The 49,244-nt window shown below is 71.7% G+C and carries 46 protein-coding genes and 1 rRNA gene (1 of these 47 only partly in view); 34 read left to right on the top strand and 13 right to left on the bottom strand.

The window, feature by feature from the left end; genetic code table 11:
* Positions 1 to 89 (top strand): 5S ribosomal RNA (gene rrf, locus ACFYPM_RS29335); the annotation flags it as partial.
* 347 nt (positions 90 to 436) lie between these two features.
* On the opposite strand, the gene ACFYPM_RS29330 is transcribed toward rrf, so the two are convergent.
* On the bottom strand, positions 437 to 1,123 hold the full coding sequence (locus ACFYPM_RS29330) for a hypothetical protein (RefSeq protein WP_387203658.1): 687 nt from the start codon (positions 1,121 to 1,123) through the stop codon (positions 437 to 439).
* A gap of 69 nt (positions 1,124 to 1,192) precedes the next feature.
* Between ACFYPM_RS29330 and ACFYPM_RS29325 the strand changes: the two genes are divergently transcribed.
* Genes ACFYPM_RS29325 through ACFYPM_RS29315 form a run of 3 tightly spaced genes read left to right on the top strand, consistent with a single transcriptional unit; the run spans position 1,193 to position 5,603 of the window.
* Positions 1,193 to 3,811: a valine--tRNA ligase gene (locus ACFYPM_RS29325; protein WP_387203655.1), complete on the top strand. Its 2,619-nt coding sequence runs from the start codon at positions 1,193 to 1,195 to the stop codon at positions 3,809 to 3,811.
* Positions 3,808 to 5,142 carry a bifunctional folylpolyglutamate synthase/dihydrofolate synthase gene (locus ACFYPM_RS29320; RefSeq protein ID WP_387203652.1) on the top strand — a complete coding sequence of 445 codons (1,335 nt, stop codon included), beginning with the start codon at positions 3,808 to 3,810 and terminating at the stop codon, positions 5,140 to 5,142. Before ACFYPM_RS29325 ends, ACFYPM_RS29320 begins: the two co-directional genes overlap by 4 nt.
* A complete protein-coding gene (locus ACFYPM_RS29315) occupies positions 5,139 to 5,603 on the top strand; it encodes a DUF4233 domain-containing protein (protein ID WP_387203649.1) in 465 nt (154 codons plus the stop codon). Before ACFYPM_RS29320 ends, ACFYPM_RS29315 begins: the two co-directional genes overlap by 4 nt.
* Before the next feature lie 38 nt (positions 5,604 to 5,641).
* Here ACFYPM_RS29315 and ACFYPM_RS29310 read toward each other — a convergent pair whose 3' ends face one another.
* Positions 5,642 to 7,081, bottom strand: a complete 1,440-nt coding sequence (locus ACFYPM_RS29310) for a VOC family protein (protein WP_387203646.1) — start codon at positions 7,079 to 7,081, stop codon at positions 5,642 to 5,644.
* Positions 7,082 to 7,222: 141 nt separating this feature from the next.
* Between ACFYPM_RS29310 and ndk the strand changes: the two genes are divergently transcribed.
* Positions 7,223 to 7,648: a nucleoside-diphosphate kinase gene (gene ndk / locus ACFYPM_RS29305; RefSeq protein WP_387203643.1), complete on the top strand. Its 426-nt coding sequence runs from the start codon at positions 7,223 to 7,225 to the stop codon at positions 7,646 to 7,648.
* Positions 7,649 to 7,834: 186 nt separating this feature from the next.
* Here the strand turns inward: ndk and sigJ are convergent, their stop codons facing one another.
* Both sigJ and ACFYPM_RS29295 read right to left on the bottom strand, forming a co-directional pair.
* Positions 7,835 to 8,710 (bottom strand): RNA polymerase sigma factor SigJ, encoded by an 876-nt coding sequence (gene sigJ, locus ACFYPM_RS29300; protein WP_387203641.1) that lies wholly within the window; start codon positions 8,708 to 8,710, stop codon positions 7,835 to 7,837.
* Complete coding sequence (locus tag ACFYPM_RS29295) at positions 8,707 to 9,147, bottom strand: carboxymuconolactone decarboxylase family protein (RefSeq protein ID WP_357244157.1); 441 nt, start codon at positions 9,145 to 9,147, stop codon at positions 8,707 to 8,709. Before ACFYPM_RS29295 ends, sigJ begins: the two co-directional genes overlap by 4 nt.
* Positions 9,148 to 9,755: 608 nt before the next feature.
* Here ACFYPM_RS29295 and ileS point away from each other — a divergent pair.
* Positions 9,756 to 12,902, top strand: a complete 3,147-nt coding sequence (gene ileS / locus ACFYPM_RS29290; RefSeq protein WP_387203638.1) for an isoleucine--tRNA ligase — start codon at positions 9,756 to 9,758, stop codon at positions 12,900 to 12,902.
* Between the two features lie 104 nt (positions 12,903 to 13,006).
* Complete coding sequence (locus ACFYPM_RS29285) at positions 13,007 to 13,696, top strand: lysophospholipid acyltransferase family protein (RefSeq protein ID WP_387203634.1); 690 nt, start codon at positions 13,007 to 13,009, stop codon at positions 13,694 to 13,696.
* Between the two features lie 124 nt (positions 13,697 to 13,820).
* On the opposite strand, the gene ACFYPM_RS29280 is transcribed toward ACFYPM_RS29285, so the two are convergent.
* Positions 13,821 to 14,807, bottom strand: coding sequence for a hypothetical protein (locus tag ACFYPM_RS29280; protein WP_387203631.1), 987 nt, complete (start codon positions 14,805 to 14,807; stop codon positions 13,821 to 13,823).
* A gap of 396 nt (positions 14,808 to 15,203) precedes the next feature.
* On the opposite strand from ACFYPM_RS29280, the gene ACFYPM_RS29275 reads away from it, so the two are divergent.
* The 9 genes from ACFYPM_RS29275 to ACFYPM_RS29235 all read left to right on the top strand — a co-directional run bounded on the left by ACFYPM_RS29275 (position 15,204) and on the right by ACFYPM_RS29235 (position 26,677).
* Positions 15,204 to 17,252, top strand: coding sequence for a TIGR03960 family B12-binding radical SAM protein (locus ACFYPM_RS29275; RefSeq protein WP_387203628.1), 2,049 nt, complete (start codon positions 15,204 to 15,206; stop codon positions 17,250 to 17,252).
* Positions 17,253 to 17,431: 179 nt separating this feature from the next.
* On the top strand, positions 17,432 to 19,081 hold the full coding sequence (mycP, locus tag ACFYPM_RS29270) for a type VII secretion-associated serine protease mycosin (protein ID WP_387203625.1): 1,650 nt from the start codon (positions 17,432 to 17,434) through the stop codon (positions 19,079 to 19,081).
* 159 nt (positions 19,082 to 19,240) lie between these two features.
* Positions 19,241 to 20,053 carry a TIGR03936 family radical SAM-associated protein gene (locus ACFYPM_RS29265; protein WP_357244175.1) on the top strand — a complete coding sequence of 271 codons (813 nt, stop codon included), beginning with the start codon at positions 19,241 to 19,243 and terminating at the stop codon, positions 20,051 to 20,053.
* A gap of 131 nt (positions 20,054 to 20,184) precedes the next feature.
* Entirely contained in the window at positions 20,185 to 23,241 is a 3,057-nt protein-coding gene (locus ACFYPM_RS29260; protein ID WP_387203623.1) for an Rne/Rng family ribonuclease, read from the top strand.
* A gap of 116 nt (positions 23,242 to 23,357) precedes the next feature.
* Positions 23,358 to 23,849 carry a hypothetical protein gene (locus tag ACFYPM_RS29255; protein ID WP_387203620.1) on the top strand — a complete coding sequence of 164 codons (492 nt, stop codon included), beginning with the start codon at positions 23,358 to 23,360 and terminating at the stop codon, positions 23,847 to 23,849.
* A 166-nt stretch (positions 23,850 to 24,015) separates the two neighbouring features.
* Positions 24,016 to 24,330 (top strand): 50S ribosomal protein L21, encoded by a 315-nt coding sequence (gene rplU / locus ACFYPM_RS29250; protein ID WP_007464063.1) that lies wholly within the window; start codon positions 24,016 to 24,018, stop codon positions 24,328 to 24,330.
* Between the two features lie 11 nt (positions 24,331 to 24,341).
* On the top strand, positions 24,342 to 24,596 hold the full coding sequence (gene rpmA, locus ACFYPM_RS29245) for a 50S ribosomal protein L27 (protein ID WP_074313740.1): 255 nt from the start codon (positions 24,342 to 24,344) through the stop codon (positions 24,594 to 24,596).
* Positions 24,597 to 24,693: 97 nt separating this feature from the next.
* Entirely contained in the window at positions 24,694 to 26,157 is a 1,464-nt protein-coding gene (gene obgE / locus ACFYPM_RS29240; RefSeq protein ID WP_387203616.1) for a GTPase ObgE, read from the top strand.
* Between the two features lie 70 nt (positions 26,158 to 26,227).
* The gene (locus ACFYPM_RS29235) at positions 26,228 to 26,677 is read left to right on the top strand and encodes a GNAT family N-acetyltransferase (protein WP_387203613.1); all 450 of its coding nucleotides are present in this window, start codon (positions 26,228 to 26,230) and stop codon (positions 26,675 to 26,677) included.
* 52 nt (positions 26,678 to 26,729) lie between these two features.
* Here the strand turns inward: ACFYPM_RS29235 and ACFYPM_RS29230 are convergent, their stop codons facing one another.
* Complete coding sequence (locus tag ACFYPM_RS29230; protein WP_387203610.1) at positions 26,730 to 27,221, bottom strand: DUF4383 domain-containing protein; 492 nt, start codon at positions 27,219 to 27,221, stop codon at positions 26,730 to 26,732.
* A 230-nt stretch (positions 27,222 to 27,451) separates the two neighbouring features.
* Here ACFYPM_RS29230 and ACFYPM_RS29225 point away from each other — a divergent pair, with 230 nt between their 5' ends.
* Genes ACFYPM_RS29225 through ACFYPM_RS29215 form a run of 3 tightly spaced genes read left to right on the top strand, consistent with a single transcriptional unit; the run spans position 27,452 to position 29,515 of the window.
* Positions 27,452 to 28,369, top strand: coding sequence for a hypothetical protein (locus ACFYPM_RS29225; protein WP_387203607.1), 918 nt, complete (start codon positions 27,452 to 27,454; stop codon positions 28,367 to 28,369).
* A gap of 31 nt (positions 28,370 to 28,400) precedes the next feature.
* Entirely contained in the window at positions 28,401 to 28,868 is a 468-nt protein-coding gene (locus tag ACFYPM_RS29220) for a phage holin family protein (RefSeq protein ID WP_387203604.1), read from the top strand.
* A complete protein-coding gene (locus tag ACFYPM_RS29215) occupies positions 28,865 to 29,515 on the top strand; it encodes a DUF3618 domain-containing protein (RefSeq protein ID WP_387203601.1) in 651 nt (216 codons plus the stop codon). The genes ACFYPM_RS29220 and ACFYPM_RS29215 overlap by 4 nt, the downstream gene beginning before the upstream one ends.
* A gap of 166 nt (positions 29,516 to 29,681) precedes the next feature.
* Here ACFYPM_RS29215 and ACFYPM_RS29210 read toward each other — a convergent pair whose 3' ends face one another.
* On the bottom strand, positions 29,682 to 30,761 hold the full coding sequence (locus ACFYPM_RS29210; RefSeq protein WP_387203598.1) for a glycosyltransferase: 1,080 nt from the start codon (positions 30,759 to 30,761) through the stop codon (positions 29,682 to 29,684).
* Positions 30,762 to 30,967: 206 nt separating this feature from the next.
* Complete coding sequence (locus ACFYPM_RS29205; RefSeq protein ID WP_387203595.1) at positions 30,968 to 32,215, bottom strand: cytochrome P450; 1,248 nt, start codon at positions 32,213 to 32,215, stop codon at positions 30,968 to 30,970.
* Between the two features lie 160 nt (positions 32,216 to 32,375).
* Between ACFYPM_RS29205 and ACFYPM_RS29200 the strand changes: the two genes are divergently transcribed.
* On the top strand, positions 32,376 to 32,777 hold the full coding sequence (locus tag ACFYPM_RS29200) for a hypothetical protein (RefSeq protein WP_387203592.1): 402 nt from the start codon (positions 32,376 to 32,378) through the stop codon (positions 32,775 to 32,777).
* 57 nt (positions 32,778 to 32,834) lie between these two features.
* Here the strand turns inward: ACFYPM_RS29200 and ACFYPM_RS29195 are convergent, their stop codons facing one another.
* Positions 32,835 to 33,053: a DUF397 domain-containing protein gene (locus ACFYPM_RS29195; RefSeq protein WP_030491749.1), complete on the bottom strand. Its 219-nt coding sequence runs from the start codon at positions 33,051 to 33,053 to the stop codon at positions 32,835 to 32,837.
* A gap of 69 nt (positions 33,054 to 33,122) precedes the next feature.
* On the opposite strand from ACFYPM_RS29195, the gene pepN reads away from it, so the two are divergent.
* A complete protein-coding gene (pepN, locus tag ACFYPM_RS29190; RefSeq protein ID WP_387203589.1) occupies positions 33,123 to 35,639 on the top strand; it encodes an aminopeptidase N in 2,517 nt (838 codons plus the stop codon).
* Between the two features lie 150 nt (positions 35,640 to 35,789).
* On the opposite strand, the gene ACFYPM_RS29185 is transcribed toward pepN, so the two are convergent.
* The gene (locus tag ACFYPM_RS29185) at positions 35,790 to 37,004 is read right to left on the bottom strand and encodes an FAD-dependent oxidoreductase (protein WP_387203586.1); all 1,215 of its coding nucleotides are present in this window, start codon (positions 37,002 to 37,004) and stop codon (positions 35,790 to 35,792) included.
* A gap of 159 nt (positions 37,005 to 37,163) precedes the next feature.
* On the bottom strand, positions 37,164 to 37,826 hold the full coding sequence (locus ACFYPM_RS29180; protein WP_387203583.1) for a PadR family transcriptional regulator: 663 nt from the start codon (positions 37,824 to 37,826) through the stop codon (positions 37,164 to 37,166).
* A gap of 348 nt (positions 37,827 to 38,174) precedes the next feature.
* On the opposite strand from ACFYPM_RS29180, the gene ACFYPM_RS29175 reads away from it, so the two are divergent.
* The 8 genes from ACFYPM_RS29175 (at position 38,175) to ACFYPM_RS29140 (ending at position 43,016) form a co-directional block, all read left to right on the top strand.
* Positions 38,175 to 38,399: a hypothetical protein gene (locus tag ACFYPM_RS29175; RefSeq protein WP_387203580.1), complete on the top strand. Its 225-nt coding sequence runs from the start codon at positions 38,175 to 38,177 to the stop codon at positions 38,397 to 38,399.
* A gap of 30 nt (positions 38,400 to 38,429) precedes the next feature.
* Complete coding sequence (gene nadD, locus ACFYPM_RS29170; RefSeq protein WP_387203577.1) at positions 38,430 to 39,026, top strand: nicotinate-nucleotide adenylyltransferase; 597 nt, start codon at positions 38,430 to 38,432, stop codon at positions 39,024 to 39,026.
* Between the two features lie 110 nt (positions 39,027 to 39,136).
* A complete protein-coding gene (rsfS, locus tag ACFYPM_RS29165; protein ID WP_387203575.1) occupies positions 39,137 to 39,544 on the top strand; it encodes a ribosome silencing factor in 408 nt (135 codons plus the stop codon).
* Positions 39,541 to 40,200: a histidine phosphatase family protein gene (locus tag ACFYPM_RS29160; RefSeq protein ID WP_387203572.1), complete on the top strand. Its 660-nt coding sequence runs from the start codon at positions 39,541 to 39,543 to the stop codon at positions 40,198 to 40,200. The genes rsfS and ACFYPM_RS29160 overlap by 4 nt, the downstream gene beginning before the upstream one ends.
* Before the next feature lie 48 nt (positions 40,201 to 40,248).
* The gene (locus tag ACFYPM_RS29155; protein WP_357378491.1) at positions 40,249 to 41,103 is read left to right on the top strand and encodes a DegV family protein; all 855 of its coding nucleotides are present in this window, start codon (positions 40,249 to 40,251) and stop codon (positions 41,101 to 41,103) included.
* 21 nt (positions 41,104 to 41,124) lie between these two features.
* A complete protein-coding gene (locus tag ACFYPM_RS29150; protein ID WP_387203569.1) occupies positions 41,125 to 41,880 on the top strand; it encodes an SDR family NAD(P)-dependent oxidoreductase in 756 nt (251 codons plus the stop codon).
* 133 nt (positions 41,881 to 42,013) lie between these two features.
* Positions 42,014 to 42,292, top strand: a complete 279-nt coding sequence (locus tag ACFYPM_RS29145; RefSeq protein ID WP_387203566.1) for a hypothetical protein — start codon at positions 42,014 to 42,016, stop codon at positions 42,290 to 42,292.
* Between the two features lie 349 nt (positions 42,293 to 42,641).
* Entirely contained in the window at positions 42,642 to 43,016 is a 375-nt protein-coding gene (locus ACFYPM_RS29140; RefSeq protein WP_387203563.1) for a VOC family protein, read from the top strand.
* A 122-nt stretch (positions 43,017 to 43,138) separates the two neighbouring features.
* Here ACFYPM_RS29140 and ACFYPM_RS29135 read toward each other — a convergent pair whose 3' ends face one another.
* Positions 43,139 to 43,342, bottom strand: a complete 204-nt coding sequence (locus ACFYPM_RS29135) for a hypothetical protein (protein ID WP_387203561.1) — start codon at positions 43,340 to 43,342, stop codon at positions 43,139 to 43,141.
* A 139-nt stretch (positions 43,343 to 43,481) separates the two neighbouring features.
* A complete protein-coding gene (locus tag ACFYPM_RS29130; RefSeq protein ID WP_387203558.1) occupies positions 43,482 to 43,805 on the bottom strand; it encodes a hypothetical protein in 324 nt (107 codons plus the stop codon).
* Between the two features lie 63 nt (positions 43,806 to 43,868).
* Between ACFYPM_RS29130 and ACFYPM_RS29125 the strand changes: the two genes are divergently transcribed.
* The 5 genes from ACFYPM_RS29125 to ACFYPM_RS29105 form a co-directional block, all read left to right on the top strand.
* Entirely contained in the window at positions 43,869 to 44,288 is a 420-nt protein-coding gene (locus tag ACFYPM_RS29125; RefSeq protein WP_387203555.1) for a DUF6086 family protein, read from the top strand.
* A 235-nt stretch (positions 44,289 to 44,523) separates the two neighbouring features.
* A complete protein-coding gene (locus ACFYPM_RS29120) occupies positions 44,524 to 45,339 on the top strand; it encodes a helix-hairpin-helix domain-containing protein (RefSeq protein ID WP_387203552.1) in 816 nt (271 codons plus the stop codon).
* Positions 45,340 to 45,383: 44 nt separating this feature from the next.
* A complete protein-coding gene (locus ACFYPM_RS29115) occupies positions 45,384 to 47,759 on the top strand; it encodes a ComEC/Rec2 family competence protein (RefSeq protein WP_387203672.1) in 2,376 nt (791 codons plus the stop codon).
* A gap of 237 nt (positions 47,760 to 47,996) precedes the next feature.
* Positions 47,997 to 48,977 (top strand): DNA polymerase III subunit delta, encoded by a 981-nt coding sequence (gene holA, locus ACFYPM_RS29110; RefSeq protein WP_387203669.1) that lies wholly within the window; start codon positions 47,997 to 47,999, stop codon positions 48,975 to 48,977.
* A protein-coding gene (locus ACFYPM_RS29105; RefSeq protein WP_387203549.1) for a hypothetical protein crosses the window boundary here: on the top strand, positions 48,974 to 49,244 show its 5' portion. 152 nt of this gene lie beyond the right edge of the window; only the first 271 of its 423 coding nucleotides appear in the window; its start codon is at positions 48,974 to 48,976; its stop codon lies off the right edge, out of view. The genes holA and ACFYPM_RS29105 overlap by 4 nt, the downstream gene beginning before the upstream one ends.

The raw sequence follows: 49,244 nt of genomic DNA, 5'->3' as shown, positions 1-49,244 counted from the left end.
CCGGTTACATTCCGAACCCGGAAGCTAAGCCCTCCAGCGCCGATGGTACTGCACTCGTGAGGGTGTGGGAGAGTAGGACGCCGCCGGACAATCTTTCAGAAAGGGCCACCCCATCACGGGGTGGCCCTTTCTGCATTCACCGAATGGGTGGTTCATCGACCCGGGCTCCCTCATGGAGGTCTCGACGACCCGGCAGGCCAGGGGAGTGGGGTCCAGGGGCACCTGCAGGCAAGGTCACGCTCGAACCAGGATGTAGTGGTCTCCCTACGCGCTGACCCCACTACAACCAGGATGTTGCGCGATCTTGCGGCCTACGGACGGTCTTGCGGCTTGCGGACGGTCTTGCGGCCTGCGGACGGCCTGCGGACGGCCTGCGGCCGGGCGGCGGGCGGCGGGTGGTTCGGGGTTCTGGGCGGGGGCGCCGGCCGGGGTGGGGTCAGTTGCGGGACTGCATGCCGGCGCGGAGGTTGCGCAGCAGGCCGCCGGCGTCGCTGACCGACCGGCCCGGGAACATCGCCATGACCACGCTGCCGTGGTCGGCCCACCCGCACACCGCGAAGTCGCCACCCTCGCCGCTGGTGCTGCCGCACTTCAGCACGCCGCCCAGGTCGCCGGCGGGCATCTCGCGGAGGCCGGTCACCGCACCTGTCTCGTCGGACATGAGGCGGAACAGGCTCTCCAGATCACGCTCGGGCTGCCAGAGCAGGGTGGTGCCGCCGAAGATGAGCACGGAGCGCTTCTCGTCGGCCGGGTCGCGGTAGACCGTGCCGAAGCTGCGGTCCAACTCGATGTCGGCCGCCAGGCCGCTGCGTAGGTAGTCGGCCGTGCTCTTGGCTCGTTCGCTGTCGTCCCGACTCAGGCCGGCGATCTGCGGAGGCGAGGTGAGCTCGGTGTCCTTCTGCTGCGCCACCCGCCAGCCGGCGGCACCCAGCACCCCGGCGCCCGCAAGGCCGACCACCAGCGCGACCGTCCAAGCGATCTTGCGCCCTCTCGACCAGCCGCTCGACCGTTCGTCGGGGTCGCCCCCGGAGTCGCGGGTGCTCAGCTGGATCGGCTCTTCGGTCAGCTCGACCGGCTCGCGACCGCCGTCGAGCGACCGCTCGGTGAGATGTGCGTCGGACATAGCCGACACCGTACGCGAACCACAGGTGGCGCACGTCAGGTCCGCGGAAGCCCTCCGTAGACTTGTCAGGTGACCGAGAGACTGGATGCCCGACGCCCCGACGCCCCGACCCTTGCCGGCCAGTACCAGCCCGGCGAGGTAGAGCAGCGACGGTACGAGCAGTGGGTAGCCGCCGGGCACTTCCGGGCCTCCGCCGACAGCGACAAGCCCCCGTTCGCCATCGTCATCCCACCGCCGAACGTGACCGGCTCACTGCACATGGGCCACGCGTTCGAGCACACGCTGATGGATGCGTTGACGCGGCGCAAGCGGATGCAGGGCTTCGAGGCGCTGTGGCTGCCGGGCATGGACCACGCCGGCATCGCCACCCAGAACCTGGTGGAGCGGCAGCTCGCCGCCGAGGGCCTGTCCCGGCACGACCTTGGCCGGGAGAAGTTCGTCGAGCGGGTCTGGCAGTGGAAGGCCGAGTCCGGCGGGGCGATCCTGGGGCAGATGCGGCGCCTCGGCGACTCCGTCGACTGGGACCGTGAGCGTTTCACCATGGACGAGGGGCTGACCCGCGCTGTCCAGACGATCTTCAAGAAGCTCTTCGACGAGGGTCTCATCTACCGGGCCAACCGGATCATCAACTGGTGCCCGCGCTGTCTGACCGCGCTCTCCGACATCGAGGTCGAGCACACCGACGACGACGGTGAGCTGATCTCGATCCGCTACAGCGACGAGGTCGTGGTGGCCACCACCCGGGCTGAGACGATGCTGGGCGACACCGCGGTGGCGGTCCACCCGGACGACGAGCGTTACCAGCACCTGATCGGCACCGAGGTCGAGCTGCCGCTGACCGGCCGGCGCATCCCGATCGTCGCCGACGCGCACGTCGACCCGTCCTTCGGCACCGGCATGGTCAAGGTGACCCCGGCGCACGACCCGAATGACTTCGAGATCGGCCAGCGGCACGACCTGCCCGCGATCACCGTGATGGACGAGCGTGGCGTGATCACCGTGCCCGGCCCGTTCGAGGGGCTGGACCGGTTCGAGGCGCGGCCCGCGATCGTGGCGGCGTTGCGCGAGCAGGGTCGGGTCGTCGCGGAGAAGCGGCCGTACGTGCACGCGGTCGGGCACTGCTCGCGGTGCAAGACGACAGTCGAGCCGCGGCTGTCGTTGCAGTGGTTCGTCAACACCGGACCGCTGGCCCAGGCCGCCGGCGACGCGGTGCGCGACGGTCGCGTCCGCATCGAGCCCGCCGAGCTGTCCAAGCGCTACTTCGCCTGGGTCGACAACATGCATGACTGGTGCATCTCCCGCCAGCTGTGGTGGGGGCACCGGATCCCGGTCTGGTACGGCCCGCAGGGCGAGATCGTCTGCGTCGGCCCGGACGAGCAGCCGCCGACCGGCGACGGCTGGCGGCAGGACGAGGACGTGCTGGACACCTGGTTCTCCAGCGCGCTCTGGCCGTTCTCCACGCTCGGCTGGCCGGAGCAGACCCCTGACCTGGCCACGTTCTATCCGACAAGCGTCCTGGTCACCGGCTACGACATCCTGTTCTTCTGGGTCGCCCGGATGATGATGTTCGGCCTGTACGCGATGGACGGCAAGCAGCCGTTCGACGTGGTGGCCCTGCACGGCATGGTCCGCGACGAGCACGGCAAGAAGATGTCGAAGTCGTTCGGCAACGTCGTCGACCCGCTGGACTGGATCGATCGGTTCGGTGCCGACGCCACCCGGTTTACCCTGGCCCGGGGTGCCAACCCCGGGCAGGACGTGCCGGTCAGCGAGGAGTGGTGCCAGGGCTCGCGCAACTTCTGCAACAAGCTGTGGAACGCCACCCGCTTCGCCCTGCTGAACGGTGCGCACACCACGGGTGACCTGCCGCCCGCTGAGCGGCTCTCCACCGTCGACAGGTGGATCCTGTCCCGGCTGGCGCACGTCACGGCCGAGGTCGATGAGCAGTTCGAGGCGTACGAGTTCGCCAAGGTGTGCGACCTGCTCTACCACTTCGCCTGGGACGACGTCTGCGACTGGTACGTCGAGCTGAGCAAGCCGGTCCTCGCCGAGGGTGGCGAGCGGGCCGAGACCAGCCGGCGGGTGCTCGGGCACGTGCTGGACCAGCTGCTGCGGCTGCTGCACCCGGTCATCCCGTTCGTCACCGAGGAGCTGTGGCTCGCGCTGACCGGCGGCGAGACGGTGCAGACCGCCGCCTGGCCGGTGGCCGACCGGTCGCTGGTCGACGACGCTGCCGAGGCTGAGCTGGTCAGTGTGCAGCGGGTGGTCACCGAGATCCGGCGGTTCCGTTCCGACCAGGGGCTGCGCCCGACCCAGCGGGTGGCCGCCCGGTTGGATGGGCTGGCCGGGGCTGGTATCGACGCCCACGAGCCGCTGATCCGTTCGCTGGTCCGGCTGGACCCGGCCGGCGACGACTTCCAGGCCAGCGCCACGCTGGCCATGCCCGGCGCGGTCGGTGTCGCGTTGGACACCCGGGGGTCGATCGACGTGGCCGCCGAGCGGGCCCGGTTGACGAAGGACCGCGCGGCGGCCGAGAAGGAGGTCGCGCAGGCCCGGTCGAAGCTCGACAACCCTGCCTTCATCGGCAAGGCCCCCGAGCCGGTGGTCGCCAAGATCCGCGACCGGCTCGCCACCGCCGAGGCCGACCTGGTCCGGATCGACGCTGCTCTGGAGACGCTTTCCTCGTGACCGACCGTACCGAATTCGCCGCCGTCGAGGCCGAGCTCAACGCCCGTGGTTTCACCCGCATGGTCTTCGAGCTGGGCCGGATCGAGTCGCTGCTGGACCTGCTCGGCAGCCCTCAGCGGGCGTACCCGGCGATCCATCTGACCGGCACCAACGGCAAGACCTCCACCGCCCGGATGATCGACTCGCTGTTGCGGGCGCACGGGCTGCACACCGGGCGGTACACCAGCCCGCACCTGGAGACCGTCCGGGAGCGGATCAGCCTGGACGGTGAGCCGGTGAGCGAGGAACGGTTCGCGGCCGTGTACCGGGAGATCAAACCGCTGGCCGAGCTGGTGGACGCGCGGTCGGACGAGCCGCTGACGTACTTCGACATGACGACCGCGTTGGCGTTCGCCACGTTCGCCGACGCGCCTGTCGACATCGCGGTGGTCGAGGTGGGCCTCGGCGGCGCGGAGGACGCGACGAACGTCATTCAGGCCGGGGTCTGTGTGATCACCCCGATCGGGCTGGACCACACCGAGTGGTTGGGTGACACCCTTCAGGACATCGCGCTGGCCAAGGCCGGCATCATCCACCCGGGCGCCACGGTGATCGCCGCGGCACAGGAGGAGGAGGCCGCCGGTCCCCTCCTCGATCGCAGCGCCGAGGTCGGGGCCACCATCGCCCGGGAGGGCGCCGAGTTCGGCGTACTGGGTCGGGCGGTCGCGGTCGGCGGTCAGGTGCTCAGCCTGCAGGGCCTGGGCGGCGTCTACGACGACGTGTTCATCCCGCTGCACGGCGCCCACCAGGCGCAGAACGCCGCGGTGGCTCTCGCCGCGGTGGAAGCGTTCCTGGGCGCCGGGGCTCGACGCCAGTTGGACATCGAGACGGTCCGGGAGGGCTTCGCCTCGACCAGTTCCCCGGGTCGGTTGGAGCGGGTCCGTAACGCGCCGACGATCCTGCTCGACGGCGCGCACAACCCGCACGGCATGAAGGCCACCGTCACCGCGCTCCAGGAGGAGTTCGCGTTCAGCAAGCTGGTGGCGGTCGTCGGCGTACTCGCCGACAAGGACGCGGAGGCCATGCTGGAGTTGCTGGAGCCGGTGGTCGACCAGGTGGTGGTCACCCGCAACAGCTCGCCACGGGCGATGCCGACCGAGGAACTCACCGCACTGGCCGCCGAGATCTTCGGCGAGGAACGGGTGGACTCGGCCGAGGAGATGCCGGACGCCATCGAACTGGCGGTGGCGCTGGCCGAGGAGGACGTCCCCGGCGAGCTCAGCGGGGTCGGGGTGTTGGTCACCGGCTCGGTGGTGACGGTCGCCGATGCTCGTCGGCTGCTGAAGCGATGACCGAGCCGCAGCGGGACCCCTCCGCCAGCGATGACGCGGCCGACCAGGGCGCGGCCGACCAGGGCGCGGCCGGCTCGCCGGCCGATCAGTCCGTGCCGCAGGAGCGCGTCGCTGGGCAGCCGCGACGCTCCGGGTTGCGCAACCCGGAGCGGGCGGTACGCGGCCTCGGGGCCGGCACGCTCAGCCTGGAGGCGCTGGTGCTACTGCTCGCCATCCAGCCGATCCGTGTGGTCGGCGGTGATCTCAGTGGCGCCGCCATCGGTGCCGTGGTGGCACTTGCGGTGGCCGCCATCGTGGTCGCCGGGATGATGCGCCGCCCCTGGGCATGGCACGCCGGCACGGTGCTCCAGGGCCTGCTGATGCTGGGCGGTCTGCTGCACTGGTCGCTGCTCGCCCTGGGCATCATCTTCGCCCTGGTCTGGGCGTACGCGCTGCACGTCCGCCGGGTCATCCTCGGCTGACGCCGGACCGGTCGGCGGCCCGGCGACGCGGGCCGGGGTCAGGCCTCGGCGCGTTCGCGCCACTGGGTGAGCGCGATGCCGTGGCCGTCCGGGTCGCGGAACGCCGCCGCCCACACCTCCAGCTTCGAGCCCCGGTTGACCACCCGGGGCGCGTACGTGAATCGGACGCCCGATCCGCGTAGCCGTTCGTACGCCGCCTCGATGTCGTTGACCTCGAGGTTGACGTGCACCAGGCGGCGGCTGATGGGCGCCGCGCCGGTCACCTCGCGCAGGACGAGCCGGGTCGTGCCGGAGGCGAGTACGGCGTTGCCGGCGCCCCGGTCGACCTCGGTGAAGCCGAGCACGTCGCGGTAGAAGTCGAGCGACCGGGACAGGTCGGTCACCAGCAGGGTGAGACCGACCCCGCTGATCGGCGCGCCCGGATCGGCGGTCGCGCCCGATTCGAACCCGAAGATCGCCTGGTCCAACTCCTCGTCGGTGACCGTCTCGCGTCCCGCCCCGACGGGGGAGGGGTCGTCGAGCGGGAGGTCGAGGGGGTCCAGTGGGTCGGTCGCGCCCGGCCCGGACCGCTGGGCGGGCGGCGGGTCGACGCGCTGGGCCGGCGGGTCGAAGGCGTCCCCGGGGGGCGGGGTTGCCCGGTCGTCCTCCGGCCGGTCGTACCGCTCGTCGAAGCGCTCCTCAGCGGGCGGGCGTGGTGCCGGGGTGGCCCGCCGGGGCAGCCCACCACTGGCCTGCTGCTCGACGAGGACGCCTTCCAACACCACCGGGCCGCCCGGGCTCTGGTGCATCACCACGGGCTCGCGCTCCTCGGGCACGACGCCCGGGTCGTCGCGCAGCGCATCATCGCGCTGGGGGTCGGTACGCAGGTGATCGGCGCCTACCGGGTCGGGGTCGAGCGGGTCACGGTACGGGTCGCGGAAATCTTCCCGGAAATCGTCGTCCGGCCCTCGGCCGGCCCATGGCGGGGCATCCTGCTGGATCAGTAGCTCGTCCATCGCGTCGGCGTCGGCGAACTCCGGCGGGAGGTCGGCGACCGCGGCGGCGGTCTCGGCGTGGGTCGGCACCTCGTCCCAGAGGACCTTCACGTGCCGCTGGTCGTCCAACGCGACCCGGATCGGCAGGGTCTGGCCCAGCGACGGCCACTTGGAGACCGGCACCCTCGGCTCGATGATCTTCTTGGACCGGGGTGGTAGACCGGGCGCGTCGAGCACCAGTTGCAGTTCGCAGCGGCCGAACGCGTACTGGGTGGGTGGTTCGGAGGCGCTGTGCACGTGCCCGGCACCGACCACCCAGGTGCGCCCGCCACCGCGTACGGTCGCCAGCGCGATCGCCAGCACCAGCAGGGCGACCCCGAGAGCCACGATGGCCCAACTGGGCATGCCCAGCCCGAAGACGACGACGAAGGTGGCCACGGTGCCCAGCACCACGCCGACCAGCTTGCGTACCGGCGCGATGGGTCGGTTCCCGCCATTCGCCACAGTGGACCTCCCGGGGTCAGGGCCAGGCTAGGCCGGATCGGCCACCGGGCGAAAGGCCGGCCGCCGCGCCGGCGCCGGGACCGGGTCGCTACGCTGACCGTACCGATCCCAGGCGTTCAGCGTGCACAGGAGGAACCCAGCGTGTCCAGCAACAGCCCGGATGAGCGCAGCCTCGTTCTGATCAAGCCCGACGCGGTCCGCCGCGGCCTGGTCGGCGAGGTCCTCTCCCGCTTCGAGCGCAAGGGGCTGGCAATCGACGCGATGGTGCACCGGACGATGGACGCGACGCTCGCCGACGAGCACTACGCCGAGCACGTCGACAAGGCGTTCTACCCGCCGCTTAAGGACTTCATGACCAGCGGTCCACTTGTCGCGCTCGTGCTCTCCGGCGACCAGGTCATCGACGTGGTCCGCGGGCTGGTCGGCGCCACCGACGGCCGCAGGGCCGCCGCCGGCACCATCCGAGGCGACCTCTCGCTGTCCAACCGGGAAAACCTGGTGCACGCCTCCGACTCGACGGACAGCGCCAAGCGCGAGATCGCGCTCTGGTTCCCCGAGTTGGGCTGACGCTCCCGAGTCGGTCCGGACCGGCTCTGTGGTCCGGGCCGGCTCTGTGGTCCGGGCCGGCTCTGTGGTCCGGGCCGGCTCTGTGGTCCGGGCCTGCTCTGTGGTCCGGGCCGGCTCTGTGGTCCGGGCCTGCTCTGTGGTCCGGGCCTGCTCTGTGGTCCGGGCCGGCCGGCGGCACCGGAGGGTTCAGTCGACCGGCGGCACTTTCGTCGGGTTGCCGACCATGTAGATCCCGGTGATCCGTCCGTCGGCCGCGGCGATGGTGAGCGTGTACCGACTGCCGTCCGCGCGCGTGATCAAGACGGCGGGTTCCCCGTTCAGTTCGATCGGATGCACGGTCATGGGACGGCCCGGGCCGTAGATCCCGGCGTAGAACCGGGCGATCCGGTCCGCGCCGGTGACCGGATTGCGGGCTGCCCGGACCCGACCACCGCCGTCGTTCCAGGCCGTGGCGTCCGCCGCGACCAGGCCGGTGAGCGTCGCCAGGTCACCGTCGCGGGCGGCGGCGAGGAACGCGTCCAGCAACCGTTCCCGTTCGGCCCGGCTCGCGGTGAAGCGCCGCTGCTCCTGATGGACCCGGGTGGTCGCCCGGTGGTGGAGTTGACGGCAGTCCTCCGGGGTCCGCTCCAGGATCTCGGCGATCTCGGCGTACGGCAGGTCGAAGGCGGTGTGCAGGACGTACACCGCCCGCTCCGGCGGGGTGAGCCGCTCCAGGACGTGCAACAACGCGGTGGAGAGCGAGTCGCGCAGCTCCGCGCGGTCCAACGGTCCGAACGGCGAGGGCGCGGTCGGCACCGGCTCGGGCAGCCACGTGCCGACGTACGTCTCGCGGGCCGCCTGCCGGGCCCGCAACCGGTCCAGGGCCAGCCGGGTGACCACCCGGGACAGGTACCGGCGGGGTTCCTCGACCGCCGACCGGTCCACGCCGAGCCAGCGCAGGTACGCCTCCTGGAGCACGTCCTCCGCGTCGTGTCGGCTGCCGAGCAGCCGGTACGCGAGCCCGAGCAACATCGGCCGGTGCGCCTGGAGCGCACCGGCCGCGTCTGCTGCCTCAGTGGTCACGCGTGGGCCGGGGGCTCCAACCGCATGGTCACTCCGATCCGATTCCACACGTTGATTGTGGCAATCGCGACGACGAGGTCGGCCAGTTCCTTCTCCGACCAGACTTTCGCGGCGGCGTCCCACACCTCGTCCGGCACGCCGTGCTCACCGAGCCGGGTGACCGCGTCGGTGAGATCCAGCGCGGCACGCTCCCGCTCGTCGAAGAACGGCGACTCCCGCCAGGTGGCCACCGCGAACAGCCGCCGGCTCGACTCACCCTTGGCGAGCGCGTCCTGGCTGTGCATATCGACGCAGTACGCGCATCCGTTGATCATCGATGCTCGCAGTTTCACCAGCTCAAGAACGGTCTGGTCGACGTTCGACTGGACGTACTTCTCCAGACCCATGACCGCCTGGTACGCCTTCGGCGCCACCGCGCCGGGATTCATCCGCTGCATGACTACCTCCCCTGATCGGTTGGACACCGACACGACGGATGGGAGAGGGCGCACCGTGACAGCCAAACCTGTGACCCCGGTCATGCCACCCACACAACCCCACCCACCCCACCCCCACCCACCCCAACCCCACCCACCCCAACCCCACCCACCCCAACCTCACCCACCCCAACCCCACCCACCCCACCCACCCCAACCCTCAGCCCGTTGATCATGGGGATGTCGTCACGACACGTCGGGGCGGCCAGCAGTAGCCTCATGATCAACGGGGTCGGGTCGGGGCAGGGTCCGGGCGGGGTCGGGCGGAGCGGGACGGGGGTGGGGTGGATTGGTCGGCGGTGCGGCGGTTGGCGGGTCTTGTATCGTTGGCTTCGTATGGCGATGACCCGGCTATCACCGGTGAGCCTCCGGAAGAACGGCCGGGTCACCGGCCCAGTAGAACCGGACGGATGCGGCCCGTCACAGCCGGTCAATGAGCGGGCGGTCGATCGTGACCGCCAAGCGGGGTGGTACCGCGGATCACCCGGGAGCGCCGTCGAGGCGTACCCCTGGGACGGTTCGTCCTCGCAGACCCACGTTGAGTGAGCTGCATGAGGAGAGCGACCCCGATGGCCTATCCGTTGCACGACCCGACCGCCGCCGGTGTCCCGGCGAGCCCGGACCTGCCCGCGGTCGAGCGCCGGGTGCTGGAGCACTGGACGGCCGACAAGACCTTCGAGGCCAGCATCGAGGCCCGCCCCGCCGGCACGGACGGCAAGAACGAGTACGTCTTCTACGACGGCCCGCCGTTCGCCAACGGTCTGCCGCACTACGGCCACCTGTTCACCGGGTACGTCAAGGACGTGGTGCCGCGCTACCAGACCATGCGCGGACGGCACGTGGAGCGGCGCTTCGGCTGGGACTGCCACGGCCTGCCCGCCGAGGTGGTCGCCGAGAAGCAGCTCGGCATCACCAGCAAGGCGGAGATCATTGACCTGGGCGTGGCCCGGTTCAACGAGGCCTGCCGCACCTCCGTGCTGGAGTTCACCCAGGACTGGGAGCGGTACATCAACCGGCAGGCCCGCTGGGTCGACTTCACGAACGACTACAAGACCCTCGACCTGGACTACATGGAAAGCGTCATGTGGGCCTTCAAGACCCTGCACGACAAGGGTCTGATCTACGAGGGCTTCCGGGTGCTGGCGTACTGCTGGCGCTGCGAGACGCCGCTGTCGAACACCGAGACCCGGATGGACGACGTCTACCGGGACCGGCACGACCCGACGTTGACGGTGTGGTTCGGGCTGACCGCTGACGAGTCCGCGCCGGAGCTGGTGCGCGGGCCGGTCAAGCTGGGCGTCTGGACCACCACGCCGTGGACCCTGCCGTCGAACCTGGCGCTCGCCGTCGGCCCGGACATCGAGTACGCGGTGCTGGAACGCGACGGGGAGCGGTACGTGGTCGGCGCGGCGCGGCTGGCCGCGTACGCCAAGGAACTGGACGGCTTCGAGCAGGTCGGCACGGTGTACGGCCGGGACCTGGCCGGACGCCGCTACACGCCGCTGTTCGACTTCCTCGTCGAGCAGGCCGGCGACAACGCGTACCAGGTGCTCGGCGCGGAGTTCGTCACCACCGAGGACGGCACCGGGATCGTGCACCTCGCACCCGCCTTCGGTGAGGACGACCAGAACGTCTGCAACGCCGCCGGCATCCCCACCATCGTCACCGTGGATGACCACACCCGGTTCACCGCGCTGGTCCCGCCGTACCAGGGTGAGCAGGTCTTCGACGTCAACAAGCCGGTGATCCGGGAGCTGAAGGACCGGGGGGTGGTGCTCCGGCAGGACACCTACACCCACTCGTACCCGCACTGCTGGCGTTGCGACACCCCGCTGGTCTACAAGGCGGTGTCCTCCTGGTTCGTGGCGGTGACGCAGTTCCGGGACCGGATGGTCGAGCTGAACCAGGAGATCAACTGGACGCCCGGGCACATCAAGGACGGCTCGTTCGGCAAGTGGCTGGCGAACGCCCGGGACTGGTCGATCAGCCGGAACCGGTTCTGGGGATCGCCGATCCCGGCGTGGAAGTCCGACGACCCGAACTACCCGCGCCTGGACGTTTACGGCTCGCTGGCCGACATCGAGCGCGACTTCGGCGTACGCCTGACCGACCTGCACCGACCGGCGGTGGACGACCTGGTCCGCCCCAACCCGGACGACCCTACGGGTGCGTCGATGATGCGTCGGGTGCCGGAGGTGCTGGACTGCTGGTTCGAGTCCGGGTCGATGCCGTTCGCCCAGGTGCACTACCCGTTCGAGAACGCGGACTGGTTCGAGCACCACTACCCGGGTGACTTCATCGTCGAGTACATCGGGCAGACCCGCGGCTGGTTCTACACCATGCACGTGCTGGCCACCGCGCTGTTCGACCGGCCGGCGTTCCGCAACTGCCTGAGCCACGGCATCCTGCTCGGCTCGGACGGGCGCAAGATGTCCAAGAGCCTGCGCAACTACCCCGACGTCTACCACGTCTTCGACGCGTACGGCTCGGACGCGATGCGGTGGATGCTGATGTCCTCGCCGGTGCTGCGCGGCGGCGACATGGCGGTCACCGAGGCGGGCATCCGCGACGCCGTCCGGCAGGTGCTGCTGCCGCTGTGGAACGTCTGGTACTTCTTCACGCTCTACGCCAACGCCGACGGGCACCAGGCGCGTCGGCGCACCGACTCGACACACCTACTCGACAGGTACGTGCTGGCGAAGACGAACGAGCTGGTCGCCACGGTCGGCGCACAGATGGACGCGTACGACATCTCCGGCGCCTGCGCCACCGTCCGGTCCTACCTGGACGCGCTGACCAACTGGTACGTGCGTCGCTCCCGGGACCGGTTCTGGTCCGGCGACGTCAACGCCTTCGACACGCTCTGGACGGTGCTGGAGACGCTCTGCCGGGTGGTCGCGCCGCTCGCGCCGTTGACCGCGGAGGAGATCTGGCGTGGCCTGACCGGGGAGCGGTCGGTGCACCTGACCGACTGGCCGGAGGCGACCGAGTTCCCGGCCGACCACGACCTGGTCGCCGCGATGGACGCCACCCGGGCGGTCGCCTCGGCGGCGCTGTCGCTGCGCAAGGCCAAGGGTCTGCGGGTGCGGCTGCCGCTGTCCAAGTTGACCGTGGCCTCGCCGGCGGCGGAGCAGTTGCGTCCGTTCGCCGACCTGGTCACCGACGAGGTCAACGTGAAGGCCGTCGAGTTCAGCGCGGAGCTGTCCGCGTACTGCGAGCAGGTGTTGACGGTGGTGCCCCGGGCGCTCGGTCCGCGGGTCGGCAAGCAGGTGCAGCAGGTGATCAAGGCGGTCAAGGCGGGCGACTGGGAGCTGGTCGACGGCGCCCCGGTGGCCGCCGGCGTCACCCTCGCCGAGGGCGAGTACGAGCTGCGACTGGTCGCCGCCGATGCGGAGAACTCCGCGCCGCTGCCCGGCGGTGAGGGTGTGGTGGTGCTGGACACCGAGGTCACCCCGGAGTTGGCGGCCGAGGGGCTGGCCCGCGACGTGGTGCGGGTGGTGCAGCAGGCTCGCCGGGACGCCGACCTCGATGTGTCGGACCGGATCGTGGTGTCGGTGTCGGCCTCCGAGCAGGTGCGCGCGGCGGTGGCCGGGTACCTCGACTTCGTGTCCGGGGAGGTGCTGGCCGACTCGGTGGACTTCGCCGAGGGCATCGACGGCTTCGCCGGTGAGGTCGGCGAGGGCGACCGGGTGACGGTCTCCGTCCGCCGGGTCTAGCGACGATCGTCAGGTAGCGGGCGTCGCGCCACCTCCGTCCGAGAGGTGTGCGGGCGTCCGCTACCGTGACACCGCCTGTTCGCACCTGATCTGCCGGAGGACCAGTGCCCCTGCTCTACACCATCGGCAAGCTCGCCGTGGGGCCCACGCTGCGGTTGGCGTTCCGCCCGACCGTCGAGGGGCTGGAAAACGTGCCGAAGAGCGGCGGGGCGATCTTCGCCGGCAACCACCTGTCCGTGGCCGACGAGCTGTTCCTCGGCACGGTCGTGCCCCGGCACCTGGCGTTCTGGGCGAAGTCGGAGTATTTCAAGGGCGCCGGTGTGAAGGGCGCGATCTCCAAGTTCGTCCTCACCGGCCTGGGTGCCATTCCGGTGGAGCGGGGCGGCGGTCGAGCCGCGCTGTCCGCGTTCGACGCGGCGATCCCGGTGCTCAAGAACGGTGACCTGGTGGTGGTCTACCCGGAGGGCACCCGCTCGCCGGACGGCCGGCTCTACCGGGGGCGGACCGGCACGGTTCGGCTGGCGACCTCGACCGGCGTGCCGATCATCCCGGTCGGCATGATCGGCACGGACAAGGCGCAGCCGATCGGTGCCCGGGTGCCCCGGCCCGGCGCCGCCGAGATCATCATTCGGTTCGGCAAGCCGATCGACCTGACCGGGCGGCCGACCGACCGCACCTCGTTGCGGCAGATGACCGACGAGATGATGAGCGAGATCCAGAAGCTCACCGGCCAGGAGTACGTCCCCCGCTACGCCCCGCCGCGCGCCCACCCGGACGCGACCCGCACGGCCTGATCCCCACCCTGGCCTACCCCCACCACCCTTGTTGATCAAGAAGTTTGCGTCATTCGTGGGGCTGGATCTGACGCAAACTTCTTGATCAACGGTGGGTGGGTGGGTGGGGGTGGGTGGGGGTGGGTCAGGCCTTGGGTTGGATGGTCTGGGTTCGCAGGGTGTTCAACAGGGCGGCACTGTCGGCGACGGACAGCCGGGTGAACACTCCGGTGGCGATGCTGCCGTGATCGACAGAGGTGCAGACCACCACGTCACCGCCGTCGGACCGGCCGACCGCGCATCGCTCGTGCCGGCCCCGCACACCGGTGTCCACAATCTCGGGTGCGTCCAGCGCGTACCGCTCGGTGAGCCGGCTGATCTCGGCCTCCGCGTCCGACTCCGGACTCCACCGGAAACCCGTTCCGCCGAAGACCGTCACCTGCTTGCCACCCGAGGTGGAGTAGACACCGGCGAAGGTGGCCTCGGCCAGCAGGTGCTCGCCGCGTACCTCGTTCTCCAACCGTCGGGCGGCCTCCGTGCTGCGGCCGTCCTGCCGCAGCTTCAGATCGTCGACCTGGGCGGGCAGCGCGGCCTGCACCGGGTACTGGGCTGAGATCGGAAACCCGTAGTAGGCGGGGCAGCCGCAACAGCAGGCCAGGGTGAGCAGCAGCAACCAGGGCCAGCGGCGACGACGGCGAACCGGCACCGGGACGTACCCCTTGGGAGCCTGCCAGCCCGGCGGCGCCGCGGGTGGCGCGGCCGGGCGCCGGCCCCGGCGCTGCTTGGGCACCGCGGGTGGCGGCGTCGGCGGCGGCGTCGGCCGGGTCGGCATCCTGGCTCCGGTCGCCTGTGGTGGCCTCGGGGCGGCCGCCGGAGACACCGGGTGCGACCCGACCGGGGGAGCGGGCGGACCGGACCACTGGCGGGTCGCCGGCGGCGTCGGGTGCGGCATCGTCGGCGGCAGCGGCGGCAGCGGCGGCAGTTCGGCGGAGGGCAGGTCCCAGCCACCGGTGTCCACGCCGGCCCACGGGTCGACGGGCGTCTGGTGCTCCGGCGGCCCTACGGGCAGGGGCGGCGGGGTCGGCTCGGCCGACTCGCCCCAGACCGGTCGGCGCGGCAGCGGGGGCGGCACCGGAGCCGACCCGCTCCACCTGGGCGGGGGAACCTCCGCGGTGGTGGCGGGCTCGGATCGCGCCGGAGGGTCCGGTTGGTCCGACGGTTCCGGTTGGTCCGACGGTTTCGGTTGGTCCGACGATTTCGGTTGGTCCGACGGTTCCGTTTGGTCCGACGGTTCCGGTTGGTCCGATGGTTCCGGTTGGTCTGACGGTTTCGGCTGGTCCGACGGTACGGGTGGGGAGGCCGGCTGATCGGCGGCCGCCGGAACCCGGTCCGGCTCCGCGCCCGGGGTGCTCCCGTCGGCCGGCCGTGCTCCCGGCTGGGGCTCGGGCATGGCGGCAATCTCCTCTCGCGCCGGTCCGAGGTTAGTACCGCGTCGCCACCGCCGGGTGGGCGCGTACCCTTGGGCATCATGAGTGCCCCGTCCACGACGCCGCGCGCGGCCGCGACCAACTCTCGCGACGACTCCAGCTCGGCGGCTCCGACGCCGAGCCGTGACCTGGAGCCGTCCGTCTGGTCCCAGCTTGAGCCGCTGCTGCCCCAGGTTTCCAAGCCCATCCAGTACGTCGGGGGCGAGTTGGGTGCGGTGACCAAGGACTGGGCCGCGGCGACCGTGCGCTGGGCGTTGATGTATCCCGACGCGTACGAGGTGGGCCTGCCCAACCAGGGCGTGCAGATCCTCTACGAGGTGCTCAACGAGCTGCCCGACACCCTCGCCGAACGGACGTACGCGGTCTGGCCGGACCTGGAGACGCTGATGCGCACGCACGGCGTGCCGCAGTTCACCGTCGACGCGCACCGGTCGGTGCGTAACTTCGACGTGTTCGGCATCTCCTTCTCCACCGAGCTGGGCTACACGAACATGCTCACCGCGATCGACCTGGCCGGCATCCCGATGCTGGCCGCCGACCGCACCGACGCCGACCCGGTGATCGTGGCCGGTGGGCACGCGGCGTTCAACCCGGAGCCCATCGCCGACTTCATCGACGCCGCGGTGCTCGGCGACGGCGAGGAGGCGGTGCTGGAGATCACCGCGATCGTGCGGGAGTGGAAGGCCGAGGGTTCCCCCGGGGGCCGCGACGAGCTGCTGCTGCGGCTGGCGCGCACCGAGAGCGTCTACGTGCCGCGCTTCTACGACGTCGACTACCTCCCGGACGGGCGGATCCAGCGGGTCGTGCCGAACCGCGCGGACGTGCCGTTCCGGGTGCACAAGCGCACGACGATGGACCTGGACGCCTGGCCGTACCCGAAGAAGCCCCTCGTGCCGCTGGCCGAGACGGTGCACGAGCGGTACGCGGTGGAGATCTTCCGGGGTTGCACCCGGGGATGCCGGTTCTGCCAGGCCGGCATGATCACCCGGCCGGTGCGGGAGCGGTCCATCACCACGGTCGGGCAGATGGTCCGCGAGGGCCTGGAGTTCTCCGGCTTCAACGAGGTGGGCCTGCTGTCGCTCTCCTCGGCCGACCACTCCGAGATCGGTGACATGTGCTCGGGCCTCGCCGAGCAGTACGCGGGCACGAACGTCTCGCTGTCGCTGCCGTCGACCCGGGTGGACGCCTTCAACATCGACCTCGCGCAGGAGTTGTCCCGCAACGGGCGGCGGACCGGCCTGACCTTCGCCCCGGAGGGCGGGTCGGAGCGGATCCGCAAGGTCATCAACAAGATGGTGACGAAGGAAGACCTGATCCGCACCGTCGTCACCGCGTACACCAACGGCTGGCGGCAGGTGAAGCTCTACTTCATGTGTGGCCTCCCCACCGAGACCGACGAGGACGTCCTCGAGATCGCGGAGATGGCCCACGAGGTGATCCGGGCCGGTCGGGCCGCCACCGGTTCCAAGGACATCCGCTGCACGGTCTCCATCGGTGGGTTCGTGCCCAAGCCGCACACCCCGTTCCAGTGGGCCTCGATGGAGCGTCCGGAGGTCATCGACCACCGGCTCAAGATCCTCAAGCAGGCCATCAACTCGGACCGCTCGCTGGGCCGCGCCATCGGCTACCGGTACCACGACGGTGAGCCGTCGCTGATCGAGGGACTGCTGTCCCGGGGTGACCGCCGGGTCGGCTCGGTGATCCGCAAGGTCTGGGAGAACGGCGGCCGGTTCGACGGGTGGAGCGAGCACTTCTCCTACCAGCGCTGGGTGGACGCGGCGGCCGAGACGCTGCCCGCGTTCGGAATCGACCTCGACTGGTACACCACCCGGCAGCGCGAGGAGTTGGAGGTCCTGCCCTGGGACCACCTCGACTCGGGCCTGGACAAGGACTGGCTCTGGCAGGACTGGCAGGACTCGGTGAGCGAGTTCGAACAGGACGACTGCCGGTGGACGCCCTGCTTCGACTGCGGCGTCTGCCCATCGATGGACACCGAGATCCAGATCGGCCCGACCGGCAAGAAGCTGCTGCCACTCACGCCGCTGGGCGGCAACGGAATGAAGGTCCCGGCCGCCGACCACCCGGCCTGACCGCCCGCCGCCGGGGCAGCACCCGGCGGCGGTGACCGCTAGCCTCCACAGTCGACACCACACCCGCCGGGCCTCGTGCTCGGCGGGTGACTGGCGCTGACGGGGGATAGCGCGATGTCCGGTTTCTCCATGAACGCTGGCACGTTCCGGGCATCCTGCGGTGAGGACAAAGGATGAGGATGAACGTCGGAGCGATCCGGCCGGCCGCCGCCTGCCTGCTGGCGGGGTTCCTGGTGGTCGGTGCGGCCCAGCCGGCGGCCGCCGCGCCTCGGCGGGCCGAGCAGTGGTATCTGGACGAGCTCCGGATCGACCAGGCGCACAAGATCTCGACTGGGCGGGGCGTGATCGTGGCCGTGCTGGACAGCGGTGTCGAGGCCAGCCACCCGGACCTGCGGGGTCAGGTCCTTGCCGGTGGTCGCAGCTACGGCGTCTCCGGAGACGGTCGGGCCGACGAGGACGGCCACGGCACGCACATGGCCGGCATCATCGCGGCGAAGAGCGGTGGTCGCGACGGCGTGGACGGCATCGCCCCCGGCGCGAAGATCCTGCCGATCAAGATGCGCAAGGGCAGCGGGACCTACCCGGACGCGGCGATCACACTCGCCATCCGGATGGCCGTCGACGGTGGCGCCAAGGTGATCAACTTGTCCGTCGGTGGGCCGGGCGTCGTCGGCCCGGAGCAGGAGAGCGCGATCAGGTACGCGCTGGACCACGACGTCATCGTGGTCGCCTCCGCTGGCAACACGGCCAAGGGCGATGTCGCCGTCGCGCAACCGGCCAACACCCCCGGTGTGATCGCGGTGACCGGGACGACCAAGGGCGGCAGGTTCTGGTCCGGCTCTGTCCAGGGGCCGGAGGCGGTGGTCGCCGCTCCGGGCGATGGCATCTACAACGTCAGCACCGAGGGGGGCTACGGCTGGGGCGACGGGACCTCCGATTCCACGGCGATCGTCTCCGGTCTGGCCGCGCTGATCCGGGCGAAATATCCGAATCTCAACGCTCCGAACGTGATCAACCGGATCATCCGGACCGCACGGGACTCCGGCCCGGCCGGGCGAGATCCGCAGTTCGGCTTCGGGCTGATCGACCCGCTGAAGGCGCTGACCGCGAACGTACCGCCGGTCACCACCAACCCGCTGCTCGGCCCGGAGGCGACCGCCAGCCCGGGCCCGATCATCACCGAGGCCGCAAAGGAGTTCGATCTCTCCCAACACGGCGATCGCGGTGGTCCCACCGACCAGCAGGTCATGGTCGTGGTCATCGGTATCGCCGTGGCGCTGGTGCTGCTGCTGGCGCTTGTGGTGTTCCTCATCTGGAACCGTCGGCGCTACCGGCGGGAGGCGGTCCGGGCCGCCGCCGACATCCCGGACGAGGTGCTGGACCAGATGATCTCCGGCGGCTACCCGCCCCCGCCTCCCGGCTACGGCCCGCCCCCCGGCTACGCCCAGCCGCCGGGCTACGGCCCGCCTCCCGGCTACGGCCCGCCTCCCGGCTACGCCCAGCCGCCGGGCTACGGCCCGCCTCCCGGCTACGCCCAGCCGCCGGGCTACGGCCCGCCTCCCGGGTATGCCGCGTCGCCCGGCTACCCTCCGCCTCCCGGTTACAGCCGGCCTCCCGGGCATGCCCAGCCTCCCGGTTACGCCCAGCCTCCCGGTTACGGCCAACCCCCGGGGTATGCCCCTTCGCCCGGCTACCCTCCGCCTCCCGGTCACGGCCCGCCTGCCGGGTATGCCCCGCCTCCCGGCCACCTTCCGCCTCCCGGCCACCTTCCGCCTCCCGGGTACGGCCCGCCGAGCGGGGCTCCGCCCAGTGGGCCGCAACAGCGGTAACCGGTTCTGATCGCGATGGCCGGCTGGTGGCTTCCGGGGCGCCAGCCGGCCCGCAGGCTTCGCGGACGGGGCGGTCGCGACCCACATGACCGGTTCATGCCGGCCTGTCCGGGCGATCCGGCCGCCCCGGCTGCGTACCGTCGGTGGCGCTGGGCCAGGATGGTCGGACACGCAGGTACACCCGAGGAGCCCACGATCGCCAAGAAGCCTCAACCCGAGGGCGGCCAGGCACCGGTCGTCCAGCGCGTCCGCATCCGGTACGCCAAGCGCGGGCCACTGCGGTTCACCTCGCACCGGGACTTCGCCCGGGCGTTCGAGCGTGCGCTGCGCCGGGCCGCCGTGCCGGTCGCCTTCTCCCAGGGTTTCCACCCGCACCCGAAGATCTCCTATGCCAGCGCCGCGCCCACCGGGGTGGCGAGCGAGGCGGAGTACCTGGAGATCGCCCTTCAGGCCGAGGTCGACCCGGAGGCGCTGCGCGCCGCGTTGGACGCAGCGCTCTCGCCGGGGTTGGACGTCCTGGACGCCGTGATCGCCGAGGGGGGCAACCTCCCGGACCGGATCGAGGCGTCGCACTGGCACATCGAGTTGCCCGAGGTCGAGACCGAGGTGCTCCGCGCCGCGGTGGACGCCTTCCTCGCTGCGGACGAGGTGCTGGTGGAGCGGATGACCAAGCAGGGTCGACGCACTTTCGACGCCCGCGCCGCGGTGATATCCATCGATGTCCTCGCACCAACGCCGACGCCTTCCGGGGCGCCGGCCGTACCGTGTGCGATACTCGAACTGGTCGTACGGCAGGTCACCCCGTCCGTACGGCCCGATGACGTCCTTTCCGGCCTCCGCGTGGTGGCCGACCTGGAGCCGCCGGTCTCACCGAGGGTGACCCGGCTGGCTCAGGGCACGTTGACCGCGCAGGGTGCGATCGTGGATCCGTTGGATGCGGATCGCGACGGGGCAACCATCGTTGGGCACTGACCGACGGTTGGTGTTCTGGCAGGCAGACTTCGGCGGTCGCGCACCACGCGCGCCCGGCGGAAACACTTTTGCGGCGACCCTGCGTGGCAGCGCTCACCCGCGCCCGGGGTAGCCAGAACTGGAGAACGTCCATGCTCGAGAACGAGCCCGAGGGCGGCGAACGGACCGGTTCACAGCCGGCCGGGGCGACCGCCGACCAGAGCACCACGGCCGACGGCGCTGCCGTCGCGACCCCCACCACGGCCGTCGGTTCGGCTTCGGTGGAGCCGGACGGCGCGCAGAGCGCCGAGCCCGCCGCGCCGGTACGACGCGCCCGGGCGACCCGGCGTCGCGCCGCCCCGCTGAGCCAGCCGGAGCAGACCGACGCTCCGGCCGAGGCGTCCACCAGCGAGGCGGCCAGTACCGAGTCGCCGCAGGCGGAGGTCTTCGCCCCGATCTCCGGCGACCAGGACGTCGCGCCCAAGACCCCCCGGCGCCGCCGTAAGGCCACCCCGGTCGAGACGACCGCCGAGGAGCCGCTCGTCGCGTCCTCCGCGGAGGTGGCCCCGGCCGACGTGGTTCCGCCGGTCAAGGTGACCCGTACCCGGCGCAAGAAGGCCACCCCGGCTGCCGTCGAGGAGCCGCCCGCGGTCGAGGAGCCGGTCGTCGAGGAGCCGCCCGTCGAGGAGCCGGTCGCCGCCGAGGAACCGGTGGCCTCCGACCTTCGCGAGGCCGAGGCCGAGCTGAACGACATCCCCACGGCGGCCCCCGCCGAGTCGCCCTGGACCAGCGCCGGCGAGGTGTCACCGGGTGTCGCCGTCTCCGGTGTGACAGCGGAGCCGCTTGAGCCGGCCGAGGTCGAGCCGGAGCAGCCGCGTACCCGTCGTCGGCGGGCCGCGCTCTCCGCGCCCACCGTGCTGTTCATGGCTCCCCAGCCGGACGCCGTGCCGGTGACCCGGCCGGTCGAGCCCGCTCCCGTCGTCGAGGAGCCGGCGGTGGAGGAGGCCGCGGAGCCGTCCCGCCGCCGTCGGCGTGGTCGCCGCGAGGTCGAGCCGGTGGAGCCGGTCGAGGCGATCGAGGCCGAGGAGGAGCCGACCGACGAGGCCGACGAGGCCGCCGAGGCGGATGAGGACGACGAGGACAGCGCCGCCGCGCGCCGCCGCCGCCGGCGTGGTCGCCGGGGCCGGGGCCGGGGCAAGGGCGGGGCCGACGACGCCGAGGACGACGAGTCCGAGGAGGCGGCGCAGGCCGACGAGGAAGAGACCGCCGAGGTCGGGGCCGAGGGCGACGAGGACGAGGACAGCGAGGGCGGGGACGGCCTGACCCGGCGTCGCCGGCGTCGTCGTCGCCGGGGCGCGGGCGACACGGAGGGTGCCGCCGACGACGGCGTACCGACCGTGGTGAAGATCCGCGAGCCGCGCCGGACCGTCGACGAGGTGCAGGGCGTGTCCGGTTCGACCCGGCTGGAGGCCAAGCGCCAGCGCCGCCGGGACGGCCGGGAGCAGCGGCGTACGCGGCCGCCGATTCTCAGCGAGTCGGAGTTCCTGGCACGCCGGGAGGCGGTCGACCGGGTGATGGCGGTCCGCCAGCGCGGTGACCGGACCCAGATCGCCGTGCTGGAGGACGGGGTGCTCGTGGAGCACTACGTCACCCGCAACTCCTCCGGCACGATGGCCGGCAACGTGTACCTGGGCAAGGTGCAGAACGTGCTGCCGAGCATGGAGGCGGCGTTCGTCGACGTCGGCCGGGGTCGCAACGCGGTGCTGTACGCCGGCGAGGTCAACTGGGACACCTCCGGTCTGGAAGGGCGGGCCCGCTCGATCGAGCAGGCGCTGCGCTCCGGCGACTCGGTGCTGGTCCAGGTCACCAAGGACCCGATCGGGCACAAGGGCGCGCGGCTGACCAGCCACATCGCGCTCTCCGGCCGGCACCTGGTGTACGTGCCCAACGGCAACGCGTCCGGGATCAGCCGCAAGCTGCCGGACAACGAGCGCAAGCGGCTGCGCGACGTGCTCAAGAAGCTGGTCCCGGACGGCGCGGGCGTGATCGTCCGCACTGCCGCCGAGGGCGCCAGCGAGGACGAGTTGGCCCGCGACGTCAAGCGGCTCCAGGCCCAGTGGGAGGACATCCAGGCCAAGGCCGCCGAGGGTGGCGCTCCGGCGCTGCTCTACGGGGAGCCGGACCTGGTTATCCGGGTGGTGCGGGACCTGTTCAACGAGGACTTCCGCGAGTTGGTCATTGAGGGCGAGCAGTCGTACGACATCGTCGATTCGTACCTGTCGCACGTCTCTCCGGACCTGGTGGACCGGGTGCGTCGGCACGTCGGCACGAGCGACGTCTTCGCCGAGTACCGGATCGACGAGCAGATCATCAAGGGCCTGGACCGCAAGGTCTTCCTGCCCTCCGGCGGTTCGCTGGTGATCGACCGCACCGAGGCGATGACGGTGGTGGACGTCAACACCGGTAAGTACACCGGTTCCGGGGGCAACCTGGAGGAGACCGTCACCCGCAACAACCTGGAGGCGGCGGAGGAGATCGTCCGCCAGCTCCGGCTGCGGGACATCGGCGGCATCGTGGTGATCGACTTCATCGACATGGTGCTGGAGTCGAACCGTGAGCTGGTGCTGCGCCGACTCACCGAGTGCCTGGGTCGGGACCGCACCAAGCACCAGGTCACCGAGATCACCTCACTCGGTCTGGTGCAGATGACCCGTAAGCGGATCGGCGCGGGCCTGCTGGAGGCGTTCAGCGAGACCTGTGAGTGCTGCAAGGGTCGGGGCGTCATCATGCACACCGAGCCGGTGCCGGAGAAGGCGCGCGTTGCCGGTGCGGGGGAGAAGGTCAAGGCGGTCGCCTCCTCGGTGGCTGCCGCCCCGGCCGTGGAGCAGGGCACCGCGTCGTCCCGTCGCCGGGCGCGCAAGAACGCACCTGCCGAGCGGGCCGTGGTCGAGGTCGTCGACACCGAGACCAGCGCCGAGCCGGACGTCGACTACCAGGACACCATGGGCTACGACCTGTCCCGCTACGAGTCGGAGACGGCCGCCGCGCCGGCGATCTCCGACGCTCAGCAGGGGGAGTCGGCTCGGTTGGCCGCGGCGGACGACCCGGACGCGCTCGCCGACGGTGAGGGCGACGAGGACAGCACCGAGGGTGGTGCCGGCCGCCGCCGTTCACGCCGGGGTGGCGCACGCCGGCGGACGCGCCCCTGACCGCCTGACCGGCCAAGTGTTTGGCGAGGTCCCTTCTCCGGCAAAGTGACGGGGGAGGGACCTCGCCGTTGTGCCACTCCGGCCCAGGATCGACAGTCCCTGGTCAGGAGAAGAGGATGCGTCGTCTGCTCGCCCTCATCGCGCTTGTCACTGTGCTCTTCGACGTGTCCGGCTGTGCCGCCGACCGGCCGGGGGGCGTGGGGTCCGGTTCGGCCGGCGTGACCACCGGTGGCACGGCCTCCGGGCCGAGCGGCATTCCGGCCAGTGGTGCCGCGGCGGGCGGCGCCACGCAGGTCTGTGTCGCCGCCCAGCAGGCCAGCACCACCGCCGTCCAGACGTATGTGGCTGAGCTGGGCCAGATGGTCGCGGCGGTGGGCGCCGGGGACAGCGGCACGGCCGAGGCTGCCCGCGTACGGGCCGAGGGGGCGTTGGCCGGCTGGCGGAGTGAGCTGCGGAAACAGGCCGGGCGGGCCACAGATCCGCAGCTCAAGACCCTGCTCACCGATCTCGGCAGCGAGGTCGCGGCGCTCGGCGCCGACGTCGAGTCCATCGACGAGACCGAACTCGACAGGCTCCAGCAGCGCCTCGACGAGCTCTGCGCGCGCTGACCGGGGCAGGCCGGTTTGGGGTCCGGGCCGGCAATGGCGTACTCTTGCCTGCGGCCCACCTTTGGTGTGCCGAGTTCCCGTGTGCCCGCGCCGCCGTGCACTGCTACCCGGCGAGCCGCCGCGGGGACGACCGCCAGCAGCCTCAACGACAGGGAGTCCGCCTCCGATGTACGCGATCGTCAAGACCGGCGGCAAGCAGTACAAGGTCGCCGAGGGCGACGTGATCGAGGTCGAGAAGCTCACCGGTGCCCCCGGTGACGCGGTGAAGCTCACCGCGGTGCTCCTCGTCGACGGTGACGACCTGGTGACCGACGCGGCGAAGCTTGCCGAGGTCGCGGTGTCCGGCGAAATCGCCGCGCACACCAAGGGCCCGAAGATCCGGATTCACAAGTTCAAGAACAAGACCGGCTACCACAAGCGCCAGGGTCACCGCCAGCCGTTGACCCAGGTCAAGGTGACCGGCATCTCCAGCGGGAAGTAGGTCGTCCTCCAATGGCTCACAAAAAGGGTGCGTCCAGCTCGCGTAACGGTCGCGATTCCGCGGCCCAGCGACTCGGCGTGAAGCGCTTCGGTGGTCAGGTTGTCAGCGCCGGTGAGATCCTCATCCGGCAGCGTGGCACCAAGTTCCACCCCGGTGACCTGGTCGGCCGTGGCGGCGACGACACGCTGTTCGCGCTGTCGGCCGGTGCGGTCCTGTTCGGCACCAAGCGCGGTCGTAAGACCGTCAGCATCGTTCCGCAGCAGTAGTTCTCTTCGCTCAAGCGGGCCGCGGACCTCCGGGTCCCGGCCCGCTTAGCCTTTTTCACGAAGTGCGGGGTCGGACCTCGCTGGAAGGATTGACGCCGTGGCAACGTTCGTTGACCGGGTCGTTCTGCACCTGCAGGCCGGCGATGGCGGGCACGGCTGTGCCTCGATCCACCGCGAGAAGTTCAAGCCCTTCGGTGGGCCGGACGGCGGTAACGGCGGACACGGCGGCAGCGTGTCCCTGGTCGTCGACCCGCAGGTCACCACCCTGCTCGACTTTCACTTCCACCCGCACGTCAAGGCCGACAACGGCAAGGGCGGCGCCGGGTCGAACCGGGACGGCGCCAACGGCCGCACCCTGCTGCTGAAGGTGCCAAACGGCACGGTGGTGCAGGCCACCGACGGCACCGTGCTGGCCGACATGGTCGGCGCCGGCACCACCTTCGAGGTGGCTCGGGGCGGCCGCGGCGGGCGGGGCAACGCGTCGCTCGCCAACGCCAAGCGCAAGGCGCCGGGCTTCGCCGAGCTGGGGGAGCCCGGTGACCAGTTGGACGTCGTGCTGGAGCTCAAGAGCGTCGCTGACGTGGGCCTGGTGGGCTTCCCGTCGGCCGGCAAGTCGTCGCTGATCTCGGTGATCTCCGCCGCGAAGCCGAAGATCGCCGACTACCCGTTCACCACCCTCGTGCCCAACCTCGGCGTGGTCCGGATGGACAACCACACCTTCACCGTCGCCGACGTGCCCGGTCTGATCCCCGGCGCGGCCAGCGGCAAGGGGCTGGGCCTGGAGTTCCTGCGGCACATCGAGCGCTGCGCCGTGCTGGTGCACGTCATCGACTCGGCGACCCTGGAGCCCGGTCGTGACCCGGTCGCCGACATCGACGCCATCGAGGCCGAGCTGAGCCAGTACGGTGGGCTGAGCGACCGCCCACGGATGGTCGCCGTGAACAAGGTCGACGTGCCGGACGGTCGGGACCTCGCCGAGATCGTGCGCCCCGACCTGGAGGCGCGCGGCTACCGGGTGTTCGAGGTCTCCGCGGCCACCCGGGAGGGGCTCAAGGAGCTCACCTACGCGATGGCCGATCTGGTCGAGGCGCAGCGTAAGGCCGCGCCGCCCGCCGAGCCGACCCGGATCGTGATCCGGCCGATCGCGGTGGACGACGACGGCTTCACCATCACCGCCGAAGCGGACGGCTCGTTCACCGTTCGCGGTGTCCGGCCGGAGCGCTGGGTCAAGCAGACCAACTTCGACAACGACGAGGCGGTCGGCTACCTCGCTGACCGGCTCGCCCGGCTCGGGGTGGAGGACAAGCTGGCCAAGGCCGGCGCGGCGCCGGGTGATCTGGTCCGGATCGGCGAGCGCGAGTTCGACTGGAAGCCGACGCTCTACGCCGGCGTGGACTTCGTACCCGGCAACCGGGGCACCGACGTCCGGCTGGAGGAGAAGTCGAACCGGCTCTCCGCGGCCGACCGGCTCGCCGCCCGCAAGGCCCGCCGGGTGCGATCGGACGAGGTGGGTGCGGACTCGTCCGACGATCTCGACGACGACGAGTACGACGACGAGTAGTCCGTTGCGCTCTGTGATCGGGTTGATTTCCGGAAACCTTCGCGAAATCCACCCGTCCTAGCGTGGGGTGATGCTGATCGAGTCTCGGCCCGTCATCGATCCGGAGATCGCCGCCCTGCTCATCGCGCAGCAGCGTGAGCTGCGTACAGCCGATGGTGGGTTGGATGGGCAGGTCTTCGTCCCCCACGACGACGTCCGCTACCTGGCGGCGGTGGTGCACGGTCGGGCGGTCGCCTGTGGCGGGCTCCAGTCGATCGATGCCGGCACCGGTGAGATCAAACGAATGTACGTCCGGCCCGCCTACCGGGGTCGGGGCATCGCCCGTCAACTGCTTGCCGCGCTGGAGGAGTGTGCGTTCCGGCAGGGGCAGTCGGTGGTCTGCCTGGAGACCGGCACCTACCTGCCGGCCGCGATCGCGCTCTACACCTCGTCCGGCTATGACCAGATCCCGGTCTACGGCGAGTACGTGGGCAACCCGTACAGCATCTGTTTCGCGAAGCGGCTGCCGGTCGCGGCCTGACGCCTACGCGCCCGGGCTGGCGCGCGACGAGCTCACCGCGCAAAGCTCCTGCTCAGTGCCGATCGGCCGGGTTGTCCAGGCGTCCGCCGGTGCCTGCCTGGTTCGACAGCAGCAGCCCGAGCGCGAGCATCCCGAAGCCGAGTGCGAGGTGCAGCCAGTTGTCGGCGTCGTTCACCGGCAGGATGTTCGCCCCGCTCTCCGGGTCGACGGCCTCGATGGCCAGGCCGTACAGCCAGAGCGCGAGATAGCTCGCACCGCCGGCGGCCAGGAACACCCGGGCGCCGGCGACGCTGCGCGCCAGCACCAGGCCCACCAGCCCGTAGAGCAGGTGCACCGCGTTGTGCAGGATCGACACCTGGAACAGCCCGAGCAGTCGCGCGTCCGAGTGGTGTCCGGCGAATCTCAGCTCGCCGTAGTCGGTGGTGACGCCGGGAACGAAGCCGAGAACGCCGATCAGCAGGAAGACCCCGGCCACGACCAGCGCGGCCACCTGGACCCGGGGTCGGGGAGCCGGCCGTCGGCCACCTCGCACGTCTCGTGCCATCGCTGCCCCCTTTCGTGGCTCTGCCGGCCCTCGCGAACCGCACTGTCCGCAGCGGCGACATGACGCAGCCCGACGATCCTCCATTTTGAAGACCAACCGGTGGGTCGCGCAGAGAAATGCACGAAGAGGTATGGAAGCCGAAACGCAGGGTAGGTGAATGGTCAGCGGCGGCGGCAACACGCCGTATCCCCCAGCACAACCGCGACGACTTTCTGAGCGGAAGGGAAATCATGTCTTACGATCTTTCACCCACGTCTTCCACGTACGGGCAGGAGTCGACGAACGGCGGTGGCGTTCGCGACCAGGTGCGCCAGGTCGGCTCCGAAGCCGCGCAGGCTGGCGGCGCGGTCGCGCAGACCGCGAAGGAACAGGGCACCGAGGTCGGCCGCGAGGCGGCCCGGCAGGCTCGCAACCTGTACGGCGAGACTCGCACCCAACTCGCCAGCCAGGCCGGTGAGCAGCAGCGTCGGGCCGCCGGTGGACTGCGCTCGCTTGCCGACGAGATGCGTTCGATGGCCGAGCAGGGTGGTCAGGCCGGCCCGGTGACCGAGCTGGCCCGCCAGGCCGCCGACCGGGTGCACGGCGTCGCCGGCTGGCTGGAGCAGCGCGAGCCCGGCGACCTGCTCACCGAGGTACGCGACTACGCCCGGCGCAATCCCGGCACCTTCCTGGTCGGCGCGGCCGTTCTCGGTGTGTTGGCCGGTCGGCTGACCCGAAGCGTCTCCGCCGCCGGCCACGACTCCGGCAACGGATCCTCGACCTACCGGGGTGCGGGGGCGTACGACCCGGAGCAGACCGCCGTCATCCCGACGCCGCCGCCGGCGCCCCGCGCGGTGCCGGACGCCGTCCCGCCGGGCGGCTACCTCGACCCGACCCCCGGCACGCGCACCGAGCCGACCTCCGGCGGCTATGCGGACCCGACGCCCGGCGGCTATGCGGACCCTACGCCCGGCGGCTATGCGGACCCTACGCCCGGCGGCTATGCGGACCCTACGCCCGGCGGCTATGCGGACCCGACGCCCGGCGGCTATGCCGACCCGAGCCGGGACGGCTCCCCGGATTACTCCGGCACCGGCCAGCCGCTGCCGCCGGTACAGCAGACCGACCCGCTGCCGGGCGTTCCGTCCAGCGGCACCCCCCGTCCGTGAGCCAACGAGTCATCCAGAGGGAGGCGACGGCATGACCACGCCGACGCAGGGGTCCGGCCTGGGCTCCGGATACCAACCCGACGCGGGTGCCCCGCACACCGCTGCGGAGGTGAAGGGCAGCTCGCTGGGTGACCTGATGCGTCAGGTCACCACCGACCTGTCGACGCTGATGCGTCAGGAGGTCGAGCTGGCCAAGGCCGAGATCCGCCAGGAGGGCAAGAAGGCCGGCAAGGCCGCCGGGCTCTTCGGCGGGGCCGGCTTCGGCGGCTACATGGTGGCGCTCTTCGTGTCCATCGCCGTGTGGCAGCTCCTGGACAACGTCATGGACTCCGGCCTGGCCGCACTGATCGTGGCCGTCGTCTGGGCCGCGATCGGTGCCGTCCTCTACTCCATGGCGAAGAAGAACGCCCAACACGTCCGCGGGCTCAAGCAGACGAACGACAGCGTGCAGCGGATCCCCGACGCGCTCAAGCCGCACCCGGAGGGAGTCACCCAATGAGCACCGATCCCGATCAGATCCGCCGGGAGATCGAAGCCACCCGTAACAGCCTCAGCTCCGATGTGGACGCGCTGGCGTACAAGGTCAGCCCCAGCCGCATCGTCGACGACCGCAAGCAGCAGGCCCGATCCGCTCTGCAGAATGTGAGGGACAAGGTCATGGGAACCGCGTCTGACCTCGGCCACGGCACCGGCCAGGCGGCTCACTCGGTGGGCGACCGCGCCTCGTCGGCGGCGTCCAGCGTCAGCGACGCCGCGCACTCGGCGGCGACCACTGTCAGCGACGCCGCGCACAGCGCGCCGCGGGTGATCCGGCAGAAGTCCCAGGGCAACCCTCTCGCCGCCGGTTTGATCGCGTTCGGCGTCGGCTGGCTGGCCTCCTCGCTGATCCCGGCCTCCCGCCGCGAGCAGCAGGCCGCGACCCAGCTGAAGGAGCGGGTCGGGGAGCACACCGGTGCGGTGAAGGACAAGCTGGGGGAGGTGGCCAGCGAGCTCAAGGAGGAGCTGCGCGAGCCCGCCCAGCAGGCCGCCCAGTCGGTGAGGTCCACCGCCCAGGACGCCGTGCACGCGGTCAAGGACGACAGCAGGTCGGCCGCGCACGACGTCAAGGACCAGGCCCAGCAGGCCCGGCACCAGGTCAGCCCCTGACCCCAGCCCGATCCCGACAGCTCGCGGCCACCTCGGTGACCGCGAGCTGTCGCGTCCCACCCCACCCACCCCACCCCACCCCACCCCACCCCACCCCACCCCACCCCACCCCACCCCACCCCACCCGCCCCGCCGATCTTGCAGTTTCGGTCGGGTGTTTGTCGTATTAAGGTCCGTATTGTCGCGACCGAAAGTGCAAGATCGCGCGGGTCAACGGGCGGTGCGGGGCGGGATTGGCGGCTCGGCGGATCTGGGCGTCGCCGTAGCGGACGCCGCCGAGCAGGACCCGCTGGGCTACCGCCAGCCAACCGCACACCCCGCGCTCCACCAGCCAGAGCGGGGCCGCCAGGGCCGTGGTCGGCGGAAACACCCGGTCCCCGCCGGCGCGCCGGCGGCCCGCCTCGGCCAGCGCGACCGCCCCGGCCGCCGCGCCGAGCAGCAGCCGGGGCCGGCGCGCCGCGACGGCCGCCGCCAGCCCCGGCAGGACCGCGAGCGCGGTCAGCAGGCGAGCCGGCTGGGCCAGATCGTCGTACGCCTGACGGATCCGCTGACCACGGAAGTGCGCGGCATCCGGCGGCAGTCGGCGGACGTACAACCAGGCCGGCTTGGCCTCGACACCGCCGTGCCCGCGCACGGTGCGGATCAGCTCCAGGTTCTCGAAGAGCACGTCCGGGTCGTACCCACCCATGGCGAGGAAGGTGCTGCGCCGCACCGCGAGGGTGCCCGGGTAGTCATCCCCGAGCGCTCGGTTGAGCAGTGTCCGGCCGGTGTCCCACCAGGCGTGCCAGGGCAGCGGGTCGAAGTAGTTCTGCGGTCGTACCAGGTCGACCCGGTCCAGCAGCCGGTGCACGGCGGTCAGAGCGGCCTCGTCGTAGCGGACGTCGTCGTCGGCGATCACCACGTGCTCGTGGCCCGCCGCGCGCACGCCGGTGCGTACGCCGAGCACCTTGCCGTTGAGCCCGGGGGCGCTGGCGTCGGGCGGAAGGTGCCGGACCAGCCCTCGCCAGGCGTCGGCGTGCCGCGCGAACAGGTCCGGTGCGGAGCCGTCGACCACGATCACGTTGACCCGGTCGGCCAGCCACCGCAGGTAGCGGGTCAACTCGGTCAGGCCGGTGTCGGCGTGCCAGCGCAGCGGCAGCACGTACGTCATCGGCAGTCGGACCGACGACGTGCTGGCGCGGTCGTGTTCGAACCCCCTCCGGCGCGCGCCGCGCCGGGCGTCACCAGGTGGGCTGGACAACGACATCGGCGTGCCTCCTTGCGCGGGACAACTGTGAACCGGCGGCTGAGCAGCACCTGCCCGCATTCCCGCCGGTCAAACAGAAGTGTTGTTCCGACTGCCGCCGCCGGGCAGTGCTGCCGCACGAGCCGTCCATCCCCGGAGGTCCGGGTGGAGGAGGCGAGCGGGCCAGCAACGGCACGAGATGGCGGTGCTCGGTGTCACCGCGGAGGTCAGTCGGTGCGGCGGATGTTGTTCAGGGTCAGGCCGAGGGGCGGCAGCGCCGGCATCCGGTGCAGGTCCAGGGCCAGGCCCTGGACGGGTACGTCGTAGCGCATGGCGCCGGTCAGGTTGGCGACCGCCCGTTTCATCAGGTCGATGGTGATCCACTCGCCCGCGCACCGGTGCCCGGCCCAGTGGTCACCGCCGCCCTGTGGGATCAGCTCGAACGGGTCCACGCGTCGTCCGGCGAACCGTTCCGGGCGGAACAACTCCGGTTGCGGCCAGAGGGCGGGGTGGTGGTTGGTGCCGTACAGGTCGAGCAACACCCGCCGGCCCCGGGGAAAGTGGTGGCCCCGCCAGTCGAAGGAGTGCTTGACCCGGGCCGCCGCGATCGGGAAGAACGGGTAGTAGCGGCGTACCTCCTGGACGAAGTTCCCGGTGGCCTGGTCGTCGTCGCGGACCCGGTCCCGCCAGCTCGGATGGTCGTGCAGGGCGAGCGCCGCGAACGCGATGTACTGGTCCACGGCGACCACCGGCCGCAGCACGTTGAGCAACTCCACCGCCGCGATCCGCCGGGGGAGGAGTTGGCCCCGCCGGTCCCGGTGCTCGGCGATGACGGCCAGGGCGCTCCCGGACGGCGCTGGGAAGAGACCGACCCGGGTGCGTTCGATGAGGCCGGCGAGCCAGCGTTCGGCGCGGTGCCGGGCGAGTCGTCCCCGCCAGTGCCGGCGGCCGACCACCGCCGGCCCTTCGATCATCGCGTGCAGGTCGACGGCGCGTCGCTCGACCTGCGACGTGGGCAGCGGCACCCCGGCCCAGGCGCAGACCACCCTGGTCAGCAGGCGGCCCAGCTCGTCGTAGAGCGGCAGCCGCCCGGCGGCCTCCCAGGCGGGAATCCGGGCCCGCCACTCGTCGTCGAAGAGTTGGCCGAGGTGCCGGATGGCGGTCGGCGTCATGATCGACATGAACATGGCCTTGCGGTCGGCGTGCTCCGGGCCGTCCAGCCCCTGCACGCCCCGCCGCCCGGTGAGGGTCCGCTGCACCCGCAGGGGCATGGCGGTCGCCCGTTGGAAGCGTTCGTTGTCGTAGAACACCATCGCCGCCGGCCGGCCGCGCAGGCAGATGGTCGGGGCGAGCAGGATCCGGGTCTGGAAGACGTCGCTGCCGTACCGCTCGCAGCGTTCGCCGATGAACCGGTAGCCGGCGCGGAGCAGGGCGAGGGTGCTGTCCGGGCTGCGGTCAGCCGGCATGGTCGCCATCGGGTCTCCTCACGGGCGGGTGCGGCCGGCCACCGCCGGGCCGGATGCGGGTACCCCCGTCGCCGCCGCTGAATCCCCGCGCCGACGGCACGCCGGCTGGCCCCTCCCAGGAGCGTTGGAATTTGGTTTGCTGCTGGTGGGGCAACCACGGGGAGGGCGGATGCGCGACAACACATCGCCGCACTGGCGGCAGCGGCGGACGGTCCGGGCACTGGGCGGCGGCCGGGACGGGCGGCCTCTGATCGGGCCGCCTCGACGGCCCGATCGGCCGCACCGATTCTTCACCGTGCACCTGGGCTTCACCGCGCCCACCGTGGTCGAGGCCCGCGAGTTGGCGGTGGCGTACGCGGAGGCGTTGACCCTGCTCCGCCCGGAGGTGGCGCTCGGCGCGGCGGCCCTGTCGCCGGCCGACGCCTGGCAGCGGGCCGAGCGGCTGTTCTGCGGTGCGGTCGGCCCGGACGGCGAACGATGCGTCGACGTGGCCGGTCATCCGGGCTTCCACCACGCCCCGGGGCCCGGCGGTCTCGGCTGGGGCGACGGCGACGGCCCCGTCCGTGGCTGACCGCCAACCCGGCTCACCCGTCCCGGGTTGGCGGCCACCGCACACCTGTCGGCGCGATCAGTCCAGGTCGAACTCACCGTCCTGCGCGCCGGCCACGAACGCGTCCCACTCGGCCTGGGTGAAGACCAGCACCGGCCCCTCGGGCTCGGCCGAGTTGCGCATTCCGATCAGGTCGTCGACGAAGGCGACCTCGACGGCGCTGTCGGAGGTGTCCCCCTCGGCCCGCTGCCAGACCGCCCGCGAGAGGTCGAAGTCGCCCTTGGGGTGCTGCGCCATTGTTCTTTCCTCCAGTGCCGAGGGTCGTGTGGTGACCGTGAGTCGATCCCCATCGGGCAGGATAAGCGGATGCCGAGCCTGACCCGTGTAGAGGCGACCGCGCGTGGCGCGGCGATTACTGTCGAGTCCTATCAGGTGGACCTCGACCTGACCGTCGGCGCGGAGTTGTTCCGCTCGCATGTCGAGATCCGGTTCCGGGCCACTCCCGGCACCGCGACCTTCGCCGAACTCAAGCCCGCCAGACTGCTCGCGGTACGCCTCAACGACCGCGACCTCGACGCCGACCTGCTGACCGACAACCGGCTGCCGCTCACCGACCTCGGCGCGGACAACACGCTCGTCGTCGAGGCGGAGATGGCGTACTCCAACGCGGGTGAGGGGATGCACCGCTTCGTCGACCCGGCCGACGGCGAGACCTACCTCTACGCGGTGAGCTTTCTCGACAACGTGCAGCGCATCTTCGCCGCGTTCGACCAGCCCGACCTCAAGGCTCCCGTCATCCTGTCGGTGACCGCGCCGCCGGAGTGGACGGTCTCCAGCAACGCCGAGGTGGCTGCCACGCCGGCCCCGGGTAGGTGGGAGTTCGCCCCCAGCGCGCCGCTGGCCACGTACTTCTTCTCGCTGATCGCCGGTCCCTACCACGTGCGGCGGGCCGAGCACGACGGCGTGCCGCTGGGCATCTACTGTCGCCGGTCGCTGGCCGAGCACCTGGACGCCGACGCCGATGAGATCTTCACCGTCACCCGGCAGTGCCTGGACCGGTTCCACCAGCTCTTCACCGAGCGCTACCCGTTCGGCAAGTACGACCAGGCGTTCGTGCCGGAGTTCAACGCCGGCGCCATGGAAAACCCGGGCATCGTCACCTTCCGCGACGACTACGTGTTCCGCTCGGCGGTCACCGACACCCAGCGGGAGGCGCGGGCCACCACGATCGCGCACGAGATGGCGCACATGTGGTTCGGCGACCTGGTCACCATGCGCTGGTGGGACGACCTGTGGTTGAACGAGTCCTTCGCGGAATACCTGGGCACCCGGGTCACCGCCGAGGCGACCCGTTTCGACCAGGCCTGGACGACCTTCGCCATGCGCCGCAAGGCCTGGGGATACGCGGCCGACCAGCGGCCCTCCACCCACCCGGTCGCCCCGCCGGAGGTGGCCGACGCCGACGAGGGCCTGCTCAACTTCGACGGCATCTCGTACGCCAAGGGTGCCAGCGTGCTGCGGCAACTGGTCGCGTGGCTCGGCGACGAGGCGTTCCTCGCCGGCCTGAACGCGCACTTCGCCGAGCACCGCTTCGGCAACGCCACGCTCGCCGACCTGCTGGTCAGCCTCTCCACCGCCAGCGGCCGGGACCTGTCCGCTTGGGCCGACGTGTGGTTGCGACAACCGCAGGTCAACACCCTGCGCGCCGAGGTCACCGTCGACGCCGACGGCCGCTACACCGACGTGGCCGTGGTGCAGACCGCGCCGGAGTCCCACCCGGTGCTGCGCCCGCACCGGATGGGCGTGGGCCGCTACGCGGCGGACGGCACGGTGCACCGCGACGACCTCGTCATCGACCCCGCGGCCGACGGTGGCCGGACCGTGCTGGCGGCGTTGGCCGGCACACCGGCGGCCCGGCTGTTGCTGCTCAACGACGGTGACCTCACCTACGCCAAGGTCCGCCTCGACCCGGCGTCGGCGGAGGCGGTCGCGCTGCTGCTGCCCCGCCTGGCCGACCCGCTCACCCGCGCGCTCCTCTGGGGCGAGGCACTGGACGCGGCGACCGACGGGGAGCGGCCCGTCATCGGCCTGGTCGACCTGATGGCCGCCGCGCTGCCCACCGAGACCGAAGTGATCATCGCGGAGGACGTGCTCACGCTCAGCAGGTCGTTGGTGGACCGCTACCTCGACCCACTGGCCCGGTCCACGGCGCTGGCCCGGATCGCCGGGGCGTGCCAGCGGCTGCTCGACAGCGCGCCGGCGGGAGAGTCCTTGCAGTTGGCCGCCGCGCGGGGGTGGATCGCCGCGACCACCGACGCGGACCTGCTCGTCGGCTGGCTCGCCGGCCGGGACGTGCCGGCCGGGCTGCGGGTTGACGCGGAACTGCGCTGGGCGGTGCTGCACCGGTTGGTGGTGCTGGGTGCCGCCAGCGAGGCGGAAATCGCCGTCGAGGTAGCCGCCGACAACAGTTCCACGGGCGCGGAACGGGCCGCCCGCTGCCGGGCCGCCCTGCCCGACCCGGTCGCGAAGAAGACGGCCTGGGACATCATCGTGCGGGACGCCGAGCTGTCCAATCGACTGCTGGAGGCGACCGCCGAGGGGTTCTGGCAGCCCGAGCAGGTCGAGCTGACCGCCGCGTACGTCGAGCGGTACTTCACCGACATGCCGGCGTCCGCGCGGCGACGTACTCCGTGGACGGCCGACCGGGTCGCGAAGCTGGCGTTTCCCCGCTACGCCGTGGCGCAGCCGACCCGGGAGGCGGCCGCGGCGCTGCTGGCCCGCGATGACCTGACTCCCGGCCTGCGTCGGGTGGTCACCGACTCCGACGACGACCTGCGCCGCGCGCTGGTCGCCCGCACGGCGGTGGCGGCCGCGGCGGCGTAGGGGCGGGCGCGGGGTGGCGGGTGGCCGTGTCTCGCGCCTCGCGGCGCGTGATCCACTCGACTTCACGAATATCGCGGGGTCCGGGACGGTTCGACACCCCGATGTCCCGGACCCCGAGTCGATCAGCAAGGGCTACCGTGCAGCCGTAGCTCAGCGCAGCGCGAGCTCCGTCGTGACCGGGGTGTCCCACTCGATGACGTAACGCTGCTCGTGGGCGGTGGTCTTCTCCGGGTCCATCACCGTGCGTACCATCAGCGGCATCAGCAGCGGCATCAGCGTCCGGGCGACCGGCCCCGGCGCCTTGGCGTGGTTGATCCGGGCCGCGCGGGCGGCGACCTTCTCCACCCTGGCCCGGCGCAGCCGCACGTACGCGTCGAACGCCGCCGCCACGTCCGGCAGGTCCCGAAGGCAGCGGGCGAGCTGCACCGCGCTCTCGATGGCCAGCGAGGCACCCTGCCCGGAGCTGTTCGACGGTGCGTGCACCGCGTCGCCGACCAGCACCATCCGGCCCCGGTGCCAGTGCGGCACGGGCGGCATGATCTGCAACGAGCCGGCCACCTGGAGCCCGTCGGCGTCGCTCGTCGCCATCAGCTCCCGGCCCGGGTCGTCGTCGCCGTAGCTGGTACGCAGCGTTTCCCACCACTGTCGCGCCGGCACCGCACGGGCCTCGACGAGGCTCATCGGCCGCTGCTGCGGCAGGTTGGCGCCCCACCGGGTGCCGCCGCCGGGCTCCGGCCAGTACAGGTAGTAGCCCCGTTGCCCGAACGCGAACGTCATCGTGCCCGGCTCGACGTCCACCTCGTGCCGGGCGACCGCCTCGAAGCTGAGCAGCCCGGTGAACCGGGGGCCGGGCGCGGCCGGGTCGATGAGTCCGCGGACCGTGGACCGGATGCCGTCCGCGCCGACGAGGATGTCGGCGGTGGCGGTGCTGCCGTCCTCGAACCGGGCCGTCACGCCGCTGTCGCTCTGCTGGGCGTCGACGAGCCGTTTGCCGTACGCGAACGAGACGCCCTCGGCGACCGCCCGCTCGTGTAGCGCCCGGTGCAGCTCGGCCCGATGCACCACCCGCAGCGGCGGCACCCCGGCCAGCGTGGGCAGGTCGATGCGGCGACGGCCCACGGCCATCGCGCTGCGCTCGATCGGGGTGGCGGCCGCCGTCACCGCCTCGTCCGCGCCGACCAGGCGCAGGGCCGCCACGCCGTTGGGCGCGAGGGCGAGGGTGCCGCCGATGCCGCCGACCCCGCTGGCCGTGGCGGGGTACGCCTCGTAGACGGTGGCGGTGATGCCGGCTCGGCGCAGCGCGAGCGCCGTCACCGGTCCGGCGATGCCGCCGCCGATGACGATCGCGGTTCGTACCGTGGTCATGGTCTCTCCCTGGGTGTGCTCGGTTCGTGCGCGTGCGAACCGACCTGGGAGGGAGCCCGGCTATCCTCTGGTTGCCGCTTCGGGCCGGGTGCCTTCCCAGGTGTCGGTTCGAGGTAAGGGCTCCGGCGGGGTGTTGGCGCACCCCGCCGGAGCCGTTTGTCAGTCGGTGGTCTCCGCGGTCGGGGTGCTGGTCCTCTCAGCCAGCCCGGTCAGCTCGGCCGGCATCTCGCCGGTCTCGTGGAAGGCCCGCCAGGTGTCCAGCCCCGGATAGCTGCCCGACGTCAGCTCGGCGAGCAGGGCACGCAGCCAGGTCGCCTCCGCCGCCCGCAGGGCCAGGTCGTACTCCGACTCCACCAGGAACAGCCGCGGGATCTCCCGCAGGTGCGCGTCGAGCGTCTCGCGGTCCCGCCGAAGCGCGTCGTCGAGCAGGTCGAGCCGCTGACGGAGCAGGTCGGTGGCCTCGTCGGGATGCAGCGCGGCGAGGACGGACAACCCGGCCCGGAAGCGGGGATGCTCCGGCATCGGGGTGGAAACCAGCTCGCGGGCCCAGTCGACCAGCTCGGCCCGTCCCGCGTCGGTGATCCGGTAGACGGTGCGTTCCGGGCGTCGGCCCTCGCGAACACTCTCCATCGCGTCGATCAGGTGGTGTTTGTCCAGGTTGCGGATCACCGTGTAGAAGGATCCCCACTTGAACTCCATGTCCTGGTCCTTGCCCCAGGCGCGCAGTGCGGTAGCGATCTCGTACGGGTGCATCGGCCGCTGGACCAGGGCGGACAGCACGGCCAACGCCAGCAGATTGCTGACCTTTCGCCGCTTCGGCACGATGCCCTCCAGGCTCGCTCGCTTCCAATTACTCGTCTACAAGTATATGCACACGAGTAATCCCTCGCGAGCCCGCGCGTGCCCTGACCTTGGGCGTGCCCTGACCTTGGGCGTGCCCTGACCTTGGGCGTGCCGTGACCTTGCGCGTGCCGTGACCTTGGGCGTGCCGTGACCTTGGGCGTGCCGTGACCTTGCGCGTGCCGTGGCCGCGCGCCTCGATCACCGCGCCGCGGCCCCGCGCGTGGTGATCGACTCGGTTTTCTTAAGGTCGGGGTGTCAAGGCCGGTCTGACGCACCGATTTCCTGAAACGCGAGTTGACCACCGCCGTCGGGGGGGCCGATTCCGGCATGTCGCGGTATCCCGGCGGGCCGGGGCGGGCGCTCAGCCGGGCCGGGGTGGGCGCCCGGGTCGGCGAGGACCTCACCCGGGTCAGGGTGGGCGCTCGGCCGGGGTGGGCGCTCGGCCGGGGTGGGGCGCTCGGCCGGGGTGGGGCGCTCGGCCGGGGTGGGGCGCTCGGCCGGGGTGGGCGTTCAGCCGGGACGTGGCGAGGCCCTCACCCGGGCCGGGGCTGACTGGCCTGGCGGTCGGCCTACGATCATCGGGTGGAGGAAGATATCCGGCGGATCGGGATCATGGGTGGCACCTTCGACCCGATCCACCACGGTCACCTCGTCGCGGCCAGTGAGGTGGCGGACCGGTTCGGCCTGGACGAGGTGGTCTTCGTCCCCACCGGCCAGCCGTGGCAGAAGGCCGACGAGCCGGTCAGCCCGGCCGAGGACCGCTACCTGATGACGGTCATCGCCACCGCCTCCAACCCCCGCTTCCAGGTCAGTCGGGTCGACATCGACCGCGGCGGGCCGACCTACACCGTCGACACGCTGCGCGACCTCCAGGCCGAGTACGGCCCCAAGGTGCAGCTGTTCTTCATCACCGGCGCGGACGCCCTGCAACGGATCCTGTCCTGGAAGGATCTGGACGAGATCTTCGAGCTGGCCCATTTCGTCGGGGTGACGCGGCCCGGCTTTCCGCTGACCGACAAGCACCTTCCGGCGGACACCGTCAGCCTGATCCAGGTGCCCGCGATGTCCATCTCGTCGACCGACTGCCGCGCCCGGGTGGCCCGGGGTGAGCCGGTCTGGTATTTGGTGCCCGACGGTGTGGTGCAGTACATCGCCAAGCGGAGCCTCTATCAGCGCTGACCACGCCGGATTCCGGCGGTTTTGTGCATTTAACCGACCAGAACTGCACGGTCGGGGCGTCGCCGGGTATGAGACGCTTGGAGGATCGCACGCTTGATCGAAGGAGAACGGTGACAGTTTCCGAACGCGCCCACGAGCTGGCAATGGCGGCCGCGCAGGCCGCCGCTGACAAGAAGGCGCAGGACATCACGATCATCGACGTCGGCGACCAGCTCGCCATCACCGACGCGTTCGTGCTCGCCGCTGCCCCCAACGAGCGTCAGGTGCTGGCCATCGTGGACGCCATCGAGGCGAGCCTGCTCGAGCTGCCGGACAAGGCCAAGCCGGTCCGGCGCGAGGGTGAGCGTGGTGGCCGCTGGGTGCTGCTCGACTACGTCGACATCGTGGTGCACGTCCAGCACACGGAGGAGCGCGAGTTCTACGCGCTCGACCGCCTCTGGAAGGACTGCCCCACCATCCCGTTCGTCGATCGCGACCTGGTCGAGGCCGACGCCAGCGGGTCCGCCGCCGCCGAATGACCCGACTGATCGTCTGGCGGCACGGCAACACCGACTGGAACGCCGCCAACCGTGTCCAGGGACAGACCGACGTACCCCTCAATGAGCTGGGTCGCGACCAGGCCCGCGCCGCCGCGCCGCTGCTCGCGGCGCTGCGGCCCGACGCCATCGTGGCCAGCGACCTGAGCCGCGCCGTGGAGACCGCCGCCGCGCTCGCCGCGTTGACGGGGCTTCCGGTTCGCACCGACGCCCGGCTGCGCGAGCGGCACTTCGGTCAGTGGCAGGGTCTGCACCTCACCGAGGTCGCCGAGCGTTTCCCCGAGGAGTACGCCCGCTGGCGGGCCGGCGACCCCGATCCGGGCGCGGATCTGGAGCCCCTGCACGACCTCGGCGAGCGAGTCGGCACCGCGTTGCGGGAAGCAGCCGACGCGGCACCCGGCGGCACTGTGGTGATCGCCACCCACGGTGGCGGCTCCCGGCAGGGCATCGGGCACCTGCTCGGCTGGGACACCGGCGTGCTGCGCACCATCGGTTCCCTGGCCAACTGCCACTGGAGCGAGCTACGGCACGACGACCGCGCGCCGACCATCGGACGTCCGCAGGACGCCCGTGGCTGGCAGTTGCGGGCGCACAACGTCGGCCTGGTCACCGCGCCGGTCACCATCGACGCGATCTGAGCGCTCGCGCTTCGGCGTCGGGGCTCTCGATCGGCTAGCGTGCCGAGCATGCCCGTCGCGGTCGTCATCGACTCCACCGCCTATCTTCCGCCTGAGCTGTTGCAGGCGCACCGGCTGACCGTGGTCCCGCTGACGGTCGTGCTCAACGGCGCGGAGGGGCTGGAGGGGGTGGAAACCCAGCCGGCCGATGCCACCGTGGCGCTGAGCGCCCGGCGGGTCACGGCCACCACCTCCCGCCCGGCGCCCGACCAGTTCGCCCGGACGTACCGTCAACTGCTCGACGCCGGCGCGGACGGAATCGTCTCGGTGCACCTCTCCGCCGCGCTCTCCGGCACGGTTGAGGCCGCGCGCCTGGCTGCGGCCGACCTGGACGGCCGGGTCGAGGTCGTGGACAGCCGTTCCGCCGGCATGGGGCTGGGCTTCCCGGCCATCGCGGCCGCCACCGCCGCCGAGGGCGGCGTCGACCTCGCCGGGGTACGCGACGCGGCGCTCGCCGCGGTCGCCCGCACCGACGTCTACTTCTACGTCGACACGCTGGAGTTTCTCCGCCGGGGCGGCCGGATCAACGCGGCCGAGGCGCTGTTCGGCACCGCCCTGTCCGTCAAGCCGATCATGCACATGCCGGACGGGGCGATCGTGCTGCGCGAGAAGGTCCGCACCGCCAGCCGGGGAGTGGCCCGGCTCGTGGACCTGGCCGTCGAGGCGGCCGGGGACGACGACGTGGATCTCGGGGTGCACCACCTGGCCGCGCCGCAACGGGCCGAGGCGCTGCGGACCGCGCTTACCGAACGGCTCGGTGCGCGGCTGCACGACACGTACGTCTCCGAGGCGGGCGCGGTCGTCGGCGCGCATGCCGGCCCGGGGCTGGCCTGCGTGGTCGTCCACCGCCGACCGGGGCGCTGAGCGGTGCTCACCTCGTGTGTGGTGACCGGCGGTGGTCGCGGCGTCGGTCGGGCCGTGGTGGAACGTCTGGTGGCGACCGGTGCCACAGTCGTGGTGTTGGAGCGCGACGCCGACGCGGCCGACTGGTTGGCCGGGCACCCGGCCGCCGACCGGCTCGTCGCGGTGTTCGGCGACGCCGGCGACGAGCGGGTGGCCGAGCACGCCGCCGAGTTGGCCGAACGCGCGGCGCCGCTGACCGGCTGGGTGAACAACGCGGCGGTGTTCCGCGACGCCGCGCTGCACTCCGCGTCAGCCGACACGGTCCTGGACCTGATCGGGCTGAACCTGCGCCCGGCCGTGGTGGGCGCGGCGGTGGCCGTCCGCCGGTTCCTGGCCCGCGCCGCCGGCGGCGCGATCGTCAACGTCTCGTCGCACCAGGCCCGCCGGCCCGTGTCCGGCGCCCTGCCGTACGCGACGGCGAAGGCCGCCGTGGAGGGGCTGACCCGGGCACTGGCCGTCGAGTACGGGAAGCACGGCATCCGCGCCAACGCGGTCGCGCTCGGGTCGATCGCCACCGAACGGCACACCGAATTCCTGGCAGCGCAGGAACCCTCCCAGGCAGAGTGGATCGACGCCGAACTGACCCGGCTGCACCCGGTGGGCCGCATCGGGCGGGCCGACGAGGTGGCCGAAGCCGTCGCGTACCTGCTGTCACCTGCGGCGAGCTTCGTCAACGGGGTGGTCCTGCCGGTGGACGGGGGACGGGCCGTGCTCGGCCTCGACCCGGAGGCCCGCTGACCCCCTGCGGGAGCCTTGGTGCGGTGATCGCATTCGTTACCGGCTGCGGGATCGGTCACCCGGTTGAGCCTGGCTACCCTCGGCGATCGTGGAGGATCGTGGGCAGTACGTGAGGTATCAGGAGGACCGGGCCGTGCTGGCGGCGATCGGGGCTCGACTTGATCAGCAGATCAGTCGAATCAGCGTGCGGCTGCCGCGGTCGCTGGCTGAATCGGCGGTCGCTGCCTGGGATCGCGAGGAGCCAGGTGGGATCGGCGAGGAGAGCCGCGCAGAGTACGAGCTGCGGGACGACGCCGCCGAGTTGGCTCTCATCGGCCTCGCGATCAGATCACGAGGTGTGCGGGACGGTCAGGAAGTCGTCGTCGAGCTGGATGTCGTCCAGATCGCGGCGGCGCTACGGGCTGCCCTGTAGCCGGGTCGTAACGGGCGGAGGACTTGCGCCTCTGCGGGGCCCCCTTCGGGCGACGGAGCTGTTCATCGCGAAGCGGGCCTTGGATGCTCAGTGGACTCGGGCGCTCGACACACCGTGGCGGGCAGGCGGGTGCCTGGAGTGCCGCGGACGCAACGACTGCCCACAACGTGGGCCTACCCCCGGGAGGTTCTGGCTACTTCAGCCACCACGCCGAGATCGACGCGATGTGTGCGTCGCTCGTGCGGGATCCGGGGCGTCGGTGCCCTCGGGGGTTTTGTCGTTGGTGGCTGGGCGAGCGCTGTGAGCTTCCGGTCGGGTCTTCGGATCGACCGGGAAGAAGACGGTACGGATGACAGTCACGTTCAACCACACCATCATCGCCAGCAAGGACAAGAGCGTCTCGGCCGCGTTCTACCGGGAGCTGTTCGAGCTGCCCGAAGCGCCGTCGTGGGGGCCGTTCGTCAACGTCCTGCTGGACGAGGGTGTGCTGCTCCAGTTCGCCGAGCCGCCGGTGGACATCCAGATGCAGCACTACGCGTTCCTCGTCGATGACGAGATGTTCGTGCGGTGCCTGTCGTTCGTCGAGGGACGCGGCATCACGTACTGGGCCGACCCGCGGTTGAAGCGGGAGGGGGAGACCAACACCGAGCACGGTGGGCGGGGCTTCTACTTCTTCGATCCGGCGGGCCACGCGATCGAGATCATCACCCGGCCGTACCTGTAGTGACCGAGGTCGGCGGCGGCGCACCCGCTCGTCGAGGAGGGTGTCGGCCCTGGTGCCTAGTCCACCGGGCCGGCACCACCCGCCCTACGGTCCGTGCCTGTGACTGCCCTCCACACCGGGCCTCAGGACCGCCTCTTTCTGGTCCAGATGAGGTAGGCGGCGCAGGCGATCAGCATGAGTACGGCGATGGTGGTCCAGGCCCACCGGGCGAAGTGCTCGTCGGCTACGAACGCGTGGATGCCGGCCAGGACGGCGAGCGCCAGCGGGCCCAGGCCGAACCACTCGGAATGCTCGGAGAAGGTCAGGTCCTTCAGCGCCTGCCGCATGCGGCCAAGTCTAGGTGAGGACGGCCCGGAACACGGCTGGGGGAACTGGACGATGCCGCGTCCGCCGCTACGACACATCACCAGCCGCCTGCCGGAGACCCTGCCGCCTGTCCGATCACCACTCACATCGATTCACGCCTTAGCACGATTCGTCGGCCACCCCGCTGTAGCCGCGTAGTCCGTGCTGCCGAGCCAGCTCGTAGATGTCGTCGAGATGGCCGAGCATCCTTACCGGAAGGGTGCGTAGCACGTACCTCGCCGCGTCGTCGGGCGCGTCGACAAGGTCGTGTTCGGTCGGTTCGAGGACGTCCACCAGATCGGGCCAGCGCGACAACAGCTCACCTCGGAAGCAGGTGACGTCGGGGTGCGGTTGGAGGACGTCGGTCTCGCCGTCAGCCAAGCCGTCGTAGATCTCGCCGGGGTCGCCCACGCCGACCTTCCAGAACGCGAAATCACTGCTCACGATGATGCTCCCCGACTGCTGGGACGGTGACCGGTCACTTCGGCCAGCTGCGATCATGGTGCGGTGAGCAAGTGTTTTCAGGTCGGTGATCTGGTGCTGTGGAACCCGTCCAACACTGTGGCGCAGTTGTTCTTCCGCATGACCGAAGCGATGGTGCCGGTTGCCGGGTGCCCATCGGGTGTCGGACCGGATGTCGGCCGGGATGAGTACCAGATCGCCCCGGACACCTTCGCGGCGTTCGTCGACGTCCTGACCGCGCGGTACCTGTCGACAAACCACCCCATCCTCAAGTCCATGATCGAGGGGTATCTGTCCACGGCACTTGTGCTGGTCCGCCGTAGCGGCCTTGACGTCCCGGCACTCGACCAGCCAGTCACCCGGGCCAGCCGGGACATCTCGCTGCGGGACGCGTTCGACCCGGACGCCGACCGACAACGGCTCCTGAGCCTGGCGGCGAGCCATGCAATGGCAATGCCCGACTGAGACGGCGTACCCGGGGCACTGAGGGCTGTAGCAACCCGTCGGCCGTCAGCCTCCCTACCGAGCCGCGAGCGGTTTCGATGGCCCGTGCGGTGGCTGCGCAGCCCGGCGGGGGCCCACCTGCTGAGACCGTTAGCAGATCTGTGCTTGATCAGGGAGTTGTCCACAGTGGCGTTGGTTATCCACAGGACGGCGCCGCCACACCCCACCGCCTTCGCCGTCGCCATAGCGTCGCCCTGTGTCACACGACGAGGAGACCGAGGTACGCCAGCGCCTGCGCCGGCTGACGGACGCGCCGCTGGACGTGTCGTCATCCCTGGCCGGGGCAACGCTCGTGGGCGTACCTCCGGCTGGGGTGCTGCCACCCCGGGCCGGGGCACCGATGGCGGAGCCGGACGCGGCCGTACCCCTTGCCGCGGAAGGCCCGGTGGCCCCGCGGCTGTCCGGGCCCGGCGCGTTCGATCCAGGGCGACGCGGTGTGCGGGCGCTGGCTGTCGTCGCGGCGGTGGTGGTGCTGGCCGCCGCCGGATGGGCCTGGCGGTCCCGGCCGCACGCCGAGCCGGTCGCGCCGCTGGGCAGCGAGGCCGTAGCGGTCACTCCGGCGGGCGACCCCAGCGCGTCCGGCTCCGGTGAGCTGGTGGTGGCGGTCGCCGGCAAGGTCCGCAGGCCCGGGTTGGTGCGGTTGCCGGCCGGGTCCCGGCTCGCCGACGCGGTGCAGGCGGCCGGCGGCCCACTGCCCGGGGTCGACGTGGCGCTGCTCAATCCCGCCCGCAAGGTCACCGACGGCGAGCTGATCGTGGTCGGGCTGACGCCGCCGCCGGTGCCGGGCGGCCCGGCGGCGGGCGGTGCGACACCGGCCACCGGACCACTGAACCTCAACACCGCCACACTGGCGCAGCTCGACGCGCTGCCCGGCGTCGGGCCGGTGCTCGCCCAGCGCATCCTCGACCACCGGGACCGACACGGCGGGTTCAAGGCCGTCGGTGACCTGCGTCAGGTCGACGGGATCGGCGACGCACGGTACGAGCAGCTCAAGGACCTGGTGTCGGTGTGAACCGCCGCCCCGTCACCGGCAACCCGTCGCCGCCGGACGGCTCCGTGAGCGGTGCCGACAACCAGACCTCGCCACCGGATCTGCGGCTTGCCGGGCTGGCCGTGGCCGCCTGGCTCACCGCGCTCGCCGGCCTGCATCTCGGCACCCGCTCGCTTCTGCTGGTGGCCGGGGTCGCGGCCATCCTGACCACGTGCGCCGCCCTGCACCTGCTCGATCGCCTCGGCCGCCCGCGGGCCACCGCGCGCCGTTACGGCTGGATCGCCGTCGCGGTCGGCCTCGGTGTGGTCTGCGCGGGGGCGGCCACCGCAGCCCGGCTCGCCATCCGGGACGCTCCGCCGATCCGTGCCCTGGCCGAGCAGCGCGCGCTGGTCACCGCCGAGGTGGTGGTCCGGGACGATCCGCGCCCGATCCGTTCCGCCGGTCGGCCGGGGATGCTGCTGGTGCCGAGCGAGCTGATCCGGCTCACCGGCCCAGACGGTCGACGACTCCACGCGTCGGTGCGGCTGCTCGTGCTTGCCGCCGACCCGGCCTGGCGTGGGCTGCTTCCCGGGCAGCGCGTCACCACCGACGGCCGGCTCGGCGTCCCCCGCGGTGGTGACCTCACCGCGGCGGTGCTCAGCACCAACGACCCGCCCGAGCGGCACGGCGCGTCCTCTTGGCCGCAGCGCGCCGCCGGCACCCTGCGTGCCGGCCTGCAACGGGCCTGCGCGCCGCTGCCCGACGACCCGGGCGGGCTGCTGCCGGGGCTGATCGTGGGGGACACCAGCCGACTGCCTCCCTCCGTCGAAGAGGACTTCCAGGCCACCGGAATGACACACCTCAATGCCGTTTCGGGGAGCAATGTCGCCATCGTGGTGGGTGCGGTGTTGTTGCTGGCCCGGTGGGGGCGGGCCGGTCCGTGGCTGGCCGTCGGGCTCTGCGGGGTGGCGCTTGTGGGCTTCGTCATTCTGGTCCGCCCGTCACCGAGCGTCGTACGAGCCGCGACGATGGGGGCGATCGGGCTCGCCGCGCTGGCCGCAGGTCGTCCCCGCGCCGCGCTGCCCGCGTTGGCCGCCGCCGTCGCCGTGCTGGTGCTGGTGGACCCGGAGTTGGCCGGGGATCCCGGGTTCGCGCTCTCCGTGCTGGCCACCGGTGGCCTGCTGCTGCTCGCCGCACCCTGGCGGGACGGGCTGCGTCGGCGGGGCGTGCCGCCCGGCCTGGCGGAGGCGCTGGCCGTGCCGGCGGCCGCGCAGCTGGCCTGCGGGCCGGTCGTCGCCGGCATCTCGGGCACGGTCAGCCTGGTCGCGGTGCCGGCCAACCTCCTCGCGGTGCCGGCCATCGCGCCCGCGACCGTGCTGGGTGTGCTCGCGGCGATGGTGTCACCGATCTGGCCGCCGGGTGCCGAGTTCCTCGCGTGGCTGGCGAGTTGGCCGGCCTGGTGGCTGGTGGTCATCGCCCGCCAGGGCGCCCGGCTGCCGGGCGGCACCCTGCCCTGGCCCGGCGGCGTGCCGGGGGCGCTGCTGCTGACCGCGGTGACCGTCGCGCTGCTGGTCGCGATGCGCCGGCCCCTCGTGCGCCGGCTGGTGGCGGTCGTCGGCGTCGCCTCGGTGCTGGGCGTGCTTCCGGTGCGGTTGGTGTTCGCTGGCTGGCCGCCGCCGGGGTGGGTCGTGGTGGTCTGCGCGGTGGGCCAGGGCGATGCCGTGGTGTTGCCGGTCGCCCCCGGTCGGGCGGTGGTGGTCGACGCCGGGCCGGAGCCGGGTGCGGTGGACGGTTGCTTGCGTCGGCTCGGCGTACGCGAGGTGCCGCTGCTGGTGGTCAGCCACTTCCACGCCGACCACGTGGGTGGGGTGGCCGGGGTGTTCCGGGGGCGACGGGTGGACGCCGTATTGGTGCCGTCCTCGACTGATCCGGAGAGCGGCCGGGACCTGGTCCGGGCGGCGGCGACTGTCGGGCGGGCCGCGCTGCTCACCACCGTGGCCGGCGCGCGTCACCCGATCGGGGGCGTCGACCTGCTGGTGCTCGGCCCCCCGTACCCGCTGGCCGGCACCAGGTCCGACCCGAACAACAACTCGCTTGTGTTGCGCGCCACGGTGGGTGGAGTGCGGATCCTGCTGCCCGGTGACGCGGAGACCGAGGAGCAGCACGCGCTGCTGACGCGGACCACGCCCGGCCAGTTGCGGGCGGACGTGTGGAAGGTCGCCCATCACGGGTCGGCGTACCAGGATCCGGCGTTCCTCGACGCGGTAAGACCTGCCGTCGCCCTGGTGCCGGTGGGCAGCGGCAACACCTACGGCCACCCGAATCCGGGGCTGCTCGCCCGGCTGAACAGGGGCGGCACCCGGGTGCTGCGCACCGACACGGACGGTGATGTGGCTGCGGTCCGTACGGGCGAGGGTCTCGCGGTAGCCCGGCGAGGGGTGCCTGCCGGCAGGGGGCAGTGAACCGCGCTGACCGTCCACTCGCTGATCGACTCGGGATCGCTGACCTCGGGGTGTCAACGGCGGTCCGACACCACGGCCTCCTTGATGCCGGGTGGATCACGAACGAGTCTCCGATTAATCGGGCGACTTGTTAAAGAAAGGGGGAATTGACTTGGATGTCGTGATTTGCGCTGTGTGCGGGCTGCGCCGACCAAGCAGCGAATGAGCAGGCATGATCCCGACGCCGGCCGTGCGAATATGGGCGGCGTGACCGCCGCCGACCTCGCCCCCATTCTGCTCGTCCTCGGTGACGAGGAGTTGCTCGCCACGCGCGCGGTCACCGAAGCTGTCGCGAAGGTGCGCGGCGTCGACCCCGAGGTGGACGTGCGCGAATACCAGGCGAGCGCGCTCACCGTCGGCGAGATTGCCGAGATGCTCAGCCCTTCGCTGTTCGGCGGGCGGCGGCTGCTGGTCCTGCGCTCGGGCCAGGACGCCCGCAAGGACCTGGTCGCCGCGCTGCTGGCGTACGCCAAGAATCCCGACCCGGACGTCCAACTCCTGGTGCTGCACCTGGGCGGCGCCAAGGGCAAGGCGTTCGCCGACGGGCTGCGCGCGGCCGGCGCCACGGTGATCCCGGCGACCAAGCTCAAGGGACACCGCGACCGGGTGGCCTTCGTCCGGGACGAGATCCGCCGAGCCGGCGGGAAGTGCACCGACGACGCCGCCGAGGCGCTCATCGCCGCGGTCGGCAACGACCTGCGCGAGCTGGCCGCCGCCTGCTCCCAACTGATCGCCGACACGGACGGGCGGATCAGCGCCGACGCGGTCGCCCGTTACTACCGGGGCCGGGTCGAGGTGACCGGCTTCACGGTGGCGGACGCCACCATGGTCGGTGACGTGCCGGGGGCACTGGAGGCGCTGCGCTGGGCCCTGCATGTCGGAGTCGACCCGGTGCCCATCGCCGACGCCCTGGCCGACGGGGTACGCACGGTCGCCCGGGTGGCGTCGGCCGGGCGGGGTAACGCGTACCAGCTCGCCAGCAGCCTCGGCATGCCCGCCTGGAAGATCGAGCGGGCCCAGCGACAGGGGCGCGGCTGGACACCGGAGGGCCTGGTTCGGGCCATGCAGGTCGCCGCCGAGTGCAACGCGGCAGTCAAGGGGGGCTCCGACGACCGGGCGTACGCCCTGGAGCGGGCGGTCTTCTCGGTTGCGGCAGCCCGGCAGGGCGGCATCAGGTGACCGGGACGAACCGTCCGGCCTGGGCCACTGTCGCCGTCGACGAGGAGCGTTACCGGCCGCTCTACGCCCGACTCCTCGGCCTGCGGTTCGTCAACCCCGGTGGCGTGCTGTGCTTCCTCTTCTTCGAGGGCACCATCGCGCTGGCCGTGCTGCTCGCCCTCGCCGAGTTGGTCACCTGGTGGGCGGTACTTGTGCTGCCTGTCGTGGTGGCGGCGATGGTCAAGCTCAACGACGTGGTGGCCGCGATCGTGGTCCGTTCCGCCGCGC

The sequence above is a fragment of the Micromonospora sp. NPDC005203 genome, from assembly GCF_042872705.1.
Classification (GTDB): domain Bacteria; phylum Actinomycetota; class Actinomycetes; order Mycobacteriales; family Micromonosporaceae; genus Micromonospora.
This window is presented reverse-complemented; position numbering and strand designations above follow the sequence as displayed.

Coding starts and splice junctions, on each gene's coding strand:
- ACFYPM_RS29330 (WP_387203658.1), bottom strand. CDS start 1,123: ATGTCCGACGCACATCTCACCGAGCGGTCGCTCGACGGCGGTCGCGAG.
- ACFYPM_RS29315 (WP_387203649.1), top strand. CDS start 5,139: ATGACCGAGCCGCAGCGGGACCCCTCCGCCAGCGATGACGCGGCCGAC.
- ACFYPM_RS29295 (WP_357244157.1), bottom strand. CDS start 9,147: ATGCAGCGGATGAATCCCGGCGCGGTGGCGCCGAAGGCGTACCAGGCG.
- ileS (WP_387203638.1), top strand. CDS start 9,756: ATGGCCTATCCGTTGCACGACCCGACCGCCGCCGGTGTCCCGGCGAGC.
- ACFYPM_RS29275 (WP_387203628.1), top strand. CDS start 15,204: ATGAGTGCCCCGTCCACGACGCCGCGCGCGGCCGCGACCAACTCTCGC.
- mycP (WP_387203625.1), top strand. CDS start 17,432: ATGAACGTCGGAGCGATCCGGCCGGCCGCCGCCTGCCTGCTGGCGGGG.
- ACFYPM_RS29265 (WP_357244175.1), top strand. CDS start 19,241: ATGGTCGGACACGCAGGTACACCCGAGGAGCCCACGATCGCCAAGAAG.
- ACFYPM_RS29260 (WP_387203623.1), top strand. CDS start 20,185: ATGCTCGAGAACGAGCCCGAGGGCGGCGAACGGACCGGTTCACAGCCG.
- ACFYPM_RS29255 (WP_387203620.1), top strand. CDS start 23,358: ATGCGTCGTCTGCTCGCCCTCATCGCGCTTGTCACTGTGCTCTTCGAC.
- rplU (WP_007464063.1), top strand. CDS start 24,016: ATGTACGCGATCGTCAAGACCGGCGGCAAGCAGTACAAGGTCGCCGAG.
- rpmA (WP_074313740.1), top strand. CDS start 24,342: ATGGCTCACAAAAAGGGTGCGTCCAGCTCGCGTAACGGTCGCGATTCC.
- ACFYPM_RS29235 (WP_387203613.1), top strand. CDS start 26,228: ATGCTGATCGAGTCTCGGCCCGTCATCGATCCGGAGATCGCCGCCCTG.
- ACFYPM_RS29230 (WP_387203610.1), bottom strand. CDS start 27,221: ATGGCACGAGACGTGCGAGGTGGCCGACGGCCGGCTCCCCGACCCCGG.
- ACFYPM_RS29225 (WP_387203607.1), top strand. CDS start 27,452: ATGTCTTACGATCTTTCACCCACGTCTTCCACGTACGGGCAGGAGTCG.
- ACFYPM_RS29220 (WP_387203604.1), top strand. CDS start 28,401: ATGACCACGCCGACGCAGGGGTCCGGCCTGGGCTCCGGATACCAACCC.
- ACFYPM_RS29215 (WP_387203601.1), top strand. CDS start 28,865: ATGAGCACCGATCCCGATCAGATCCGCCGGGAGATCGAAGCCACCCGT.
- ACFYPM_RS29210 (WP_387203598.1), bottom strand. CDS start 30,761: ATGTCGTTGTCCAGCCCACCTGGTGACGCCCGGCGCGGCGCGCGCCGG.
- ACFYPM_RS29205 (WP_387203595.1), bottom strand. CDS start 32,215: ATGGCGACCATGCCGGCTGACCGCAGCCCGGACAGCACCCTCGCCCTG.
- ACFYPM_RS29200 (WP_387203592.1), top strand. CDS start 32,376: ATGCGCGACAACACATCGCCGCACTGGCGGCAGCGGCGGACGGTCCGG.
- ACFYPM_RS29195 (WP_030491749.1), bottom strand. CDS start 33,053: ATGGCGCAGCACCCCAAGGGCGACTTCGACCTCTCGCGGGCGGTCTGG.
- pepN (WP_387203589.1), top strand. CDS start 33,123: ATGCCGAGCCTGACCCGTGTAGAGGCGACCGCGCGTGGCGCGGCGATT.
- ACFYPM_RS29185 (WP_387203586.1), bottom strand. CDS start 37,004: ATGACCACGGTACGAACCGCGATCGTCATCGGCGGCGGCATCGCCGGA.
- ACFYPM_RS29175 (WP_387203580.1), top strand. CDS start 38,175: ATGTCGCGGTATCCCGGCGGGCCGGGGCGGGCGCTCAGCCGGGCCGGG.
- ACFYPM_RS29160 (WP_387203572.1), top strand. CDS start 39,541: ATGACCCGACTGATCGTCTGGCGGCACGGCAACACCGACTGGAACGCC.
- ACFYPM_RS29155 (WP_357378491.1), top strand. CDS start 40,249: ATGCCCGTCGCGGTCGTCATCGACTCCACCGCCTATCTTCCGCCTGAG.
- ACFYPM_RS29140 (WP_387203563.1), top strand. CDS start 42,642: ATGACAGTCACGTTCAACCACACCATCATCGCCAGCAAGGACAAGAGC.
- ACFYPM_RS29135 (WP_387203561.1), bottom strand. CDS start 43,342: ATGCGGCAGGCGCTGAAGGACCTGACCTTCTCCGAGCATTCCGAGTGG.
- holA (WP_387203669.1), top strand. CDS start 47,997: ATGGGCGGCGTGACCGCCGCCGACCTCGCCCCCATTCTGCTCGTCCTC.